General features: G+C 64.7%; 56 protein-coding genes (1 of these 56 running past the window's edge). 31 read left to right on the forward strand and 25 right to left on the reverse strand.

Annotated elements, in window-relative coordinates; translation table 11 throughout:
* Positions 1-598 precede the first annotated feature (598 nt).
* The gene (murB, locus tag C0456_RS11940) at positions 599-1,558 is read right to left on the reverse strand and encodes a UDP-N-acetylmuramate dehydrogenase (protein WP_291052242.1); all 960 of its coding nucleotides are present in this window, start codon (positions 1,556-1,558) and stop codon (positions 599-601) included.
* A gap of 51 nt (positions 1,559-1,609) precedes the next feature.
* Positions 1,610-2,191, reverse strand: coding sequence for a hypothetical protein (locus C0456_RS11945; protein WP_291052245.1), 582 nt, complete (start codon positions 2,189-2,191; stop codon positions 1,610-1,612).
* 253 nt (positions 2,192-2,444) lie between these two features.
* Between C0456_RS11945 and C0456_RS11950 the strand changes: the two genes are divergently transcribed.
* Positions 2,445-4,892 carry a PAS domain-containing sensor histidine kinase gene (locus C0456_RS11950; protein WP_291052248.1) on the forward strand — a complete coding sequence of 816 codons (2,448 nt, stop codon included), beginning with the start codon at positions 2,445-2,447 and terminating at the stop codon, positions 4,890-4,892.
* A 70-nt stretch (positions 4,893-4,962) separates the two neighbouring features.
* Here the strand turns inward: C0456_RS11950 and C0456_RS11955 are convergent, their stop codons facing one another.
* On the reverse strand, positions 4,963-5,790 hold the full coding sequence (locus tag C0456_RS11955) for a hypothetical protein (protein ID WP_291052251.1): 828 nt from the start codon (positions 5,788-5,790) through the stop codon (positions 4,963-4,965).
* Positions 5,791-5,908: 118 nt separating this feature from the next.
* Complete coding sequence (locus C0456_RS11960; RefSeq protein ID WP_291052254.1) at positions 5,909-7,222, reverse strand: dicarboxylate/amino acid:cation symporter; 1,314 nt, start codon at positions 7,220-7,222, stop codon at positions 5,909-5,911.
* A gap of 124 nt (positions 7,223-7,346) precedes the next feature.
* Between C0456_RS11960 and hrpB the strand changes: the two genes are divergently transcribed.
* Together hrpB and dacB are read left to right on the forward strand one after the other, a co-directional pair.
* Positions 7,347-9,785: an ATP-dependent helicase HrpB gene (hrpB, locus tag C0456_RS11965; RefSeq protein ID WP_291052256.1), complete on the forward strand. Its 2,439-nt coding sequence runs from the start codon at positions 7,347-7,349 to the stop codon at positions 9,783-9,785.
* Between the two features lie 22 nt (positions 9,786-9,807).
* Positions 9,808-11,250 (forward strand): D-alanyl-D-alanine carboxypeptidase/D-alanyl-D-alanine-endopeptidase, encoded by a 1,443-nt coding sequence (gene dacB / locus C0456_RS11970; RefSeq protein WP_291052258.1) that lies wholly within the window; start codon positions 9,808-9,810, stop codon positions 11,248-11,250.
* A gap of 15 nt (positions 11,251-11,265) precedes the next feature.
* Here the strand turns inward: dacB and C0456_RS11975 are convergent, their stop codons facing one another.
* From C0456_RS11975 to C0456_RS11990, 4 genes are all read right to left on the reverse strand, one after another.
* Positions 11,266-11,694, reverse strand: coding sequence for a hypothetical protein (locus C0456_RS11975; protein WP_291052261.1), 429 nt, complete (start codon positions 11,692-11,694; stop codon positions 11,266-11,268).
* A 212-nt stretch (positions 11,695-11,906) separates the two neighbouring features.
* Positions 11,907-12,554 (reverse strand): pseudouridine synthase, encoded by a 648-nt coding sequence (locus C0456_RS11980; RefSeq protein ID WP_291052263.1) that lies wholly within the window; start codon positions 12,552-12,554, stop codon positions 11,907-11,909.
* On the reverse strand, positions 12,551-13,975 hold the full coding sequence (locus C0456_RS11985) for a HAMP domain-containing sensor histidine kinase (protein WP_291052267.1): 1,425 nt from the start codon (positions 13,973-13,975) through the stop codon (positions 12,551-12,553). The genes C0456_RS11980 and C0456_RS11985 overlap by 4 nt, the downstream gene beginning before the upstream one ends.
* A gap of 42 nt (positions 13,976-14,017) precedes the next feature.
* Positions 14,018-15,250 (reverse strand): serine hydrolase domain-containing protein, encoded by a 1,233-nt coding sequence (locus C0456_RS11990; protein WP_291052271.1) that lies wholly within the window; start codon positions 15,248-15,250, stop codon positions 14,018-14,020.
* Positions 15,251-15,444: 194 nt separating this feature from the next.
* On the opposite strand from C0456_RS11990, the gene rpmH reads away from it, so the two are divergent.
* The 11 genes from rpmH to C0456_RS12045 all read left to right on the forward strand — a co-directional run bounded on the left by rpmH (position 15,445) and on the right by C0456_RS12045 (position 24,064).
* On the forward strand, positions 15,445-15,579 hold the full coding sequence (gene rpmH / locus C0456_RS11995) for a 50S ribosomal protein L34 (RefSeq protein ID WP_035593776.1): 135 nt from the start codon (positions 15,445-15,447) through the stop codon (positions 15,577-15,579).
* Positions 15,580-15,616: 37 nt separating this feature from the next.
* Positions 15,617-15,982, forward strand: a complete 366-nt coding sequence (gene rnpA / locus C0456_RS12000) for a ribonuclease P protein component (protein WP_367179258.1) — start codon at positions 15,617-15,619, stop codon at positions 15,980-15,982.
* A 61-nt stretch (positions 15,983-16,043) separates the two neighbouring features.
* Positions 16,044-17,864: a membrane protein insertase YidC gene (gene yidC, locus C0456_RS12005; RefSeq protein WP_291052278.1), complete on the forward strand. Its 1,821-nt coding sequence runs from the start codon at positions 16,044-16,046 to the stop codon at positions 17,862-17,864.
* A complete protein-coding gene (gene yihA / locus C0456_RS12010; RefSeq protein ID WP_367179261.1) occupies positions 17,865-18,524 on the forward strand; it encodes a ribosome biogenesis GTP-binding protein YihA/YsxC in 660 nt (219 codons plus the stop codon).
* 37 nt (positions 18,525-18,561) lie between these two features.
* On the forward strand, positions 18,562-19,023 hold the full coding sequence (locus C0456_RS12015) for a GNAT family N-acetyltransferase (protein ID WP_291052284.1): 462 nt from the start codon (positions 18,562-18,564) through the stop codon (positions 19,021-19,023).
* A gap of 102 nt (positions 19,024-19,125) precedes the next feature.
* Positions 19,126-19,329 (forward strand): hypothetical protein, encoded by a 204-nt coding sequence (locus C0456_RS12020; protein WP_291052287.1) that lies wholly within the window; start codon positions 19,126-19,128, stop codon positions 19,327-19,329.
* A gap of 78 nt (positions 19,330-19,407) precedes the next feature.
* The gene (gene argB / locus C0456_RS12025; RefSeq protein WP_291052290.1) at positions 19,408-20,301 is read left to right on the forward strand and encodes an acetylglutamate kinase; all 894 of its coding nucleotides are present in this window, start codon (positions 19,408-19,410) and stop codon (positions 20,299-20,301) included.
* The gene (locus C0456_RS12030) at positions 20,276-21,307 is read left to right on the forward strand and encodes a DUF1036 domain-containing protein (protein ID WP_291052293.1); all 1,032 of its coding nucleotides are present in this window, start codon (positions 20,276-20,278) and stop codon (positions 21,305-21,307) included. The genes argB and C0456_RS12030 overlap by 26 nt, the downstream gene beginning before the upstream one ends.
* A complete protein-coding gene (locus tag C0456_RS12035) occupies positions 21,304-22,047 on the forward strand; it encodes a pyrimidine 5'-nucleotidase (RefSeq protein ID WP_291052295.1) in 744 nt (247 codons plus the stop codon). Before C0456_RS12030 ends, C0456_RS12035 begins: the two co-directional genes overlap by 4 nt.
* 16 nt (positions 22,048-22,063) lie before the next feature.
* A complete protein-coding gene (dapD, locus tag C0456_RS12040; RefSeq protein ID WP_291052298.1) occupies positions 22,064-22,891 on the forward strand; it encodes a 2,3,4,5-tetrahydropyridine-2,6-dicarboxylate N-succinyltransferase in 828 nt (275 codons plus the stop codon).
* A 168-nt stretch (positions 22,892-23,059) separates the two neighbouring features.
* Entirely contained in the window at positions 23,060-24,064 is a 1,005-nt protein-coding gene (locus C0456_RS12045; protein WP_291052300.1) for an HWE histidine kinase domain-containing protein, read from the forward strand.
* Between the two features lie 11 nt (positions 24,065-24,075).
* Here the strand turns inward: C0456_RS12045 and C0456_RS12050 are convergent, their stop codons facing one another.
* Complete coding sequence (locus C0456_RS12050) at positions 24,076-24,837, reverse strand: alpha/beta hydrolase (protein WP_291052303.1); 762 nt, start codon at positions 24,835-24,837, stop codon at positions 24,076-24,078.
* 74 nt (positions 24,838-24,911) lie between these two features.
* On the opposite strand from C0456_RS12050, the gene C0456_RS12055 reads away from it, so the two are divergent.
* Both C0456_RS12055 and C0456_RS12060 read left to right on the forward strand, forming a co-directional pair.
* Positions 24,912-26,063 carry a glycosyltransferase family 4 protein gene (locus C0456_RS12055; RefSeq protein WP_291052306.1) on the forward strand — a complete coding sequence of 384 codons (1,152 nt, stop codon included), beginning with the start codon at positions 24,912-24,914 and terminating at the stop codon, positions 26,061-26,063.
* 4 nt (positions 26,064-26,067) lie between these two features.
* Complete coding sequence (locus tag C0456_RS12060; protein WP_291052308.1) at positions 26,068-27,105, forward strand: glycosyltransferase family 9 protein; 1,038 nt, start codon at positions 26,068-26,070, stop codon at positions 27,103-27,105.
* Between the two features lie 26 nt (positions 27,106-27,131).
* Here C0456_RS12060 and C0456_RS12065 read toward each other — a convergent pair whose 3' ends face one another.
* Positions 27,132-29,648, reverse strand: coding sequence for a zinc-dependent metalloprotease (locus C0456_RS12065; protein WP_291052310.1), 2,517 nt, complete (start codon positions 29,646-29,648; stop codon positions 27,132-27,134).
* Positions 29,649-29,835: 187 nt separating this feature from the next.
* Between C0456_RS12065 and infC the strand changes: the two genes are divergently transcribed.
* From infC to C0456_RS12120, 11 genes are all read left to right on the forward strand, one after another.
* Positions 29,836-30,378, forward strand: coding sequence for a translation initiation factor IF-3 (gene infC, locus C0456_RS12070; protein ID WP_367179262.1), 543 nt, complete (start codon positions 29,836-29,838; stop codon positions 30,376-30,378).
* Positions 30,379-30,406: 28 nt separating this feature from the next.
* Positions 30,407-31,015, forward strand: coding sequence for a hypothetical protein (locus C0456_RS12075; protein WP_291052314.1), 609 nt, complete (start codon positions 30,407-30,409; stop codon positions 31,013-31,015).
* Between the two features lie 148 nt (positions 31,016-31,163).
* Positions 31,164-31,364: a 50S ribosomal protein L35 gene (gene rpmI / locus C0456_RS12080; protein ID WP_011645460.1), complete on the forward strand. Its 201-nt coding sequence runs from the start codon at positions 31,164-31,166 to the stop codon at positions 31,362-31,364.
* 58 nt (positions 31,365-31,422) lie between these two features.
* A complete protein-coding gene (gene rplT, locus C0456_RS12085) occupies positions 31,423-31,785 on the forward strand; it encodes a 50S ribosomal protein L20 (protein WP_035593801.1) in 363 nt (120 codons plus the stop codon).
* Positions 31,786-31,806: 21 nt separating this feature from the next.
* The gene (locus tag C0456_RS12090) at positions 31,807-31,968 is read left to right on the forward strand and encodes a hypothetical protein (protein WP_157532615.1); all 162 of its coding nucleotides are present in this window, start codon (positions 31,807-31,809) and stop codon (positions 31,966-31,968) included.
* 131 nt (positions 31,969-32,099) lie between these two features.
* Positions 32,100-33,176, forward strand: coding sequence for a phenylalanine--tRNA ligase subunit alpha (gene pheS, locus C0456_RS12095; RefSeq protein WP_291052318.1), 1,077 nt, complete (start codon positions 32,100-32,102; stop codon positions 33,174-33,176).
* Positions 33,176-35,569: a phenylalanine--tRNA ligase subunit beta gene (gene pheT / locus C0456_RS12100; protein WP_291052321.1), complete on the forward strand. Its 2,394-nt coding sequence runs from the start codon at positions 33,176-33,178 to the stop codon at positions 35,567-35,569. The genes pheS and pheT overlap by 1 nt, the downstream gene beginning before the upstream one ends.
* 25 nt (positions 35,570-35,594) lie before the next feature.
* A complete protein-coding gene (locus C0456_RS12105; protein ID WP_291052324.1) occupies positions 35,595-36,413 on the forward strand; it encodes an ion transporter in 819 nt (272 codons plus the stop codon).
* The gene (gene dapB, locus C0456_RS12110; RefSeq protein ID WP_291052327.1) at positions 36,406-37,236 is read left to right on the forward strand and encodes a 4-hydroxy-tetrahydrodipicolinate reductase; all 831 of its coding nucleotides are present in this window, start codon (positions 36,406-36,408) and stop codon (positions 37,234-37,236) included. Before C0456_RS12105 ends, dapB begins: the two co-directional genes overlap by 8 nt.
* Before the next feature lie 99 nt (positions 37,237-37,335).
* Positions 37,336-37,740, forward strand: coding sequence for a PTS sugar transporter subunit IIA (locus C0456_RS12115; RefSeq protein ID WP_035593812.1), 405 nt, complete (start codon positions 37,336-37,338; stop codon positions 37,738-37,740).
* Positions 37,740-38,033, forward strand: a complete 294-nt coding sequence (locus C0456_RS12120) for an HPr family phosphocarrier protein (protein ID WP_291052330.1) — start codon at positions 37,740-37,742, stop codon at positions 38,031-38,033. The genes C0456_RS12115 and C0456_RS12120 overlap by 1 nt, the downstream gene beginning before the upstream one ends.
* A gap of 22 nt (positions 38,034-38,055) precedes the next feature.
* On the opposite strand, the gene C0456_RS12125 is transcribed toward C0456_RS12120, so the two are convergent.
* The 3 genes from C0456_RS12125 to C0456_RS12135 form a co-directional block, all read right to left on the reverse strand.
* Positions 38,056-39,618 carry a 2-isopropylmalate synthase gene (locus C0456_RS12125; RefSeq protein ID WP_291052333.1) on the reverse strand — a complete coding sequence of 521 codons (1,563 nt, stop codon included), beginning with the start codon at positions 39,616-39,618 and terminating at the stop codon, positions 38,056-38,058.
* Between the two features lie 151 nt (positions 39,619-39,769).
* A complete protein-coding gene (locus C0456_RS12130; protein WP_291052335.1) occupies positions 39,770-40,519 on the reverse strand; it encodes a VTT domain-containing protein in 750 nt (249 codons plus the stop codon).
* 53 nt (positions 40,520-40,572) lie between these two features.
* Entirely contained in the window at positions 40,573-41,541 is a 969-nt protein-coding gene (locus C0456_RS12135) for an oxidoreductase (protein WP_291052337.1), read from the reverse strand.
* Positions 41,542-41,687: 146 nt separating this feature from the next.
* On the opposite strand from C0456_RS12135, the gene C0456_RS12140 reads away from it, so the two are divergent.
* Positions 41,688-42,299, forward strand: coding sequence for a hypothetical protein (locus C0456_RS12140; RefSeq protein WP_291052338.1), 612 nt, complete (start codon positions 41,688-41,690; stop codon positions 42,297-42,299).
* On the opposite strand, the gene C0456_RS12145 is transcribed toward C0456_RS12140, so the two are convergent.
* The gene (locus C0456_RS12145; protein WP_291052341.1) at positions 42,296-42,760 is read right to left on the reverse strand and encodes a polymer-forming cytoskeletal protein; all 465 of its coding nucleotides are present in this window, start codon (positions 42,758-42,760) and stop codon (positions 42,296-42,298) included. The genes C0456_RS12140 and C0456_RS12145 overlap by 4 nt on opposite strands.
* Positions 42,761-42,787: 27 nt before the next feature.
* Between C0456_RS12145 and C0456_RS12150 the strand changes: the two genes are divergently transcribed.
* Positions 42,788-43,522 carry a GH25 family lysozyme gene (locus tag C0456_RS12150; protein ID WP_291052344.1) on the forward strand — a complete coding sequence of 245 codons (735 nt, stop codon included), beginning with the start codon at positions 42,788-42,790 and terminating at the stop codon, positions 43,520-43,522.
* A gap of 12 nt (positions 43,523-43,534) precedes the next feature.
* Here C0456_RS12150 and C0456_RS12155 read toward each other — a convergent pair whose 3' ends face one another.
* From C0456_RS12155 to miaA, 7 genes are all read right to left on the reverse strand, one after another.
* Positions 43,535-44,101 (reverse strand): GNAT family N-acetyltransferase, encoded by a 567-nt coding sequence (locus tag C0456_RS12155; protein ID WP_291052347.1) that lies wholly within the window; start codon positions 44,099-44,101, stop codon positions 43,535-43,537.
* A gap of 14 nt (positions 44,102-44,115) precedes the next feature.
* The gene (gene ilvC, locus C0456_RS12160; protein WP_291052350.1) at positions 44,116-45,135 is read right to left on the reverse strand and encodes a ketol-acid reductoisomerase; all 1,020 of its coding nucleotides are present in this window, start codon (positions 45,133-45,135) and stop codon (positions 44,116-44,118) included.
* A 51-nt stretch (positions 45,136-45,186) separates the two neighbouring features.
* Complete coding sequence (locus C0456_RS12165) at positions 45,187-45,798, reverse strand: hypothetical protein (protein ID WP_291052351.1); 612 nt, start codon at positions 45,796-45,798, stop codon at positions 45,187-45,189.
* Positions 45,798-46,364 (reverse strand): acetolactate synthase small subunit, encoded by a 567-nt coding sequence (gene ilvN, locus C0456_RS12170; RefSeq protein ID WP_035593831.1) that lies wholly within the window; start codon positions 46,362-46,364, stop codon positions 45,798-45,800. Before ilvN ends, C0456_RS12165 begins: the two co-directional genes overlap by 1 nt.
* Positions 46,361-47,059 carry a hypothetical protein gene (locus C0456_RS12175; protein WP_291052354.1) on the reverse strand — a complete coding sequence of 233 codons (699 nt, stop codon included), beginning with the start codon at positions 47,057-47,059 and terminating at the stop codon, positions 46,361-46,363. The genes ilvN and C0456_RS12175 overlap by 4 nt, the downstream gene beginning before the upstream one ends.
* Before the next feature lie 34 nt (positions 47,060-47,093).
* Complete coding sequence (locus tag C0456_RS12180; RefSeq protein ID WP_291052356.1) at positions 47,094-48,890, reverse strand: acetolactate synthase 3 large subunit; 1,797 nt, start codon at positions 48,888-48,890, stop codon at positions 47,094-47,096.
* Positions 48,891-49,077: 187 nt separating this feature from the next.
* Positions 49,078-50,028: a tRNA (adenosine(37)-N6)-dimethylallyltransferase MiaA gene (gene miaA / locus C0456_RS12185; RefSeq protein WP_291052358.1), complete on the reverse strand. Its 951-nt coding sequence runs from the start codon at positions 50,026-50,028 to the stop codon at positions 49,078-49,080.
* An 80-nt stretch (positions 50,029-50,108) separates the two neighbouring features.
* On the opposite strand from miaA, the gene serB reads away from it, so the two are divergent.
* Positions 50,109-51,008 (forward strand): phosphoserine phosphatase SerB, encoded by a 900-nt coding sequence (gene serB / locus C0456_RS12190; protein WP_367179263.1) that lies wholly within the window; start codon positions 50,109-50,111, stop codon positions 51,006-51,008.
* A gap of 6 nt (positions 51,009-51,014) precedes the next feature.
* Positions 51,015-51,485 (forward strand): NUDIX domain-containing protein, encoded by a 471-nt coding sequence (locus tag C0456_RS12195; protein WP_291052363.1) that lies wholly within the window; start codon positions 51,015-51,017, stop codon positions 51,483-51,485.
* Here the strand turns inward: C0456_RS12195 and C0456_RS12200 are convergent.
* The 4 genes from C0456_RS12200 to C0456_RS12215 all read right to left on the reverse strand — a co-directional run.
* Positions 51,464-52,237 (reverse strand): murein L,D-transpeptidase family protein, encoded by a 774-nt coding sequence (locus tag C0456_RS12200; RefSeq protein ID WP_291052366.1) that lies wholly within the window; start codon positions 52,235-52,237, stop codon positions 51,464-51,466. The two genes, C0456_RS12195 and C0456_RS12200, sit on opposite strands and share 22 nt — an antisense overlap.
* A gap of 105 nt (positions 52,238-52,342) precedes the next feature.
* A complete protein-coding gene (locus tag C0456_RS12205) occupies positions 52,343-53,077 on the reverse strand; it encodes an EAL domain-containing protein (RefSeq protein WP_367179264.1) in 735 nt (244 codons plus the stop codon).
* A 309-nt stretch (positions 53,078-53,386) separates the two neighbouring features.
* A complete protein-coding gene (gene pgsA, locus C0456_RS12210) occupies positions 53,387-54,040 on the reverse strand; it encodes a CDP-diacylglycerol--glycerol-3-phosphate 3-phosphatidyltransferase (RefSeq protein ID WP_291052372.1) in 654 nt (217 codons plus the stop codon).
* Between the two features lie 46 nt (positions 54,041-54,086).
* Positions 54,087-55,559 carry the 3' portion of a pilus assembly protein TadG-related protein gene (locus C0456_RS12215; protein WP_291052374.1) on the reverse strand. Its footprint extends 63 nt past the window's final position, so only the last 1,473 of its 1,536 coding nucleotides appear in the window; the start codon falls outside the window, past its right edge; it ends in the stop codon at positions 54,087-54,089.

Here is a 55,559-nt window from a genome sequence, read left to right on the forward strand (position 1 = left end):
AATCTGCGTGTCGCGCGGTGGGTTACGCCTCCGGCTAACCCACCCTACGGGGTTCTGTTCATTGAGGGTGTGCCTTGCCGCGCCCCCCTCCGTCCGCTTCGCGTCCACCTCCCCCGCAGGCGGGGGAGGAGAAGGGTGGCGGGCTGCCTTTACCTTGAACCCCTCTCCCCTGGGAGAGGGGCAGGGGTGAGGGGGTGCTGGGTTATCCGTCTGGCGACGCGTTTTGGGAGGTATGTTGCGCTCCCTCACCCCCAACCCCCTCTCCCCTGGGAGAGGGGGCTTTTTGGCAAGCGGGGGGTGCGCTTCTTTGGAAGGGTGTGCCCGGCGGAGATGGGCCCCACCCCAACCCTCCCCATAGCCATGGGGAGGGGGCAGGTTGTGCAGGTGGAGAGCGAACCTATCCCCACAGAGCAACAGACCCCCTCCCCATGGCTATGGGGAGGGATGGGGTGGGGTTCGGTGCGAATGTACGCTCCGTTGAACCCACCTTGCGGGGCTCGTGTTTTTGCGGAGGGGGTGTGCCGTGGGGCTCCCCCCTCCGCCCTGCGGGCACCTCCCCCGTGAACGGGGGAGGAGAGGGGTGCGGCCGAGAGGTTGCCTAAACCCTCTGTGCACGGCCCATTCGCCGCACTTCCCAGCGGAGGTCGACGCCAGAGGTTTCCAGCACCCTTGCTCGAACCAGTTCGCCGAGGGCTTCAAGGTCGGCGGCGGTGGCGGTGCCGGTGTTGATCAGGAAGTTGCAGTGGAGGGGGGAGACCTGGGCCCCGCCGACCTTGAGCCCGCGGCAGCCGGCCGCGTCGATCAGTTTCCAGGCGGAGCGCTGATCGGGCGTGCCGGGCGGATCGGGGTTCGCAAAGGTGGAGCCGGAGGTTTTCTCTTTAATGGGCTGGGTTTCGGCGCGGCGGGCCTGAAGGGCGGTGATGGCGGCGCTGATGGTGGCCGGATCATCCGTGCCCGTGCCTTCCAGGATGAGGCGGGTGACGATGAGGTCCTCCGGCAGGTCTGTGTGGCGGTAGGAAAAATGGGCTTCGGGCAGGGCGCCGGGCTTGCCGGGGCCGCGATAGGCGGCGCGGCTGCCATCGCGGCGGAAGCCATGCAGGGCGACGAGCCGGTCGCGCAGCTCGGCCCCATAGCAGCCGGCATTGGTGCGCGTCGCCCCGCCGAGGGAGCCGGGGATGCCGGAGAGGAATTCGAGGCCGGTGATGCCGTTTTCGGCGGCGGCTTTGGCGACGGCAAGGTCCAGCGCGCCGGCGCGGGCGCTGAGCGTGATGCCGTCGAGGGCTTCGATCTCTCCCCAATATTTGCCCATCAGGCGGATGACGATGCCGGGAATGCCGCCATCGCGCACGATCAGGTTTGAGCCGACGCCGAGGACGGTGACCGGGATGGCGGGATCGAGCGCCTTGAGGAAGGCGGCGAGGTCTTCCTCATCGGCGGGCAGGAAGAGGGCGTCTGCCGGGCCGCCGACGCGGAACCAGGTATAGGGGGCCAGCTCTGCGCCGGGGATCAGCTTGCCGCGCACTTCAGGTAAATCGGGTGGGAGGGGAGGCAGGGTCATGGCGGAAACGGGTTTCCTGAACCGCGCGCGGAGTCAAGGTGGGGCGGGGCCCTAGCGCTGGGGGCCGCCGGGCGGGCCTTCGCCGCGCGGGCTGCCGCCTTGCGCAAAGCGGCGGTCTTCCTTCTCCGGCTTGTCGGGCGCGGTGAGGCCGGCCACGGCGATGTTGCCGGCGCCGTCCTGATAGGTGGCGGCGAGCTGCAGGATCACCGTGTAGAATTCTTCATAGGTGACGATCCGGTCGAGATTGGGATCGAAACGGACCGGATTGGCGAGGGTATCGTCGCGCACCGGCAGGCTGGCGGCCCAGGCCTGCTGTTCCAGCGCGGAGATCTGGCCATCGCCATTGGCATCGGCCTGGGTAAAGGCGGCGGAGATGCCCTCGCGCAGCTCTTCCTGGGTGATCACGCCGTCGCCATTGGCGTCGAAGCTGACGATCAGCACGCCGCCGGGCACGAGGCGCTTGGGCTTGTCGGAATCGGTGCCGGGCAGGGCCATCTTTTCGGGCCGGGCGGCGGCCTGCTGGCCGGGCAGGCGCACGATGTCGTCTATCTCGGCCAGATCGCCATCGCCGGAGGCCATCGCGGTCATCGGCAGGGCAAGGGACAGGGCAAGGCTGGCAAGGAGGACGCGCATACGGGATAGCTCCTGAAAGGCCGATCGGACTAACCTAGGTGGGTGTGGCCGTTTTGCAACACCTAACTTGCAGGCTGGCCCGATCGCCGGACTGTTCTGAAGCCAGCGTGCTGAACTCAGTATTAACCCCGCCTTAACGCTCGCGGCACCATTCATTAACCAGTATAAACCCTCGCGAGTCGCGGCGCCTGTTTCTGCGCGCGGCCGGCAATGGTCGGCAGGATTTGCCAATATATAGAGGCCCGGTAGCTCGATGACCGCTGAACAGATGCCCATCCTGATGGCTATAGGCACCGCGCTGCTGGCGCTGGGGGCGCTGCTCTGGGCGCTCAGGGTGTCAGATGGCGCGCGCGGGGCGGCCAAACGCTACCGCGAAGTGGCAGGTGACCGCGAAACGGAAAATGCCGGCCTTAAATCTGTGTTAGGTGCCCATCCGGGGGTCATCCTGGTCTGGCAGGGCGACGCGCTGGAGCTGGACGGGGACGAAATCACCCCGCCCGAGCTTTACGGCTCGCCGGTGGCGCTGGCGGGCCTCCTGAGTTTTACCGATGACGCGATCTCGCCGGACCCGGCGGTGCGTATTGTTGAGGGGCTCGCAGACCTCGAGGCGCGCGATTCGGCCGGCCAGGACACGACGCTGCGCATCCGCCTGCGGGAGCTGCGCGAGAGCGGGCAGCCTTTCTCGCTGACGATCATCGGGCCGTCGGGCCGCTTCCTGGAGGCGGACGGGCGCACGGCGGGCGTGCGCGCGGTGGTGTGGATCAACGACACGACGATCAAGGGGCTGGAGGAAAGCTCGGCCCGCGGCAAGCTGGAAGAGGCGCGGCAGGTGATTGCGCGCGACCCGACCGCCTTCCTCGACATGCTGGGCAAGGCGCCGTTCCCGGCCTGGCGGGTTTCGGGAATGGGCCGCCTGCAATGGGCCAACCCCGCCTATATCGAAGCGGTGGATGGCGGAAATCTCGACCGTGTGCTGGAGCGCCAGCTGATGCTGGACCAGGCGGTGAACGAGCAGGCGCGCAAGACGATCACCGACGGGGCCGAGCATGACGAGACCCGGCATATCGCGATCAACAATCAGCGCCGGGCGATGCGCGTGCTGACCTTCCCGCTGTCGGGCGGCGCAGGGTGTATGGCGTTTGACGTGACTGAGCAGGAAAACTCCCGCGAGGAGCTTAACCGCCATGTGCGCGCCCATGACGAGACGCTGAACCATGTGGCAGATGCCGTTGCGATTTTCGGCCCGGACCGGAAGCTCAATTTCTACAACAAGGCCTTCCGCGACATGTGGGACCTGGAGGAGACGTTCCTGCTGGACCGCCCCAGCCATGGCCAGCTGCTGGACCGGCTGCGCGAGAAGAAGAAGCTCCCGGCGCGGATGAACTATGCCGAATGGCGCGCCGAGGAGATCTCCTACTATCTCGACATTGACGGGGTGAAGGAAGACAAGTGGTCGCTGCCCGACAACCGCACGCTGTCTGTGACGCGCCAGCGCCATCCGATGGGCGGGCTGCTGGTGCTGTTCAAGGACATCACCGACCATCTCTCGCTGCAGACGCGCTTCAACGCGCTGATCAAGACCCAGTCCTCGACGCTCGACAATCTGCACGAGGCGGTTGCCGTGTTCGGATCAGACGGGCGGCTGAAGCTGCACAACCGCGCTTTCGAGCGGGTGTGGGACATTCCGTCCGACCGCCTCAAGGACAAGCCTGACTATGATGATGTGATCCGGGGCTGTGTGCCGCTGTTCCATGACATGGATATCTGGGAAGGCATCAAGGTTCACATCACCGACCCCTCGGCCCGCCAGTCCACCACCGGCGAGATGCGCCGCTCGGATGGCTCGTTGCTGACTTACCTGACCCATCCGCTGCCGGATGGAAACACGATGATCGCCTTTGCCGATGTGACCGCCACGCGGCGGGTGGAATCGGCGCTGCGCGACCGGGCCGAAGCGTTCGAGGCGGCAGATCGCCTCAAGACCGAGTTCGTGCGCAATGTGAGCTATCAGCTGCGCTCGCCGCTGACGACGATCTTCGGCTATGCCGAGCTTCTGGAGACCCAGCGCAATGGTCCGCTGACGGAGCGCCAGACCGACCATGTGCGCGCGATCCTCTCGGCGTCCGATCATCTCAACAAGCTGATCGAGAACATTCTCGACCTCGCGCTGATCGAGGCCGGGCGGCTGGATCTGGAACTCAGCGAGATGGATCTGGAAGAGGTGATCCATCAGAGCGTGGAACTGGTTGTGTCGAAGGCGGAGGATACCGAAGTTTCGGTGCGCGCCGAGATTACCGGGCGCCTCGGCCAGATGCGGGGCGACGAGCGCCGGATCAAGCAGGTATTGTTCAACCTCATCTCCAACTCGCTGCGCTTTACCGAGCCGGGCGGAGAGATCGTGGTGGCAGCCCAGCGCATGGGCGAGATGATTACGCTCAGCGTGCGGGACAATGGCTCCGGCCTTGAGGCCGACAAGCGCGCGACGAGCTTTGACAGCTTCGTCTCCGGCGACCAGCGCGGCGCGGGTCTCGGCCTCGCCCTGGTGAAGCATTTCATCCACCTGCATGGCGGCACGGTCGGCATGAAATCGGTGGAGGGCGGCGGGCTTGAAGTGACCTGCTGGCTGCCCTCGCAGGCGCCGGTAACGGCGTCGCTGCCGCCGAGCCAGACGAGCTTCGAGCCGCAACCGACCGCGCACTGAGTTAGGTCACCCGGTTCAAATAGAAAGCCCGGCCCTCGAAAGACGGCCGGACTTTTCATGGGTGTAGGGATCATTTGGAACAGGAAGCGTTCTCGCCTCGGATATCCGCGATGGATCCCATATTGTAGCCAGGCAGCAGGGTGCCTAGCGCCTCGACATCTGCCTCTTCAACGACCGCATCGAGACCGGGCATGCAGGCCTTCAGGGTGGCCGGGTCAACGCGGATCATACCGCTCGGATTTTCCTGTCCCAGTGCGCGGCGCCCTGCAGCGACATCTTCCAGAAGATAGTAGCCACTCCCCACATTGAATTCGCGCACGAAGTTATTGTGGAGCATGTATGTCTGCTCATCGCTCTTCATATTGTTCTGTAATGAGCTTTCGAAGTTCGGCGAGTCTTCAGAATAACCCGAGCGTTTGAAGGCTTCCACGAGACGCTCACGATCTGGGGGCATCGGCGCGCCATGCACGAGAATGGCGGCATACCGGTCGGCCACAAAACGGCGCGCGACGGGCACCAGATAGTTGGCACAGGAGGAGGCGCACAAGCCGACCACTTCGACTTCTAGATTTCGCCGCTTGACTACATTCGCCGCAAAAATCGCCCAGTCCACATTTCCGCCGGCGGATGTGATGACCAGCCTGGCTGCGCTTTCCGGCGCCGCGATCAGGCAGTTTACAAGCTGAAGCGTTGTGCCGCCGTTATAGTGGATGAGCGGGCCGTCATAAGAGCAGGTATAAGCTCCGACATCGGAATAGCCGGAATAAATGGCGGCGATGGGCATTTCCACTGCTTTTCGGGCGCGTTCCAGTGCCTCGGTCTCAGGCGCCGCGTACGCTGGCGATGTGAGTGCGGCCAATCCAAGGATGGCAATGAAGTGCGTTGTCCGGCGCTGCATTTGGATCTCCCCAAAGGTTTAAAAATTTTCTCCTTAAACCTCCAGATTGCGCTTGGCGCAATAAAAAACCCGGCCCGCATCAGGGGCCGGGTTTCTTGTGAAACGGAGGCGGCTGGCGTCAGACTGGATCTCTCGCGCGGAACACTTCCTCGTCGAGGTCGCCTTCCCATTTGGCGACGGCGGTGGAGACGGCGAGGTCGCCGGTGATGTTGGTGACGGTGCGCATCATGTCGAGGATACGGTCGAACGGGAACAATACGGCGATGATAAGGACGATCTGATCGGGGCTGGCGCCGACGATGCTGAGCGTGGTGGTGGCCAGCAGCAGGCTGACCGAGGGCACGCCGGCCGTGCCGATCGATACCAGCGTCGACATGATGATGATGGTCACATACATGCCCGGATCAATCGGGATGCCGAGCGCCTGCACGGCAAAGAGGGCGATGAGGCCCTGATAGAGCGCGGTGCCGTCCATGTTGATCGTGGCGCCGAGCGGCAGGACCGAGGAGGCCACCGGCTTGCCGATGCCGAGATTCTTGGTGGCGCAGGAAATGCTCATCGGCAGGGTGGCGTTGGAAGACGAGGTGGAGAAGGCCACCATCTGCGCGTCAAACACGCCGCGGAAGAAGGGGATCAGCGGCAGGCGCAGAACGCCCTTCACGATGAAGCCGTAGGTGAAGACCATGTGCAGGATACAGGCGGTATAGTGGGCCAGTGTCATCTTGCCGAGCACGGTGAGCACGCTGAGGCCCCGGTCGCCCATCACCCAGGCCATCAGGGCGAGCACGCCGAAGGGGGCCGTTTCCATCACGATCAGCGTCAGCTTCATCATCGCTTCGGCGCCGGAGTTGAACAGCTTCTCCAGCGGCTTGCCCATTTCGCCGGTCATCATGATGCCGACGCCGAGCAGGATGGCGAAGAAGATGATCTGCAGCACGTCGCCGCGCGCGAAGGCGTCCACCGGGTTTGACGGAATGATGGAGAGCAGGGTCCGCACGAGTTGTTCGCCGACACTGCCGGCGGGCGCGTTGACCGCAAGGCGCGAGCGGGTTTCCTCGATGTCTGCGGCCGAGGCGATGGAGGTGTCAAAGCCCGCGCCCGGCTGGACCAGCGTGCCCATCAGCAGGCCAAAGCAGATGGCGACCATGGTGGTGCCCATATAAAGGGCCAGGGCGCGGCCGCCGAGACTGCCGAGGCGTTTGGGGTCGCCCATCGCCAGGACGCCGGAGACCAGCGTGACGAAGATCAGCGGCACGACCAGCATGCGGATGAGGTTGATGAAGGCGTCACCCACAGGTTTGAACCAGGTGGTGACGAACTCTCCGGCGCGCTCTGGCCCGAGGCCGTAGCGCAGGGCAAGGCCGATCAGCGTGCCCAAAACGAGGCCGACCAGCACCCGCTTCCAGAGATCAATGGCGAACCAGCCCTTCATACGCAACTCCCAGTTAGAACCCGCCGCGACGGTAGGGGGCGGTGGCGGCGATGGCAACTGCCGGAACTGCAGCAGGGACGCGGGCGCTTGCCATCAGGGCAGGGGGCGCCCTATCAGCGGGCAGATGAAGCATGCCGACGCCCTGCCGATTGATGAAGTGATGCCGGATATTCTCCGCGCATTGGCCACCGGACCGCGCCTTGTGCTGGCCGCCCCGCCCGGCGCGGGCAAGACGACGCGCGTGCCGCTGGCGCTGGCGGGCCTGCTGGGCGATCCGGGGGTGATCGAGGGGCGCATCCTCCTGCTGGAGCCGCGCCGGGTGGCCGCGCGCATGGCGGCCGAGCGGATGGCGGCGTCGCTGGGCGAGCGGGTGGGCCAGACCATCGGCCTGACGACGCGGGTGGACCGGAAGGTGTCGAAGGAGACGCGGATCGAGGTGATCACCGATGGCCTGTTCACGCGGCGCATCCTGGCCGATCAGGAACTTTCCGGCATTGGCGCCGTGCTGTTCGATGAATTCCATGAGCGGCGGCTGAACGCCGATCTCGGCCTGGCACTGGCGCTGGAGGTGCAGTCGGTGCTGCGCGAGGATCTCCGTTTGCTGATCATGTCCGCCACGCTCGACACCGCCGCCGTGGCCCGCGCCATCGATGCGCCGGTGATCGAGAGCGAGGGGCGGATGTATCCGGTGGAGACGCGCTATCTCGGCAAATCCGACGAGCGCATCGAAGACCGGATGCCGAAGGTGATCCGCCAGGCCTTGCGGGAGGAGGAAGGCTCGGTGCTCGCTTTCCTGCCGGGCGCGCGGGAGATCAACCGGACGGCAGAGGCGCTCGCCGGTCTGGGGCCGGACGTGATCCTTGCGCCGCTTTATGGCGCGCTGTCGCCGGGGGAACAGGACGCGGCGGTTTCGCCCGCCCCGCCCGGCAAGCGCAAGATCGTGCTGGCAACCGACATTGCCGAAAGCGCGCTGACGATTGAGGGCGTACGGATCGTGATCGATTCCGGTCTCTCGCGGGTGGCCGAAGAAGACCTCGGCGGATTGGGTAGCCGGCTCACCACCGTACGCGCCTCCCGCGCTTCGGCAGACCAGCGCCGGGGCCGGGCCGGGCGGACAGCGCCGGGGGTCTGCTACCGTCTCTGGGATGAAGCGGCCACACGCGGCCTGATGGCGGCGCCGACGCCGGAAATTCTGGTGACGGATCTTTCCGGGCTCGCGCTCACCTTGGCTGAATGGGGCACGCAGGACGCAGGCGCGCTGACCTGGATGGACCCGCCGCCGCCGGGCAAGCTGAAAGGCGCGCGCGCGCTGCTGACGGCGCTGGGCGCGCTGGACGGGGACGGCGCGCTGACCGCCAAGGGCAGGGAAATGGCCCGCATGCCGTTGCCGCCGCGCCTTGCCGCGCTTGTAGCCTCAGCGCCGGGGCCTGCGGAGAAGGCGCTCGCCGCCGAGATTGCTGCCATGATGGGCGAGCGCGGCATGGGCGGGGACAGCAGCGACCTCAGCCAGCGCCTGCAGCGCTTCCGCGCCGATGGCAGCCCGCGGGCGCGGTCTCTGAAGCAGCAGGCAAAAAGCTGGGGCGGGGGCGCGGCGCCGGGCGGGGATCTGGCAAAGCTGCTGGCGCGGGCCTGGCCCGATCAGGTGGCGCGGCGGCGGCCGGGCAGCGCAGGCAGCTATCTGATGGCCTCGGGCCGGGCAGCGGCTGTTCAGCCCTCTGATCTTCTGGCGAAATCGGACTGGCTGATCGTGGCAGACCTTGGCGGGGCTGCCAAAGAGCCGCGCATCCTGCTGGGCTTGGCGCTGAGCGAAGCCGAAGCGCTGGCCAGCCAGAAGGCGGTGACCGAGGAGCGGGCCGCCTTCGATCCGAAGACGGGCAGGTTTACCGCGCGCCGCGTAAAGGCGCTGGGCGCGATTGTGCTTTCTGAAGCGCCGCTGCCCAAGCCTTCTGCAGAGGCGGCGGCCACCGCGATGCTGGCGGCGATTGAAGCCGACGGGTTCGCCGCCATCGGGGCGGGCGAGGTGGTCGAAGAGACGCTGAGCCGTCTGCGCATCCTCGCCGAGGCCGGGCTTATCGAGGCGCCGGGCCTCACGGTTGAAGGCCTCGTTGCAACCGCGCCAGACTGGCTGAAGCCGGCCCTCAAACGGCGCGGCGCGCAGCTGCCCGAAGCCCATGATGTGCGCGAGGCGCTGGTCCAGTCGCTGGACTGGCCGCTGCAGGAAGCCCTGCGAAATCATGCCCCGCTGAGCCTGGAACTGCCGTCCGGCCAGAGCGCGCGGGTGGATTGGCTGGACCCGCGCGCGCCGCTGGTGTCTGCGCGGGCGCAGGCTTTCTACGGCCTCACCGAGCATCCGAAGATTGCGGCGGGCCGCGTGCCGGTGACGGTGGAGCTGCTCTCGCCCGGCATGAAGCCGGCGGCGGCGACGCAGGATCTCGCCCGCTTCTGGGGCGCAGGCTACAAGGACATGGCCAAGGACATGCGCGGGCGCTATCCCAAGCATGACTGGCCCGATGACCCCGCCAATGCCCGCGCGCATGAGGGGCGCACCAAGAAGCGCCTCTAGAGACAAAAAAGGACGGTTACGGATGATCTTGCCCCGCTTCCTGAAGGCCGCCCTGGGCGCCGCGCTGTTCGGGCTTTCGGCCTGTACCACGACACCGGCTGAGCCGCCCCGGCCGGCGCCCTTTGCCGAGACGGAAGTGGCCGGCGTGCGCTGGGGCGCGATTGTCATGACGCTGGATGGGCGGGAGGTGTTTTCCCTCAATGCCGATGAGCGCTTCATTCCCGCTTCCAACACCAAGGTGTTCACTTCGGCGGCCGCCTTTCACTATCTCTCCGGGCTGGATGTGCCTGATCCAGAGGCGGGCACATCGCTCTGGCTGGCGCCGCGCGGGCAAGGCGAGGCGCCTGATCTTGTGCTGATGGGCGCAGGCGATCCCGGCCTGATGGACAGCGCGGCTTGCGTGAATAACTGCCTGCATCAGCTGGCTGACGCCGCTGTCGCTGCGGGCATCACGCGCGTGCATGATGTGATCGGCGACGACACGCTGCTGCCGGCCGCGCCCTGGGGGCAGGGGTGGAGCTGGAACAATTTCGTCTGGTACTACACCGCGCCGGTTTCTGCCCTGACCGTCAACGAGAACACGCTGGGCCTCATCGTCTCGCCGGGCGCCGCGCCCGGAGACCCGGCAACCTACCGCTGGGCGCCGGGTGACGACCTGCTCCTCGTGGACAACGACCTCATCACAGCCCCGGCAGGCAGCGAGCCCTCCCTGCGCCTGCAGCGCGTGCCGGGCCTGGAGATACTCAGGCTCGCCGGCTACATCCCGGCAGACGCCGCCCCGCGCACCTATGCCGTGGCTGTCCGCGATCCGGCGGAATCGGCGGCGCTGCGCCTGATCGTGCTTCTGAGCGAACGCGGCGTGACCGTGGAAGGGCTGATGCGCGCGCGCCATGAACCCGCCGCAGATGCGCCGCCGCCCACCCTCATTGCCCGCCTCACGCCTGCGCCCGTGGCTGACAGCATCCGGCGCATCCTCGTCAACAGCCAGAACCTGCACGCCGAGCTGCTGCTGCGCCGCATCGCGCTGGCGCGGGGCGAGCTTTCCCCCGAAGGCGGCCCCGAAATCCTCACCGCGCTGGTAGCCGAAGCCGGGCTCACGCCGGTCGAAGCCGAACTCTTCGATGGCTCGGGCCTTTCCACCTATAACCGTGTCACCCCGCGCGGCATGGCGGCCTTCCTGCGCTGGGCGGCTGCCCAGTCCTGGGGGAATGACTGGCGCGCGATGATGCCCGTGGGCGGAGAAAGCGGCACGCTGGCCCGCCGCTTCAAGGGCACCTCGCTTGAGGGGAAAATCTTCGCCAAGACCGGCTCGCTCCACGGCGTCAACGCGCTCTCGGGCTACATGACCGCGCGCAGCGGCCAGACGCTGATCTTTGCCGTCTATGCCAATGACCGGCCGGCCGAGGCGCCCTCCATCATCGGAGAGATGGACGCAAATCTCGTGCGGATCGCCGAAGAGAATTAGGCCGCAGGCGGAGGATCAGTTCGGGCGGCGGGTGGTTTCCTCGCCCCAGTCCATGCCCATGGATTTCTTCATCCAGTCGGAGAAGGTGGCGGGCTTTTTCAGGGCGTTGGCCTCCAGCGAGCCATAGGAGACGAGCGCGCCATCCTTGCCTTCCAGGCGCACACCGCGGATGCGCTCGCCCACATGGCTGAAATCGTAGGATTGGGCCGGATCGAGGATCAGCATCACCTGCTCGCCGCCGCGCCCTTCCAGATCGCGCCCGAAGACGAGGCCATAGACTTTTTCCCGGCCCCAGAGGCCATGGCTGGCCGCCTGGCGCTTGCCATCGAGCAGGACTTCATCCCAGAGCAGGTTGCGCCGCCATTGCAGCACATGCATCCGATCCCCCGAAACGATCTTGATGTCGACTTCGTGCAACGCAACGCGAACGAGTTCAGCATGCATGGGCGGCTCCTCAGGTTCTTATCGTTATTCAATATATGAGTGGGGCAAGCGGGTCAACCGCCCTCGATACATTTTACAAAACTCATCCCCCCGTCCTGTCATCCCGGCGAAAGCCGGCCCCCAGGGGAGGGCTTACTCTGCGTTGGTTTTTCTGTTTCCCGGCTTTCGCCGGGATGACAAGGAGGATGACACTGGTTCTCTTGCCTGCAGCCTCAGAACGGGCAGGGCGCTTCAAACGCCATCCGTTCACCCGTTGCCGGATGGGTGAACGCGAGCCGCGCCGCGTGCAGCGCCAGACGCTCCCGCGCCGCCAGCGCGTCGCCCGCTGCATAAAACTCATCTCCCAGGATCGGATGGCCGATCGCCGCCAGATGCACCCGCAGCTGATGCGAGCGCCCCGTCAGCGGGGTCAGCTTCAGCCGGGCATTGCCCCCCGAAACGGCAAGCGTTTCATAGAGCGTCCTGCTCGGCTTGCCGATGTCGTGATCAACCTTCTGCAAGGGCCGGTTTGGCCAGTCGGTAATAAGCGGCAGGTCAATCTCGCCGCTCGCGGGCGCAGGCGCGCCCCACACATCGGCGAGATAGGATTTCTCCACCTCGCCGCGTTCGAAGAGGCCGGAGAGGGCGCGCTGCATCTCCTTGCCGCGCGCCACTAACAGAAGTCCGCTGGTGGCCATGTCCAGCCGGTGGACGGTGAGGGCATCTGGAAACTCTGCCTGCACGCGGGCAATGGCGCAGTCGGCTTTCTCAGCGCCCCGTCCGGGCACGGAGAGAAGGCCGGATGGCTTGTCGATCAGGATCAGGTATTCGTCGCGGTAGATATAGGAAACCGGCGCGGGCGCCGGGGCGTAGGCACTCATGCCTCAAGGCCTGGCAGGACGAGGCGGAAGACGGTGCCTTCCGGGCCGGTTGAGGCGAGCGTGAGGTTGCCGCCCAGGGCCTGCGCCAGCTCATGAGCGATGACGAGGCCCAGCCCCGTGCCGCCCACCCGGCCGGAGCCGGAGAAGGGGCGGAAGAGATTTTCCTGCGTCTTTTCCGGCACGCCGGGGCCATTATCGGCAAACATCAGCGCGCCGGTTTCGATCCGTATCCAGATTTCCGGATCAGGGGTGCTGACCTGCCGCATCGCCTCGGCGGCATTGCGGATGAGGTTGGCCGCGATGCGGTGAAGATGGTCGGCGTCCGAGCGGATGACCAGGGTTTCGGGCACATCGATCCGCGTTTTCAAGCCGTTTTCCACCAGCGCCTCTTCGGCAGCCCCCTGCAACACGCTCAGCAGGCGCGCGGTCTGCATCACCGGCGCGCGCGGCGCGGCCTTGCCATAGTCGAGGGTGGCGGTGGCCAGTTCAATGGCGCGTTCCAGCGCCCGCTTGAGGCGCGGGGCCGCGCGCTGCACGCGGGGGTCTTCCGAGGCGGCAAGGCCATCGGAAACAAGCTGGGCGGAGGCGAGCGAATTGCGCAGGTCATGGTTGATCTTGGCCACCGCGCTGCCAAGCTCGGCCAGGTGGGCGCGCTGGCGGAAGGAGTCGGCGACGACTTCTTCCATGCCGGCCAGGGCGTTCTGGGCACGGCCGATCTCGTCGCGGCGCCGGGTGGGGGAGAGGCGCCGGGTCCAGCTGCCGGGATCGCGGCTGAACTGTTCCACGCTGACGGTCACCCGCCTTATCGGGCCGACGACGACAGCGTTGAGCACAAGGTAGATCACCGCCGCCGCCACCAGCGCGATGATCAGCGAGAAGCCGGTCACCCGCCAGGCAAGTTCGACCATCGTTTTCTTCAGCGGCGCCTGGGGCACCACGACCTCGATGACGCGCCCGGTTTCGGAGCCTTCGGCCAGGATGACCAGCATTTCGCCCTCGGGCGCGAAATATTCCCCCAGCGCCGCGGCGCCTCGGCCCATCATGCCGCCCGCGCGCAGGTCCACGATACGGGTGGGAGCTTCTTCGATCTCCATGGCCGGGGCGAGCAGCTGGAAGCGCATGCCGTCTTCCACCTCGGTGACGGCCAGAACCTCGGCCTTCTGCAGCAGGCTGCTGGAGAGTTCTTCAGACACTTCGCGCATCGGCGCCGCTTCAAGGGCAAGGGCGGCGATACGGGCGGCCTGGGCGCGTTCGGTCAGCCATTGCGTGCGCACATTGCCCGCCGTGGGGATGAAGACCAGCGCCTCGGTCAGCAGGATTGCCCCCAGAGTCAGCGCGAACAGGCGCGCAGCAAGGCTCTCCGTCAGGCGCCGGGCGCGGCGCTGCGGGGCTTGGTCCGGGGACAGGTCAGGCTCGCTCACGGCCGGAGACTTAGGCCAAAAGCGCCGTCAGGGAAACGGGGGCTATTTCGCGGCCCCGAAGGCGGGCGGGTCGATCCGCATCCAGTCATGCGGGGGCAGGCCATAGATCATGTCCATCACTTCCAGCTCGATGCCGACCGGGCGGCGGGAGTTGGAGTTCCAGAGCACCACCACGCCGGAATCAAGTTCGGGGTCAAACAGCATCAGCGAACGATACCCCTCCACCGCGCCGCGATGGCCCACTACGCGGGCGCCGGTGATGTCGTATTTGTAGGTGCGCCAGCCAAGGCCGTAGCGGGCGTCGCGCATCCGGTTTTCATACTGGTTGCCAAGGCGGGACTGCTCGCGCGGGGTATAGACGCGGGGGGTGTGCAGCGTGACCAGCGTTTCGGGCGTCAGCACATCGGGCGCCAGGCCCATCTGGGCGCGGGCAAACTGGGCCAGGTCGAGGATCGAGCCATTGACGCCGCCGGCAGCAGGCACCCGGTAGTAGGGCTCTTTCACTGTCTGGCGCACGGGCTGGGGCGCGCCGCGCTTCATTTCATAGGGCTTGGCCCAGGAGGCAGAGCCGACCAGCCCGGCGCGGCCGGTGCTGGCGGTGGTCATCTGCAGGGGCTTGAAGAGGGTCGCATCCACCGCCGCGCCATAGGACATGCCGGTGGTGGCCTCGACGATCTCGGTCACCGCGTCGAAGGCGACATTCTGATAGGAGTGGCAATCGCGGATCGGGCAGACGACCTTGAGGCCCGCAAGGCTGCGGCGGATGTCGGCCGGGTTGCGGCCATCTTCCAGCATCGTGTCATAAGCATTGGAAACAACGCCGACCCGGTGGGCCAGCAGGTCTTCCAGAGTGGCCGCCTCTTCGCCCTTGCCGGGCAGGCGCAGGCTGGTCTTGAACGAGGCGAGGGTATCGTCCAGCGCAAACCGGCCCTCATTGGCGAGCTTTGCTGTGAGGCTGCTGGCGACGCCTTTTGACAGCGAGGCCCAGCGGAAGACGGTGTTGCGGGTGACCGGGGCTTCGCCATAGGCGGTGACGCCATAGCCGCGCGCGAAGGTGATCTCGCCGTTTTCGATCACCGCCACGGCCAGCCCGACCATGTCATCCTCGCGGGAAAGCCGGGTCAGCCTTTCGTCCAGCCGGTCGAAATCCAGCGGCTGGCTGGCAGGGGGCGTGCCAATGGCAGCCGGGACCGGGGCCTCTCCGGCGCTCTGCGCCTGGGCGAAGCCCGCCACACACCCCATCAATCCCAGCAGAAACGCGCCAAAACGGATCATCGATACCCCTCTGCCTTCAGATGCTGCGTTACAGATAACGCCGTGTGTGGCAGGAAAGTGTAAACCGGGCTCAGGCAGTAGAGCTGCAATCTGTCAGCCGGGGGAGCGGGAATTCCCGCAGGCCCCGCTTGACCTTCACCCGCCCGGCCTGTATTGGCCGCGCTTTCCAGAATTCAAGCCGTCAGGGCAGACCGATGAAACGTACATTCCAGCCGAGCAACCTTCGCCGTAAGCGCACGCATGGTTTCCGCGAGCGTATGGCCACGAAGAACGGCCGTAAGGTTCTGGCGCGCCGCCGCGCCAAGGGCCGCAAGACGCTGACGGCCTGACGGAGCTTCCCTGCGCCGGGTTTCCGGCGTTGTGGCAATGTCGCCCGATCTCTCCCCCATGCCAGAACTGCGCCGGCTTCGCCGCCGCCGCGAGTTCACCTATGTCCGCGACGGGGTGACCGAGCGGCGCAAGACGCTGGTGGTTCAGGCGCGCGCCCGGCCCGGTGATGAACCCGGCGAGCATGTCGGGGAGGGCTATACGGCGACGAAAAAGGTTGGCGGCGCTGTCGAGCGCAACCGCGCCAAGCGCCGCCTGCGCGAAGCTGCCCGCCGCCTTCTGGCCCAGCATGGCCGCCCCGGATGGGACTATGTGTTCATTGCGCGGGAAGCGACACTTGATACCGGCTGGGCACGTTTGCTTGACGATATGGAAAGCGCGCTGATAAGCCTCGCCCGCACCTGATCCCCGAAACGCCACCGCGCCTGCCGGACCGGCACGCTCTCAGCCCCCGCGGACACCCGATATGGAACCTCAAGAACAACGCAACTTCCTGATCGCCATGGCGGCGATGATCGCGTTCGTTTTCCTGTACCAGTATTTCGTCATGGAGCCGGCCCAGAAGCGGTATGAGGCCGAGCAGGCTGCCCTTGCCGCTGCCACGCAGGTGCCAAGCGCCGATACCGGAGTTGCCGAGGTTCTGGGGCCCAAGCCGCTGGAAGCTGCCCTGTCTGAAGGGGAGCGGGTTAAGTTCAACGCTGACGCCGTTGACGGAACGATCCGTCTGGCCGGCGCGCGCATCGACGATCTCAGCCTCAAGCAGTTCTACACCACGGTCGACCGGGTGGAGGAAATCCGCCTCCTGCGTCCTGAAGCCGCCGAAGCGGGCTATTTCGCCACCTATTACTGGGCAGACGGCAACACGCTGGTGGCCGGGCGCAATTCTGCCTGGACCCAGGTGGGCGGCAGCACGCTGACGACCGCCTCGCCGGTCACCCTGCGCCTTGAAACCGAAGGCATGACCATCGACCGGGAAATCTCGATCGACGCCAATTACATGTTCACCTTCCGCGATACGCTGACCAATACGTCCGGCGCGGCGCGCACGGTTCGCGCCATCGGCTCGCTGGAGCGCCATGGCGACTGGAAACGCTTCCTCGAGATCACCGACCCGGCTTCTGCCACCAGCGGCGGCCCGGCCCATCTTGGCCTGATGGGCGTGGTTGAGGGCGACCTGCGCCTGCAGAAATACAAGCCTCTTTACCAGTCCAAGAAGATCAGCGGCGAATCCAAGGATGGCACCTTCTTCTCTGACCAGGGCGGCTGGTGGGGCCTGACCGACATGTACTGGATGGGCGCGCTGGTGCCCGAACAGGTTCGTCCGTTCACGGCCAGCGTCAACCGCGCCAGCCTTGCCCGTGGCGGCCCGCTGGAAGTGCGCACCGAGGCCGAACCGGTGCAGATTGCGCCCGGCGCCAGCCTCACGGTCGAGAACCGTGTCTTTGCCGGCGCCAAGCAGTTTGAAGTGCTGCAGGGCTATGAGAAATCCGGCCTGCCGCGCTTTGTCGACGCCATCGACTGGGGCTGGGCCTACTTCCTGACCAAGCCCTTCTTCTATGTGCTGCACTGGCTGAACGGCCATCTCGGCTCATTCGGCTGGTCGATCCTGGCCTTTACCGTTCTGGTGAAGCTGCCGCTGGTGCCGCTCTACAATGCGAGCTTCAAATCCATGGCCAAGCTGAAGAAGCTGCAGGAGCCGATGAAGCAGCTGAATGAGCGCTTCGCGGCCGATCCCCAGCGCAAGCAGCAGGAGCTGATGAAGCTCTACAAGGAGGAAGGGGCCAACCCCATCGGCGGCTGTCTGCCCATCCTCTTCACCATCCCGATCTTCTACGCGCTCTACAAGACGCTCTATGTGTCGCTGGAAATGCGCCATGAGTCGTTCTGGTTCCTGAAGGATCTGTCCGCGCCCGATCCGACCGCCATCGGCAACCTCTTCGGCCTGATCCCGTTCTGGTCCGGCGCTGACGTGAAGAGCATCCCGATCATCGGCATCATCATCGGCATCGGTATCCTGCCGATCCTCTACGGCGCGACGATGGCGGCGCTTCAGTCGCTCTCCCCGCCGCCGCCGGACAAGATGCAGGCGCGCATCATCATGGCCATGCCGATCGTGTTCATGTTTGTCTTCGGCGGCTTTGCGGCGGGCCTCGTGATGTACTGGGTGTGGTCGAACGTGCTGACCTTCATCCAGCAATACATCATCATGCGGATGAACGGGGTGGAGACCGAACTCGGCAAGTTCGTTGCCACACGGCTCGGCCTCAAGAAGGCGCAGGCGGAATAGATCTTGGACACTGCCCCGGAATTCTCAGAGGAAGCCCTGGAGGCTGGCCGCCTGCTGTTTGCGGGGCCGGCCGACTTCGTGCTGGGCGTGGCAAGCCTGTCGGGCCTGCCACCGGCAGACCGGGCGGAAGTCTGCTTTGCCGGGCGCTCGAATGTCGGCAAGTCCAGCCTGATCAACGCCCTCACCGGCCGGGCCAAGCTGGCCCGTTCCTCGGCAGAACCGGGACGCACCCGCGAACTCAACTATTTCGACATTGGCGGGGAGGGGAAGCTCTACCTCGTTGACCTTCCGGGCTTTGGCTATGCCAAGGTGTCGAAGACGCAGACGGCGGCCTGGACCAAGCTGATCAAGTCCTATCTGCGCGGCCGGCCCAGCCTGCGGCGGGTGTTCCTGCTGGTCGATGCCCGGCGCGGCGGCCTGATGGATACGGATGAAGAGGTGATGAACCTGATGGACGGGGCGGCCGTCACCTATCAGGTCGTCCTCACCAAGGTCGACAAGGTGCCGAAGGCAGAGGTCGAGAAGACCGTCGCCAAGATCACCGAGAAGCTGAAGAAACGCGGCGCGGCCCACCCCGTCGTGCGCATGACTTCGGCAGAGAAGGGCTTTGGCATTCCCGAACTCCGGGCAGAGATTGCAGGCCTCGCCGCGCTCGGTTAGCGGTTCTGCCGGACCATTCACCGGCAAGGCCTTTTCCATGACCATCGACATCCGCCCGGACGATCTTACCAGCGCCGAGATGGCCGATCTGATCGCCACCCATGCCCAGACCATGCTGGCCTCCTCGCCGCCCGGGAGCTGCCACTTCCTGCCGATTGATGGCCTGCGCCATCCGTCGGTCAGTGTGTGGTCGATGTGGGAAGACGGCGCGCTCATTGGCTGCGGCGCCCTCAAGGATCTCGGCAATGGCGGGGGCGAGATCAAGTCGATGCACACACGCGCCCATCTGCGGGGCAGGGGCCTCGGCCGGAGAATGCTGGAACATATTCTCGGCGTTGCCAGGGCGCGGGGCTATACCGGGCTCTGGCTCGAAACCGGTTCGATGGATGCCTTTATCCCGGCCCGGCGCCTGTATGAAAGCTATGGTTTCACCTGCACCGGACCTTTCGGTGACTATGCTGAAGACCCGAACAGTGTCTTCATGCATTTGCAAATGTAACAGGCGTTTTTCACCTTTCCGGACTGTAATATTCAACCACACTTGACGCGGGATTCAGGATCGTTCTTAAGGGGCTCATTCCGCGCGCAAAGGGGAGTTTGCATGCTGGTTGGTCCGCTCGTTCTGATCGCTGTTCTGGTCGGGGTATTGTTCTATCGGCGCACTCAGAAGGCTGGGCGTGAGCTGGAATTGCAGCGTATCCAGAGTGAGCTGGCTGCGCTGGCGCGCCTGCGTCAGAACAATGAGGCGGGCGAGCTTCTGCCTGTCCCGGTTGAGGCGAGCAACAGAGCTGGCCGTTCCTCGTAAGGGCCCGCACTGCGGCCGCTGCAGCCGCCACAGAATATTCGTTTCGTCCTGCAGAAAACCGGGCTATTAGCCCCGCCCATGACGACCCATTCCGACGCCCAGTTCACCGCCCGCACCCTCTCCGAGGCTCTGCCCTATATCCAGCGCTATGCCGGCCAGACCATCGTGGTGAAATACGGTGGCCATGCGATGGGCGATGCCAGCCTCGCGCTGAGCTTTGCGCGCGATGTGGTGCTGCTGAAGGCCCTGGGTATCCACCCGGTCATCGTGCATGGCGGCGGCCCGCAGATCGGCAAGCTGCTCGACAAGCTCGGCATCGTTTCGGAATTCAAGGATGGCCTGCGCGTCACCGATGAGGCGACGATGGAAGTTGTCGAGATGGTGCTCTCCGGCCCGATCAACAAATCCATCGTCCGCGCCATCAACCAGTCAGGCGGCAAGGCTGTGGGCCTCTCCGGCGCTGACGGAAACCTTCTGCGGGCGGAGAAGGCCACGCGCACCACGCGCGATCCTGACAGCCATATCGAACAGATCGTCGATCTGGGCTTCGTGGGAGAGCCCAGCGAAGTCGATACCAGCGTGCTCAACGCGCTGCTGCAGGCCGATGCGGCGCTGATCCCCGTGGTGGCTCCGGTCGGCGTGGGCGCAGATGGCGCGCGCTACAATGTCAACGCAGATACCGCTGCCGGCGCGCTCGCCTCGGCCCTGAAAGCCAGCCGCCTCATTCTGATGACGGACGTTGCCGGCGTGCTCGACAAGCAGAAACAGCTGATCCGCGAAATCCCGGCGGCAGAGGTCGGCGCGCTGATCAAGGACGGCACAGCTGTAGGCGGTATGATTCCGAAGCTTGAAACAGCGGCGCAATCCGTAAATCATGGTGTCGGGGCGGCGGTTATTCTGGATGGGCGTGCGCCGCATGCCCTGCTCATGGAGCTGTTCACCGAACATGGCGCTGGAACGCTGGTTTCTTAGAATTGTAGTTCTGGCGATCGCCTCGCTGGTCGTCCTGCTGTTGCCTGCCGGTGCGCAGGAAGGGGAAGGCTGGAAGCTGTGCAATCGCACCAGCTATGTCATCGAGGCCGCCGTCGGCCATGAGGAAGGCAGCGGCATCACGGTCGAAGGCTGGACGAAGCTGCACCCCGGCGCCTGCCGCATCGCGCTGGCCGGCCCGCTGAAAGCCGGCATGCACTATCTCTATGGCCGCACCTCCTCCGCCCATCTTGGCGGCGGGCGGGAATGGGGCGGGCGCAAGGATCTGTGCGTGGACCCCACCGGCGCCTTCTCGCTGGAAAGCCCGCCGGACTGCGCGGCAATGGGGCTTGAAACGCAGGGCTTCCGCCCGGTCGACATCACAAGGGATGGCAGCTGGACCAACCTCTTCACCGAGATCGAGAACTATTCGGAAGACGCTGCCCGCAATGCCGGGCTGCAGCGCCTGCTGGACGAGGCCGGGGTTGTCTCCAGCAATGTGGACGGCTTCATCGGCCAGCGCACACGCGCCGCGATTGCCGACTTCCTGAAGCTGCGCGGCCTGCCGGCAAACCTCTCCGACGCTGACCTGATCGATTATCTCGAACAGGCCGCCGAGGAGCGGGGCCGCAATGTCGGCTTCACCCTCTGTAACCGGACCAAGAACCGCATCTGGAGCGCCATTGCCCGGCGCAGCCCGGAAGGCTGGGAAAGCCGTGGCTGGTGGCGGATCGAGGCAGGCGGCTGCGCCCGCGTGATCGACCGTCCGCTGCGGGGCTCGGAACATTTCGTCTATGCCGAGATGGAAGACGGCGCCCAGCTGCGCACGCTGGCCAACGCCAATGAGGCTTTCTGCGTCGGCCGGGCGAAGTTTGCCATCTCCGGCCGCGAGGATTGCGAGGACTCTGCCTACCGCACCGCCCTCTTCACCCGCACGCCCGCCCCGGTCGAGCGCAAGCTCGTGTATGAATTCTTCGCCCGCGACTTCACCGAGGCCACCCGGAAATGAGCGGCCGGGACGGGAAGGGCGATACCGGTTTCGGCCATGTTCAGGACTGGGTGTTCGATCTCGACAACACCCTCTATCCGGCCGAATGCGATCTCTTCGCCGAGATTGACACGCGGATGACCGATTTCGTCTCCCGCTACCTTCAGCTTGAGCGCGCCGACGCTCGCAAGCTGCAGAAATCCTACTACGCTCAGTATGGCACCACGCTGTCGGGGCTGATGCAGGTTCACAAGCTCGATCCGGCAGAATTCCTGCACTATGTCCACGAGATCGACCTGTCGCCCCTGCCGGATCTGCCGAACCTGCGCACGGCGCTGGCCGCGCTGCCGGGCCGCAAGTTCGTCTACACCAATGGCTCGCGCCGCCATGCCGAACGGGTGACCGAGAAGATGGGTATCGCCCACCTCTTCCATGACAGTTTCGGCATCGAGGAAGCCGCCTACCGGCCCAAGCCCCATCTGGATGCCTATCAGACCTTCTGCCAGGCCCATCAGGTCCGGCCGGAAGGGGCAATCTTCTTCGAGGATCTTGCCCGCAATCTGAAGCCCGCTAAATCCCTTGGCTTCACCACCGTGCTTGTCCATTCGGAAAAGGACTGGAGCCACGAGCCCATCGAGGCCCGTCCCGCCGGGGCAGGGGACGCTTTCGGGGATGACGGCCCCGGGCACATCGATTATGTCACCGGCGACCTCGCCGGTTTCCTCGATACGGCGGTGTCGAGCCTGACTGCCAAGAAATAAGCTGAAGAGAGATGCCATGACCGACGCCCTTGCCCGTGTAATCGATGCTGCCTGGGAGAAGCGCGACGCGCTCTCCACCTCGACCACTGGCGAAGTGCGCGACGCGGTCGACGCCGCCATCAGCCTGCTCGACAGCGGCGAGGCCCGCGTCGCCACGAAGGAAGCCGATGGCAGCTGGACCGTGCATCAATGGCTGAAGAAGGCCGTGCTCCTCTCCTTCCGCCTCAACGCCAATGGCGTCATCGACGGCGTGCCCGGCGGCGGGGCTTGGTGGGACAAGGTTCCTTCCAAGTTTGAAGGCTGGGGCGCCAAGGAATTCCAGGAAGCCGGCTTCCGCGCCGTGCCGCCATCGGCCGTGCGCCGCGGTGCCTATGTGGCCAAGAATGCCGTGCTGATGCCGTCCTACGTGAATATCGGCGCCTATGTCGGCGAAGGCACGATGATCGACACCTGGGCCTCGGTCGGCTCCTGCGCGCAGGTTGGCGCTAACTGCCACATCTCCGCCGGCACCGGCATCGGCGGCGTGCTGGAGCCGCTGCAGGCCAACCCCACCATCATTGAAGACAACTGCTTCATCGGCGCCCGCTCGGAAGTGGTCGAAGGCGTCGTCGTCGGTGAGGGCTCCGTCCTCGCCATGGGCGTGTTCATCACCCAGTCCACCAAGATCGTCTACCGGGCCACCGGCGAGATCATCTATGGCAAGGTGCCGCCTTACTCCGTCGTCGTGCCTGGCACGCTGCCCGATCCCAAGGGCGGCCCGTCGCTCGCCTGCGCCGTGATCGTGAAGACGGTGGACGCGCAGACCCGCTCGAAAACCGGCGTGAATGAACTGCTGCGGGACTGAAGGCGTATTAGCCATCCCCTAACACTCGCGTGACGCGTGTTGCGCATGCGAGCCAGTTGCGCAATGGTTGTGCTTGTATTACCGTGACTTTTCTTCAGGCCAAGTCAGTCGGTTCCGGTGCGCTCGAAATTACAGTCTCTTCCAGCTTTCGTCGCGGCCGAGGGGCGATTGTCCCGCCCGGCTGTCCTGGCCACATATGTGGCCAGCCTGGCCATCTTTGCGTTGGCCTTCGGCCTGCGCAGCTGGTTTGATCCCTATCTGCCGCCGGGATTTCCCTTCCTGACCTTCTTCCCGGCGGTGATTGTCACTGGCTTCGTCTTCGGGGTGCGCCAGGGAATTCTGGTTGCGCTGCTCTCGGCATTTGCGTCCTGGTATTTCTTCATCCCGCCGGTGGGAGCAGACTTTTCGGCCGGCACCTTGCTGGCCATGGGCCTCTACGTGTTTGTGGTATCCACAGAGCTGGCCCTGATCGCCCTGATGATGCATGCCTTCCGCGCCGAAGCCCGCGCTCTTGAAGAGACGCGCCGTCTGGTCGACCAGCAGGAAACCATGGCGCAGGAACTGGACCACCGGCTGAAGAACATCTTTGCCACCATGAATGCGATCATTTCCCTGTCGCTGCGGGGCGTCACCAGCGCGCAGGAACTCGCTGCCCGCCTGCGCGAACGCGTCAGTGCGCTGGGCCGGTCAAATCTGCTGCTGCGCGGTTTCCGGGCCGGGGAAGAAGTGGGGCTCCATTCCGTCATCGAGCAGGCCCTCGAGCCCTTCTCGATCATCGGTACGCCGCGGCTGAGCGCAGCGGGGGCGCATATTCCCATCGGCGGGCAGACCCTGGTGGTGATGGGGCTGACCCTGCATGAGCTGGGCACCAACGCGGCCAAATATGGCGCGCTCAGCGTGCCGGGCGGAAAGGTGCTGCTTTCCTGGCAGATGGAACGGGATACCGGCACCGGCGCAGAAAACCTGCTGTTTGAATGGCGCGAGACAGGGGGCCCGCGCCTTGAGGCCGAAACGCGCGGGGCAGGCGGCTTCGGGTCAACCCTGATGAGCCGCGTGATCGCCAATGTCGGCGGGCACACCGATATCGGCTATCCGCCCGAAGGCGCCCTGGTGCGGATCATCCTGCCCGCCGAAATGCTGAACCCGGAAAACCCGGAAATCCCGGCAGCCTGAGACGCGCCGCTTCAGGCGCCGGTCAGCTTTGCCGCCACATCCGCGCACGCCGCCAGCAGCCGGGCCACATCCTGTTCCCGTGACAGGCGGTGGTCGCCGTCCTTGATCAGGGTAAGGACGACATCGGACGAGGTGAGCCGCTCATTGATCTGCAGCGCATGCGGCCAGGGCACGTCCGGGTCTTGCATCCCCTGCAGGATGCGCACCGGGCCATTGAATTCAATCGGCGCGTCGAGGATCTGCCACTGGCGGCCATCCTCGATCAGCGCCTTCGTGATCGGGTCGGGCGTGCCATAGTCTGACGGGCGCAGCGTCAGGCCCTGGGTCATCACCTCTTCCTGCTGGGTCTGGCTGAGCCCCGCCCACATCAGCTTTTCGGTGAAGTCCGGCGCCGGCGCGATGAGTACCAGACCCTTCACACGGCTTGGCCGGGCAAGCGCGGCGAGCAGCGCCATCCACCCGCCCATGCTGGAGCCGACCAGAATGAGCGGGCCGTCTGAAAGGGCGTCTATGGCGGCCAGTGCATCTTCCCGCCAGCTGGAAATTGTTCCGTCCTCGAAACGGCCTTCTGATTCGCCATGGCCGGAATAGTCAAACAAAACAGCGCCATTCCCGTTTTCCCAGGCCCAGCTGCTGACAGCCTGCGCCTTGCCGCCGGCCATGTCGGACCGGAAACCCGACAGCCAGAGGAAGGTTGGCCGCCCGTGGAGGGGCGGGATTTTGTTGAAAGCGAGCCGGCGGCCCTGAGGGGAGGTGAAATATTCCGTTGTCATGACTGCTGCCTTCCGCCATCTCTCTCGCCTGTCAAGCGAGTAGTCAGGGCCGCGTGTTGGGCGAACTTCCAGAAATGAAGAACAGGGTGATCCTCCAGGTCGCGCCCGAGCTTTCGGCGGGCGGGGTGGAACGTACCGTGCTGGAGGTGACCGAGGCCATCGTCGAGGCGGGCGGGCGCGCCCTGCTTGCCAGCCGTGGCGGAAGGCTGGAAGCCGAATTCGAGCGTCTGGGCGGCGAACTCTTCCGTATGGATGCAAAAAGCCGCAACCCCCTCACCATCCGGATCAATGAAGGCAAGCTGCGCCAGATCATCCGTGGAGAGAAGGTGGACCTTGTGCATGCCCGCTCCCGCGCTCCGGCCTGGAGCGCTTTTGCGGCGGCGAAGGCAGAAGGCGTCCCCTTCGTCACCACCTATCACGGCGCCTATTCGGGAACCTCGGGCCTGAAGCGCGCCTATAATTCGGTGATGGCCAAGGGCGATATCGTCATTGCCAATTCAAACTGGATTGCCGAGCATATCCGCGCGGTCCACGAGACACCGGCCGACAGGATCGTCACCATCCCGCGCGGGGTGGACCTCGCCGAGTTTGATCCCAAGGCCGTGGCACCCGCCCGCATTGAGGCCATCCGGCAAAGCTGGGGTCTTTCAGGCGACAAGCGCCTGACGCTGTTCCTCCCCGGCCGCCTCACCGAATGGAAAGGGCAGGGCCTCGCCATCGACGCCTTCGCCGCGCTGGCACCCGACGAGCGCGCCGGCATGGTGCTGGTCCTTGCCGGAGACCCGCAGGGGCGCGACCGCTATGTCGATGAGTTGCAGAACAAGATCACGGGCATGGGGATTGAACGCGCGGTGATCATCGCCCCGCATATCACCGACATGGCCGCCGCCTATCTTGCCTCTGACATCGTGCTCGCCCCCTCCATCCGCCCGGAAGCCTTTGGCCGGGTGGCGGCAGAGGCCGCGGCGATGGAGCGTCCGGTGATCGTGTCTGACCATGGCGGCGGCCGCGAAACCGTCATCGAATACGAGACTGGCGCGCGGGTTATGCCGGGGGACGCCAGGGCGCTTTCCGGGGCGCTGCGGGCGATGATCGGCCTTGGCCCGACCGTGCGCGCCGCGATGGGCGCGGCCGGCCGGGCGCATGTGCTGCGCCATTTCTCCAAGAGGGGGCTTCAGACGGCGACACTCACCGTCTATAAGCGCCTGTTGGAGAAGGGGAATTGATCACTTGTCGAGTGCGCGCGGCAGCGGCGCCAGCCCGGTAAATCCCGGTGCCAAGGCGAAAGAGGTGCTGGTCATCAAGCTCAGCGCGCTGGGAGATTTTGTCCTGGCGCTGGGCGCCATGCGCGCTGTGCGGGAGTTTCACCCGTCTGCCCGCATCACCCTGCTGACCACCCCGCCTTACGAGGAATTCGCCAGGACCTGCCCGTATTTCGACGTGGTGGAAACCGATGGCCGGCCCGAGGGGCTGAAAGCGACGAACGCGCTGCTCTCCCGCCTGCGCAAGGCGAAATACGACATCATCTATGATTTCCAGACCAGCGGGCGCACCCGGAACTACTATTCGGTGCTCTCGCGTGGCGGGAAGGCGCCGCTCTGGTCCGGCCATCATGAGAAGGCGGCCTTCTTCCATGACAATCCGGCCCGCGCCGGCATGCACTCGATTGACCGGCTGGCCGAGCAGCTGGAGGTCGCGGGCGTTGCGCCCCAGGGCCGCTGGCTCGGCAAGAGCGGTCCGTTTCCCGATCTTGGCTGGGTGCGGCCGAAGCTGGGCGACACGCCCCGCCTCAGCCCGGCCTATTTCGGCATCCAGAAGCCTTACATGCTGCTGATCCCCGGCGCGTCTGAACACCGGGAAGCCAAGCGCTGGCCGGTCGAGAACTATGCGGAGCTCGCCAAACGCATTGCCGATCTCGGCATTACGCCGGTCGTCATCGGCGGCAAGGCCGAAAGCGCCATCGCCCAGGAACTGGTGAAGCGCGAGCCGCGCGTCAAAAGCCTCGTCACCCGCACAGATCTCTTCCAGATCGTGACGCTGGCGGAAACGGCGGTCTTCGTCGTCGGCAATGATACCGGTCCAATGCATATGGCAACGCTCGCCGGCGCCCCCGGCATCGCCCTCTTCGCGCTGACCGAAAGCAACCCCGACCATTCCGCCCCGCGCGGCCCCAAAACCGTCATCGTCAACTCCGCCCCCACGCTGAAAGAGCTGTCGGTGGACGATGTCTGGCAATCAGTCCGCGCGTTGGGGATCGCGCCCGTCTGAGGGCGTATCCTCGGGGCAAGCCCCGCCTACTCAGCTCCGCAATGCCAGCATTCCTCGATCTGGCCCATGGCGCCGGTCATCGAGCCGATGGGGGCGCCGGCGGGGGTAGGGGGCGCCGGGCGCAGGAGGGCGGCGGGCAGGTCGTCCCCGGCCAGATGCTTGCCGATCATGTCTGCCAGCGCGCGCGAAGTGTCCGGATTTGTCCGGATTTGTCCTCTTTTTGACCCGGAGAGTCGCGTCTGGAGCCCGGCGAGGTAGCTGTCTGTCACGGCCTTGACGCCCGATGACGCCGCTTCGCTGCGGGAAAGGCCAATCAGCTCCGCCACAAACCGTGTCTGCACAATTCCGCCCAGCGCGGCCAGGCGCGGGCTTTTTTCCTCAACGAAAACAGCCGTTTCCAGCCGCTCCATGACCTGCCTGAGCGTCAGCGCGCCCGGATCGCGCGCCTCATACGCCATCAGCCGGTTGGCGCGGGCCGGATCGAGCACCGACGACAGGGTCACTCCTGCAGCAATCTCTGCAGAAGCGGCCAGATCGAACACTGGCCCCGTGCGGTTCGGGAACAGCTCCTCAATCGTGCCCCCGCCGGCATAGCCCACGTCACCGGGCGTCAGGTAATTCAACACGGAGTCCGGCAGATCGAGCGCTTCAGGTTTCAGTGTGTTTACAAGGGCTTCCAGCGCCCGGCGCTGCTCGGCAGCCGCCACCGGCACGGCCGGTGTCTCGCCTTCGCCCTTCACATGATAGCGGAAATCGAGGCCCCCGATGCTCTTGGCGGCGGCCTCCACCTGATAGCGGTGGTAAAGATAGACCGGCACGATCACGGCATTCAGCTCAGACAGCGGCCGCCCATCGGCGAGGGCTGCGGGGCCAAAACTGGCCAGCGCTATCCGGCGGACAGCCATCACCTCGTCGAGCATTCCGATGGGGTCTGCGCCATTGTCCCAGACCGCGCCGAAGGGGTGGCCTGTGTCCTTGCTGCGGGCATGATTGTCGGAAACGAAGCGCAGGCCGCTGCCATAGGCCTCGTCCACGAGCTGGTTGAGAGCGGCCTGGTTGTCCCCGCCTTCGGGGAATTGGGCGTAGAGCCATTTCACCGTAAAGATGTCCCAGGCGCCCAGGCCGGTCGCATAAGCATTTCTAAAGTCGAGCCCGCCATCCGCCGCCGGGCGCACCCAGGGCGCCGGATAATCCATCACCGAGGCCCGGTCATTCGTGCTGGCCGCAAAATTATGCGCAAATCCAAGGGTGTGGCCAACCTCATGGGCTGAAAGCTGGCGGATACGGGCAAGTGACACCTCCACCGGATCATCGGCCACGCCGGTGCCCGTCTTCGCCGCGCCAGCCAGGCCCTCAAGGATCATCCGGTCCTGCCGCACCCGCTGGGAACCCAGGATAACGTTCGCCTTCAGGATCTCGCCCGTGCGCGGGTCCATCACGCTGCCGCCATAGGACCAGCCGCGCGTCTGCCGGTGGACCCAGTTGATGACATTGTAGCGCACGTCCAGCGGATGGGCGCCTTCGGGCAGAACCTCCACTCGGTAGGCATTCTCGAAGCCTGCCGCTTCAAACCCCTGCGCCCACCAGCTGGCCCCTTCGACAAGGGCGTTGCGGATTTCTTCCGGCGCGCCATTGTCGACATAGAAGACGATCGGTTCCTTCACCGGGCCAGAAGCGGCTGCCGGGTCTACCCGTTCCAGCCGCATGCGCGGGGAAAAGCGGGAGACGAGCGGCGCGCCCAGCGGGGCGGAGAAGTCGTGAAAGCCCATGCCGATGCTGGCGGTGCGCTGGTCGAAGGCGCGCGGGGTGTAGCCGTCATCCGGCAGGCGCACGAAGGAGTGGTGCAGCACCAGCGTCACCGCGCGGGCATCGGCCGCCGTCGCATAGGTCTGCGCGTTGGGTTTGGAGGTTTCGAAGGTCAGGAAGGCGTCGATCTCGGCATTGTCCGGGAAGGACAGCACCGCGCCCGGATCCGGCATCGAGCGGTCTGCCGCCAGGCGGTAGTCGCCCGCATCCTTGCCATGCTTCAGGGAACTGGCGATGTCGCTCGCGTCGCGCGTCAGAAAGTCGGAAAGGTCGATCAGCAGGCGGCCATCGGCGCCGATGGCCTCGATGCCCGTGGACCAGAGGAAGGAATTGGCAAAGCTCTGCTGAACGGAGCGTTCCTCATCGATGCGGCCAGACGTGGCGCGGTATCGCCAGTTCTCGGCCTCGGCCACCACCTTCTCGCCGATGCGGCGGAAGCGGACGATGTCGCCGGAGGTGGCGTTGCCCCGGTCAAGGCCAATCGGGTTGGAGCCGAGCCCGGCGGTGAGACCCGTGGAATAGATGAAGCGAACGGAGATGCCGGTCTCATCCGGCGCGGGCAGGGCGGCAAACACCTTGCCGGCGGCCTTGTCGACATAGAGATCGAGAAAGCCGGGCTTTGCCTCAAGGCCTTCAATCTTGCTGGCAAGGCTCGCTGGCGCTTCCGGCCTGGGCTGCGCGAAGGCGGGGCCAGCCAGCAGCAGGCAGCCGGCGGCAAGGATTGCGGCAAGTTTCATGGCGATGCCCCCAAGGCGTTGTTTCTCTAGGCTGCGATTAAGGGCATCTTCGCCCCAAGGGCAATTCCGGCAGCTAACTTTGGCAGTTGCATTGCGCTCTTGCGGCTGCCAAAGCCTCGCGCCTTGAAGATTGCCCCGAACACGGGCATATTCCGGCGACTTTCTGAGCAACCAAAGGAGATCTCCCATAGCTCGCAGACCTGAAGCCGATGCGCCGCCCAAAAAGCAGGCTGGCCCCCGCATCAACGAAGAAATCCGCGCCGCAAAAGTGCTGCTGATTGACGAGAATGGCGAGAAACAGGGTGTGATGCCCCTGGCCGCCGCGCTTGACGCGGCTCGAGAAGCATCGATGGACCTGGTCGAAGTGTCGGCCGGTCAGGAAGTTCCGGTCGTCAAGATCCTCGACTATGGCAAGCTGCGCTTCGAAGAGCGCAAGAAAAAGGCCGCAGCCAGGAAGAAGCAGAAATCTTCCGAGCTGAAAGAGATCAAGATCCGTCCGAACATCGACAAGCACGATTATGAAGTCAAAGCGCGCGCCATAGCCCGCTTCTTCGAAGAAGGCGACAAGGTGAAGGTCACCCTGCGCTTCCGTGGCCGCGAGATGGCACACCAGCATCTGGGCATGGAGCTTCTCGAGAAGATGAAGAAGGATTTCGAAGAAACCGCAAAGGTCGAACTCGAACCCAAGCTCGAGGGCAAGCAGATGACCATGGTGCTTGCCCCGCGCTGAGACCTGACGGGGCCTGGGGGCAGGGGAGATGGTGAAGCTGATCCTTGCGGGGGTGCTGCTGATGGTCTGCCTGCCCCTGAGCGCCCTCGCCGGTCCGGCCCGCACGGTCGCGCTGCCTGATGAGGGCGGCCGCATAACGCTTCCGCCCCGCTACGATGTTGTCGCTGAGGGTGACTATCGCTGGCGCGATACCGGAGGTGTCTTCGCCTATCGCAAATACCGGTCGATGGCGTCGGGGACGAGTGAGTGCGACGGCATGATTGCAGTGGCGCGGTCAGATGCGCATGCAAGCCTGGATGCCTTCGTGAGTGCGTCGCGCGCGGCATTGACGACGCGCTGGGCCTTTGCAGACGAGACAGAGGGGCGGTGGTATGGGCAGCCAGATACACGCTTGCCTGTAGAGCGCCGGGACGGGCCCTTGGGGCCGGAACTCACCGGCCCCTTGTCGGTGCATATTGTCGGGTTCTTCGATGTGTATGACAAACCAGGGCGATTCTATGCGGTCGAGCATGAGGCCGGCGTCCGGATCGCGATCTGGATCTTTGACAGTCATGGCGGGGAAGCCCGCGCCCGCAAGATGGCGGCGGCTATGGCAAAGTCCTTCTCAAATGAGGGCGATGGCGGAAAAGCCTGGTGAGGGCGGCGCGCACGACGCCCCCTTGATTCCTTCCGCCTGATCCGCCATAAGCCGCCACTTCCGGACTTTGGGGCGACGGCATTGCCCCCTGTCCGTGTGTCCTGGGCCGCCAGTTCTGGTGTGAGCTCTACAGATTAAGGAGACAAAGATGCCGAAGATGAAGACCAAGAAGGCCGCTGCGAAGCGCTTCAAAATCACTGCAACGGGCAAGCTGAAGCACGGCGTCGCTGGCAAGCGTCACCGCCTGATGAGCCACAACGCGAAATACATCCGCCAGAACCGCGGCACGTCCGTCGGCGCCAAGGCAGATGAAGCCCGCGTGAAAAAGTACCTGCCTTACGGCCTCTGAGGCTGGGCAGACCCCTTTAACCCCGTTGATTTTGAACACTTTCTGACAGGAGGCCACGATGCCCCGTTCACGCGCCAAAGTTCCCGCCCACGCCCGCCACAAGAAAATCCTGAAGCAGGCCAAGGGTTTCCGCAACCGCCGCAAGAATACCTTCACCAACGCCCACGCCGCCGTCTGGAAAGCCGGCGAGTATGCGTATGTTGGCCGCAAGGTTAAGAAGCGCCAGTTCCGCTCGCTCTGGATCCAGCGTATCAACGCTGCCGTCCGCATCCATGACGAGAACCTCAACTACTCGACCTTCATCAACGGCCTCACCAAGGCTGGCATCGAAGTCGACCGTAAAGTGATGGCTGACCTCGCCGTGCGCGAGCCTGAGGCTTTTGGTGCGCTCGTCGCCCAGGCCAAAGCCGCCCTCGCCTAATCCAGCCCGGAGAGAAACAAGATGTCGAAATCCCCGAACAGCGTTCTCACCGCCGGCAAGAAGCCGCGCGTCAAGCGCCGCAACGCCAAATGGACCGCAAACCTTGGAAAGCGGGCAAAGATCCGCGTGTTTGGTAACACCAAGCGCGCACGCCTTGCTCGCAAGAAGGCTGCGCGCGCCTGATCGGCGCCCCCGGCCTCGCCTCGTTTTCTGAGACGCCCGTGGGTTCCGGCCTGCGGGCGTTTTGCTGATTGCCTCGCCCTTATCCTAGCGACTAGAAAGCCGCGACGGTCTGACCTGAAAGGGAATTCCAAGTGTCCGACATAACCGCGATCGAACAAGAAGCCCTCGCCGCCATCGCGGCGGCCGGCGATCTGGCCGCGCTGGACGCCGTGCGCGTGGCCGAGCTGGGCAAGAAGGGGCGCGTCTCGGGCCTCATGGGCGCCCTCGGCAAGATGAGCCCGGAGGAGCGCAAGGCGCAGGGGCCTTTGCTCAACACCCTCAAGACCCGCGTGGACGAGGCCATCCGTGTGCGCAAGGCTGCGCTGGAAGCCGCCGAGCTGGAAGCGCGCCTGGTGACCGAGCGGGTGGACCTGACTTTGCCGCCCGCGCCCGGCCCCGGCGAAGGCGCGCTGCATCCCGTTATGCAGGTGTTCGAGGAAATCGCGGCGATCTTCGGTGATATGGGCTTCACCGTGGCCGAAGGGCCAGACATTGAAGACGACTGGCACAATTTCACCGCGCTGAACTTCCCGCTGGGCCACCCGGCGCGCGAGACGCACGACACCTTCTTCATGAAGGCGATGGAAGGCGACACGCCCAAGGTGCTCCGTACGCATACCAGCCCCGTGCAGGTGCGCACGATGATGGAAGAAAAGCCGCCGATCCGCATTCTGGTGCCCGGCCGCGTCTACCGGAACGACTGGGACGCAACCCATACGCCGATGTTCCATCAGGTCGAGGGGCTCGTCATCGAGAAGGGCATCCATATGGGCCACCTCAAAGGCTGTCTGATCGATTTCGTGAAGGCCTTCTTCGAGGTCGACACCGTGGTTTCGCGCTTCCGGCCTCATTTCTTTCCGTTCACGGAGCCTTCGGCCGAGATGGACGTGAAATATTCCCGCAAGGGCGACGCCATCGAGATTGGCGAAGGTGACCGCTGGATGGAAATCCTCGGCTGCGGCATGGTGCATCCCAATGTGCTGCGCAATTGTGGCATTGATCCGGACGTGCATCAGGGCTTCGCCTTCGGCATGGGGGTCGACCGTCTGGCGATGTTGAAATACGGTATGCCGGATCTGCGCCCGTATTTCGAGGCCGACCCGCAATGGACCCGCCATTACGGCTTCTCGCCCTGGCTTACACCATCCGTCAGCGGAGGGCTCAGCTGATGCGTTTCTCCCTTTCCTGGCTGAACGATCACCTTGTCACCAAGGCGTCGCTTCAGAACATTCTCGATCTGATGCTCAAGGCGGGCCTTGAGGTTGAAGAGGTGATTGACCCGCGCGAAAAGCTCGCGCCCTTCACGGTCTGCAAGGTGATCGAGGCCAAGCCGCATCCGGACGCCGACAAGCTGCGCGTCTGCACGGTGGAAACCATCGACGGCACCAAGCAGATCGTCTGCGGCGCGCCGAACGCGCGCACGGGCATGACGGCAATCTATGCGCCGCTCGGCACCTTCATTCCCGGCCTCGATTTCGCGCTCGACAAGAAGCCGCGTGCCATTCGCGGCATCGAGAGCCATGGCATGATGTGTTCCTCGCGGGAGCTGGAAACCGGCGATGATCATGACGGCATCATTGATCTGCAGGGCGATTTCAAGGTCGGCACGCCAGCCGCTGAGGCGCTCGGCCAGACCGATCCCGTGATCGATTTTGAAGTGACGCCCAACCGGCCGGACTGGCTCGGCGTGCAGGGTATTGCGCGCGATCTGGCGGCCGCCGGGGCAGGGCGGTTCCTGCGCAACGACCCGAAGAAGATCAATGGCAGCTATGACTGCCCGGTCGACATCAAGCTGGAGGCCGCTGAGGCCTGCCCGATGTTTGCCGGCGCGCTGATCCGCGGCGTCACGAATGGTCCGTCTCCGGACTGGATGCAGGCGCGCCTGAAAGCGGCGGGTCTGCAGCCGAAATCGCTGCTGGTCGATGTAACCAACTACATCTCGCTGGACCGGGCCCGCCCGCTGCACGTCTACGACGCCGCCAAACTTTCGGGCGCCGTCGTAGCGCGTCTTGGCAAGGCAGGCGAAAAGCTCGAGGCTCTGGACGGAAAGACCTATCCGGTCACGGAGGACATGTGCGTCATCGCCGACAGCTCCGGCGTGATCGGACTGGGCGGCGTCATGGGCGGCGTTTCCACGGCGGTTTCTGCGGAAACAACCGATGTGTTCATCGAATCGGCCTGGTTCGATCCGTTGCGGACGGCCCGCACAGGCCGCGCCACCGGCATCCATTCGGATGCCCGCTACCGCTTCGAGCGCGGTGTTGATCCGCAAAGCTGCGTGGATGGCCTCAATCTGGCGATTGCGCTGATCCTGGAATATGGCGGCGGTCAGGTCTCGAAGGCGAAGATTGCCGGGTCGATCCCGATCCGTACGAAGAAGGTCACCTTCTATCCTGTGGATGTCGAGCGCCTGACCGGCCTCATCGTCAAGCCGGCGGAAATGAAGCGCATCCTCAAGGATCTTGAGTTCGACATCGAGGACGCGGGCGATGCCTGGTATCTGATGCCGCCCTCGCACCGTTTCGATATGGAGCAGTCGGCCGACATCGTTGAGGAAATAGCGCGCCTGATCGGTTTCGATCAGCTGCCGACCACCTCCCTGCCACTGCCCGAAGGCGGGCGCCGCGTCATCACCACGCCGCGTCAGGCGCGGGTGGCGATCTCCCGGCGCGTGATGGCCGCGCGCGGCTTCCTTGAGGCGGTCACCTGGAGCTTCATGGCACGGGAACATGCCGAGCTGTTCGGCAAGACCGAAGACGCCCTTGGTGTGGCCAATCCGGTCGCCAGCGAGCTCAACTACATGCGCCCCTCCGCGCTGGGTAACCTCGCCCAGGCCGCCCAGCGTGCCCGCAATCGCGGCGAGCGCACCGTGCGCCTCTTCGAAGCTGGGCCGATCTATCTCGGCGATGGACCCAAAGATCAGCGTACGGTCGTTGCCGGGCTTGTGCTCCCAGCCGCCGAGCGTCACTGGCAGGGGCGCGCGGCGCCCTATGATGCCTATGCCGCCAAGGCAGATCTCTTTGCGCTGCTCGCCGCGCTGGGCCAGCCGGGAGACCGGTTCCAGGTTGCCGCGCCGACCCAGCCGCACTGGCATCCCGGCCAGGCCGCCAGCCTCAAGCTCGGCCCGAAAATGACGGTTGCCAATTTCGGGGCGCTGCATCCCGGCGTGCTGAAGGCGCTGGATGTCGAAGGCCCGGTCTATGCGTTCGAGCTCAATCTCAACGCCCTGCCGGTGATGAAGGTGAAGGCGACCAAGACGCGGCCCGTGCTGGAACGCGCCGAGCTGACGCCCATCCGCCGCGACCTTGCCTTCCTGGTCGACGCCGGTGTGGCGGCTGGTGAGATCGTGCGCCATGCCCAGTCTGCCGAGAAGCAGCTGATCACCTGCGTGGACGTGTTTGACGTCTATCAGGGGCAGGGCGTTGCCGAGGGCAAGAAGTCGGTTGCAATCGAGGTGACCCTTCAGCCAAAGGAAGCCCTGAAGGACGAGCAGATCCAGCAGGTGATGGAGCGCATCGTCGCTTCCGTCGCCAAGGGAACCGGCGGTGTGCTAAGAGGCTGACAGAAACAGCAAGGGGACGGCTGGGATGGAACTGAAACGGCGGCTTTACGAGGCATTGGCGCCCGAGGCGCGCCGGACGGGTCTATCGGTCACCAATACCTGCATTGTGGGGCTGGTGATCCTCAGCTTCCTCTTCCTGGCGCTGGAGACCGAGCCGACCCTGCATGAGCCGGGCTGGGAGCTCGTTTTCGATGTGTTCAATGTCGCCGTGATCTGCATCTTCGCGCTGGAGTATATCGCGCGGGTGTGGAGCGCCGGGATTGATCCGGCGTATCGCGGTTTTCGCGGGCGCCTGCGTTTCATGACGCAGTTCTATTCGATTGCAGACCTGCTCGCCTTTCTGCCGGAGCTGATCCTGATGGCGATGGGCTCAGGCGTGTCGCTGCTGGTGCTGCGCGTGCTGCGCCTGGCGCGTCTGATCAAGATTGCGCGCTTCATCCCCGCCTTCGAGGCGTTGGGCGCGGCGGTGCGGCGGGCAAGCTCGCTGCTCCTGACTTCGCTCGCCCTCGCGGTGACGCTGGTTTATGTGGCCGCTGTGCTGCTCTATTTCGTCGAGGGTGTCGGCGGAGAGCAGCAGGAGGCTTTTGCGTCCATTCCGCGCGCCATCTGGTGGTCTGTGGCCACACTGACGACTGTGGGGTATGGCGATGTCTATCCGGTGACCCCGCTTGGCCGCTTCTGCGCCGGCATTATCGCGATTGTGGGGATCGGTGTCGTGGCGCTGCCGGCGGGCGTTTTCGCCAGCGCCTTCTCCGACGAGCTGCGCGAGCGGGAGCTCTCCAGCCTGCGGAGCGAACTGGAACAGACAAGGGCGGACGCCGCCGCGGAGAAACCGAATGACTAAACCAGAGGCCGCCATGAGTGTCGCCATCGCAGGGATTGCCGGGCGGATGGGGCGCCAGCTGGCGGCCGTTTCGATTGACCGGGGCATTCATATCCAGGGCGGCACCGAAGTTGCCGCCGCAAATGTGTATGGTGAAGACATCGGAATTCTTGCCGGGCGGCGTGCCATCGGGCTGAGGCCCGTGGCAGCTGTGGCAGACGCCGCTCAGGGCGCCGCTGTGTGGATTGATTTCACCCGCCCGGAAGCCACCCTCTCCGCCCTGCATGCGCTCGCCGTGACCTCGGTACGCGCCGTGGTCATCGGCACGACGGGTTTCTCTGAGGCTGAGGAAGACGCCATCAAGGCGGCTTCTTCGCGCTTTGCAATTGTGAAGGCCGGGAATTTCTCCATCGGGGTGAACCTGCTCGAAGCGCTCACCCGTCTGGCCGCCAGCCGTCTGGGCACGGACTGGGATATCGAAGTGCTGGAAACGCATCACCGCATGAAAGCGGATGCGCCCTCGGGCACAGCCCTGATGCTGGGCGCCGCCGCTGCCGAGGGCAGGGGGGCGCCGCTCAGCGCGCTGCGGGCGCCGCCTTATGATGGCCCGGAAGCCCGCCGCGAAACCGGCAAGATCGGGTTTTCCGTGCGCCGCGCGGGCGGCGTGATTGGGGAACACGAGGTGACCTTCGGCTCCGAAAAAGAGCTGATCTGCCTTTCCCATACGGCACTTGACCGGTCGGTCTTTGCCGAGGGCGCGCTGCATGCGGCGATCTGGGCAGCGTCCCAGCCGCCGGGCCTCTACGATATGAACGATGTGTTGGGTCTTGGCCACACCGGCTGAGGAAAGCATCGCATCTTCAGCCGAATGCGCCTTGACGCGCCGCAGCATCGTGACAACGTGACGGTAGTTTAACGTTCAGGGTTGTATCCCAGTAGCGGAATGATCGGCATTGTTGTTGTCAGCCATGGAAGATTGGCCCACGAGCTCGTCGCGGCAGCGGAGCACGTCGTAGGCCGCCTTTGGCGTGCGCGGGCTGTCTCCATCGACTCAGACGACGATCTTGATCAGAAGCGCGAGCAGATCCTCGCGGCGGTCAAGGCCTGCGATGATGGCCATGGCGTGGTGGTGCTGACCGACATGTTCGGCGGCACGCCGTCCAATCTTGTCCTTTCCATTCGCGGCAATGTGCCGATGGAAATCGTCTCGGGCGCAAACCTGCCGATGCTGATCAAGCTGGCCGAAGTGCGCGAAGTTCTGAGCCTCGACGAATCGGCCCATGCCGCTGCCGAAGGTGGGCGGAAATACGTAACCATCGCCTCCGAGCTGCTCGCCAGGCTGCCCTGATGTCGAGTTCCGTTCCCACCGCGTCTGCGCGCGCAACCATTGTCAATCGCAAGGGCCTGCATGCGCGGGCCTCTGCCAAGGTTGCCAAGCTTGCCGCCGAATATGATGCCAAGGTGATCGTGCGCCATGAAGGCGAACAGGCCGATGCCCGCTCGATCATGGATCTGCTGATGCTGGTGGCCCATACCGGCTGCGAGATTGAGCTGACCGCGAACGGTCCTCAGGCGGTCGAGGCTGTCGAAGCCATCGCCGCGCTGGTCGCCGATGGCTTCGGGGAGCGGGACGGGGGCTGATCAGCCCGCCGCCAATCTCTGATCAAGCCGCCTTGCTGCGCTTGGCCTTGCGAACTTCAAACTTGTTGAGCGCGTGCAGATAGGCCTTGGCGCTGGCAACCAGCGTGTCGGGGTCCGATGAGCGGCCGGTGGCCATGATGCCATCGCCATTCAGCCGTACAGAGACGGTCGCCTGCGCGTCCGTGCCGCCGGTAACGGCGTGCACCTGATAGAGTTCCAGGATCGCCTGATGTGGCACCAGCTGGCGGATGGCGTTGAACACGGCGTCCACCGGCCCATTGCCGCGCGCGATGGAATACTTGTCTTCGCCGTCGATGGTCAGGTCGATTTCGGCCGTCTGCGGACCTTCCGTGCCGGCCACAACGCGCAGGCGCTTGAAGCCGATACGCTCGCCTTCAGCCGCCAGCTGTTCATCCACCAGCGCGATGATATCGTCATCGAACACATGCTTCTTGCGGTCGGCGAGATCCTTGAAGCGCTTGAAGGCATCGTTCAGCGCGTCGCCTTCCAGGAAATAGCCCATGGATTCAAGCTTGTCGCGGAAGGCATTGCGGCCTGACAGCTTGCCCATCACCAGCGAGGTCTTGGCCACGCCGACATCTTCGGGCTTCATGATCTCGTAGGTCTCGGAATTCTTCAGCATGCCATCTTGGTGGATGCCGCTTTCATGCGCGAAGGCATTCTTGCCGACGATGGCCTTGTTGTACTGCACCGGAAAGCCGGTGATCCGGCTCACCATGGCAGACGCGCGGGCCAGATAGCTCGAATTGATATTGCATTCGTAGGGCAGCGTATCCCCGCGCACCTTCATCGCCATCACGATCTCTTCAAGCGCGGCATTGCCCGCCCGTTCGCCGAGGCCGTTGATGGTGCATTCGATCTGGCGCACGCCGTTGGAAAGACCGGCCAGCGAGTTGGCAACCGCCAGGCCAAGGTCGTTATGGCAGTGGGCAGACCAGATCACCTTGTCGGAGTTGGGGATGTTTTCGATCAGCCTGCGGATGAGCGCGCCATATTCTTCCGGGTGGGAATAGCCCACCGTATCAGGCACGTTGATCGTGGTGGCGCCCGAGGCGATCGCCGCGTCGATACATTTGCACAGGAAGTCGAACTCGGTACGGGTCGCGTCTTCCGCGCTCCACTCCACGTCATCCACCAGATTGCGGGCCTGGGCCACGGAGCGGCCGACCGCTTCCAGCACGGCATTCGGCCCCATTTTCAGCTTGTGCTTCATATGCACGGGGCTGGTGGAGATGAAGGTGTGGATGCGCGGGCGGGCGGCCTTGCGCACGGCTTCGGCGCAGCGGTCGATATCGGCCGGGGTAGAGCGGGAGAGGCCGCAGATCACGGCGCTCCTGGACTGGGCCGCCACAGCGCTGACGGCGGCAAAGTCGCCCTCCGAGGCGGCAGGGAAGCCGGCCTCGATGATATCGACGCCCATGTCTTCCAGGAGGGTTGCCAGTTCGAGCTTTTCGTTATGCGTCATCGACGCGCCGGGCGACTGCTCGCCGTCGCGCATGGTGGTGTCGAAAATGAATACGCGGGGTTTCTTTGCGGATTTCGCAGATGGGTCTTGGGAGGTCATGGTTTTGCGTCGCTCAGCGGGATGTAGGGAAGAAAAGGGTTCTTTTTCTAATGTCCCCTGGCCGCGCGACCGCCCTCAGACTCGGGCGTCGGTCCCCGGCCAGGGGCCGGTAAGCAGGCGAAGAAGGGGCAGAACTTTGCGCATGGCCACTCTAATCACCGGCCTCAGCGGCGCTGTCAACCGGGGAAGCTGTCTCGTCCGCAATAATTTGCCGCGCGCGGGCGGCCCGGCGCCGGAAATAGACATATCCGCCCGCATAAACGGCGACGGCCGCCAAAGCGGTCAGGATCGCGATGCCCAGATTGCCCTGAAGCGCCGCCAGCAAGCTGCGCCCGGCAAAGGCGACAAGGGCAATCTTCGGAATAATGCCGACGCCCATGCCAATCCAGAAATCGCGGAACTTGGCGCTGCTGACGCCGAACGCCATGTTCACCAGCAGGAAGGGGCCGGTGGGTACATTGCGCACAATTGCACTCGTCACCAGCGCGTTGCGCCCGACAAAGCGTGACAGCTTCTGCGCGCTGCCCCCTGCATAGCGGCGGAAGGCCTGTTCCCCGGCTGCCCGGCCAACCCAGAAGGTCAGCCCGCCGGAAATCATGTTGGCGATCCAGGAATAGCCCGCCCCATACCATGGCCCGAACACCGCCACGGCCGCAGCGATCAGCGCAAATTGCGGAATGCCCACAAAGGCGGCCACGCAGAATACGGCGATCACGGCCACCAGCCCCCAGGGGCTTCCGCTGAGCGTTGCCATCCAGCCGGTCACCCTATCGGCATCGGGCAGCAGCCCGGCCTTGCCAGCGGCAAACACCCCGGCAATCACCAACAGAAGGCCGACTCCCAGAAGGATCGCGCGCCGCGAGGCGGGCGGGCTGCTGGAGGAGAGGTTGGTGTCGCTCATCGCGCTCTCGTGCGCTGAAAGCCCGGAAGCGTCAATCTGGACGGGGCAGGGCGTTATGCATTGGCCAGGAAGGTGTCGCTCATCGCCCACAGCCTCTCCGCGCGGGCCTCGTCGCTGATCCATTCGCGGGCATGCTCATAGCGCTGGCTTGCCGGTGTGGCGGCCTTGGCAATGTCGCAGTCTTCGCAATAGACTCCGCCTTTGCCGTCCAGCTTGGGAGAGGTGGCCGCCCAGACGGTGGTGGAGGCGCCCTGTTCGGGCGTCTTGAACATAGCCTTGACCCTCTCGGGCAGCGTGCCATCGGGATTCTTCCAGCCGAGCACGACCATTTCCTCGTCCGGCAGATGGCGCTGCAGATTGGTGAAGATCCCGCCCGGATGCACGGAGAAGGCCCGGATGCCATTGCCGCGCTCGCGCAGGTCTACCCCCAGCGCAAAGAGGGCGTTGGAGGATTTGGATTGTCCGTAGGCTTCCCATTTGTCGTATTTGCGGGACTGGTAGTTCGGATCATCCCAGATCACGTCCGAGAGGATATGCCCCGTCGAGGACAGCGCCACCACGCGCGCGCCGTCCGCTGCGCGCAGCGAAGGCAGCAGCCCCTGATACAGGCCGAAATGGCCCAGATGATTGGTCCCGAACTGGCTTTCCCAGCCATTCCCGACGCGTGCCAGCGGGCAGGCCATGATCCCGGCATTGTTGATCAGGAGGTGCAGCTTCGGCGTGGCTGCTACATGCTCCTGCGCAAACCGGCGCACGCTGGCCTGGTCGGCAAGGTCCATCGCGGCAACGCTGACGCCGTTGATGCCGGCGAGCGCTTCCCGCGCCACATCCGGCCGCCGGGCGGGCACGGTCACCTTTGCCCCGGCCTCGGCCAGCGCGCGGACGGTTTCCAGCCCGATGCCGGAATAGCCCCCGGTCACGATGGCGTGCTTGCCGGAAAGGTCGATCCCTGCGACGACTTCCCTGGCTGTACTCTTGGCGTGAAAACCAGAGCCGAGGGGTACCTGATCATTTGCTGCCATTGCGGTTTCTCCCGTATTCTTATGTGTGTTGAGGCGATGGTAGACCCGCCTGTGGCAGGCGGCTACTGCAATCTGTCTGCTGCCTTGCCCCAGCCTTGCCCCATTCTGCCGCTAAACCCTCACACTAGGAAAAGGAGACCCGATCGATGAAAAAGGTTCTCATGATGCTCGGCGCTGTCCTCGTGACGGCTGCCATCAGCCTGCCGGCCAGCGCGCAGGGCACGGCGGGACGCGTGGAGCGTACCCAGGCCGAACTCGCCATGGAGAAGGCCGAAACGGATTTTGCCAAGCTCAAGGAAACCCGAGAGGCGTCGAAAACCAAATGCGCCGCCCGGGAATATCAGGCCTGCTATGAACTCGCCGAACTCGAACGCAAGGGTCTCGGCGGCCCGCAGGATCTCTCCGCTGCGGCCAAGAACTACAAGAAAGTCTGCGATGCCAAGGATGGCCGCGGCTGCGCGGGCCTTGCCTATCTGACGGTTCAGGGCCGGGGCGTGAAGGCAAACCTCACCGAGGGCCGCCGCCTCTACAAGGCCGCGTGCGATCTGGGCGAAGTCAGCGGTTGCGCAGCCTGGGGCAACATGGCCTTCACCGGCACGGGCGGTCCGAAGGAAGTTCAGGCCGGCACCCGCGCGCTCCAGGAAGCCTGCCAGAAAGACTATGCCTGGGCCTGCGAGCGTATTCAGACGCTGGGCGCGTTCGATCCCAATGACGCCGCGCAGCAGCGCTTGCGTCAGATCGAGAAGAAGAAAAACTAGCCGGCAGCGCCGGTGGGCGTTGTCTCCGGCACTTCCGTCAGCACGCTGAGAACCTTCGCCCGCTCGATATGGGCGGGCGAGCGCTCCGGCGCGATCAGCAGATCGCCGTCAATCACCGCATTGCCCTCCACCCGCATGGACGGCGCAAAGATGGAGCCCTCAACCCGGGCGCCGGCGCTGACCTCGATCCGCCGCGCCGCAGCGACCTCTCCGATCAGTGCGCCCGCCAGCATGATCTCCCGGGCGCTGATCCGGCCCTTGATCTTTCCGGTCGCCTCAACCACCAGCGCGCCCTCGCAGTGGACGTCTCCCAAAATCTCACCGCCAAGGCGCAAGGAACCGGCCAGTGTCATATTGCCGATGACACGGCATCCGGCCGCGATAACATTGTTCGGGCCGGCCGGGGCGGAGGCCTTGGCGGGTGAGGGCGCTGGCGCCGCTCTGCCTTTGTCTTCTGCCATTCTGCCTCTCCCTGAATAGGCCTGCCGATGAAGTGCCATCATGACCAGCATGATCCAGAACGGGACACTTCACCACGGCCCGGCGCGATGAATCTGCGCCTGCGCCTTCTGTCCGTGCTGGTCACACCCTGTCTGCTTGCATCCTGCGGGCCAAGTGCCGCCCCGGTGGACGAGGCGCCCCGGCCTCTGCTGGCGCCGGGCGCCGAAGGCATCGACCTTTCCCACCATAATGGCGCCGTGGACTGGCCGCGCCTCTCCACCACCGGGCTCTCCTTCGTTTATCTCAAGGCCACCGAAGGGGAGAGCCATGTGGATACGCGGTTCCAGGCCAACTGGCAGAGCGCCCTGCGCCATCACTGGCAAACCGGCGCCTACCACTTTTATCTTCTCTGTCAGGATGGCCGCCGCCAGGCGGCCAATTTCATCCGCCAGGTCGAGGTGCGCAGCGACGCGCTGCCGCCGGCGGTCGATCTGGAGCATGCCCACAACTGCGCTCCGCGTGCCGGGCGCGCTGAAACGCTGGCAGACCTGAAGCTGTTCCTGGCCGAGCTGGAAGCAGAATACCGCGCCGTGCCGGTGATCTACACCACCCCTGCCTTCCACGCGGAATGGCTGGCGGGGGAGGGGTTTGACCGCCACCCCCTCTGGGTGCGTTCCCTCGAAGGGCCGCCCGGCTTGCCCCATGCCATCTGGCAGTATTCGATGAAGGGCCGCGTGCCCGGCGTCACCGGCAATGTCGATCTCAACCGCGCGGCAGACTGACCGCTTCAAAGCTCAGATCAACGCCTTGCCCATGCGGATGACAGGGACGGCAACACCGTTCATTTCGGCGCCGATTGTGGGCTCGATGACGCTGTATCCACAGGCTTCATAGAGCGGCACGCCCGCCAGAGTGGCGCCCATTTCCAGCCGGGTAAAGCCTTCGGCGCGCGCGGCAGTTTCGCAGAGGGCAAGCACCCTCCGGCCGAGGCCCCGCCGGATGAAATCCGGATGGGTATACATCGCGCGGATGCGGGCAGCGTCCGTATCCGGACGAAGCAGCGCGTCATTGCGCTGCGCCATGGAATGGTCGCCGCCATAGAGCGTCGCCCGGCGGCTCCAGCCGCCCGAAGCGGCCAGCCTGCCGGTTTCCGTGTCATGGATCAGGAAATAGGTGCCGTCCGCGATCAGTGTCCGGTCCAGCCCCATGATGGCGCGCGACACCGCGATCTGCTCGGGGCTCAGAAAGCCTTTCTGCAGTTCGCCAATGGCCGCGTCCATCAGGGCGGCGATCTCCGCCTCGTCGGTTGGCACCGCAAGGCGGTGGGTGAAGCCGGAGCGAGGCGAAGACCTGTCAGTCATGTGTGGCCAGGGCCCTAGTTGCGGCTCTTGTCCACCAAGCGGTCATTCTGCGCCCAGTGCATCATGCCGCGCAGTTTCTCGCCCACTTCCTCGATCGGGTGGCTGCTCATGCGCTGGCGCATGGCGTGGAAGCCCGGCGCGCCGGCCTGGTTTTCCAGAACCCAGTTGCGCGCGAAGGTGCCGTTCTGGATGTCTTCCAGAACCTTCTTCATCTCGGCTTTCGTCGTGCTGTTCACGATGCGCGGGCCGGTGACATATTCTCCGTACTCGGCGGTGTTGGAGATGGAATAGTTCATGTTGGCGATGCCGCCTTCATAGATCAGGTCCACGATCAGCTTGGTCTCGTGCAGGCATTCAAAGTATGCCATTTCCGGCGCGTAGCCAGCTTCCACGAGGGTCTCGTAACCCGCCTTGATCAGCTCGACGATCCCGCCGCACAGAACGGCCTGTTCGCCGAAGAGGTCGGTTTCGGTTTCTTCCCGGAAGGTGGTTTCGATCACGCCGGCGCGGGTGTTGCCGATGGCCTTGGAGTAGGAGAGGGCAACGGCCTGGGCGGTGCCGGTGGCGTCCTGGTGGATGGCGATCAGGCCCGGCAGGCCAAAGCCCATCTGGTACTGCGCGCGCAGCGTGTGGCCGGGGCCTTTGGGCGCCGAGAGCGACACGTCCACATCTTTCCGGGGACGGATCAGATTGTAGTGGATGTTGAAGCCGTGGCCAAACATCAGGTGCTGGCCGGCGCGCAGGTGGGGCTCGATCTCATTGGCAAACAGAACGGCCTGCTTCTCGTCGGGAACGAGGATCATCAGCACATCGGCCCATTTGGCCGCTTCGGTAACGGTCACCACTTCCAGGCCGGCCGCTTCGGCCTTCTTGCGGGAGGCGGAGCCTTCCTGCAGCGCCACCTTGATCTGCTTGACGCCGGAATCCTTCAGGTTCAGCGCATGGGCATGGCCCTGGCTGCCATAGCCGACCACGGCGACTTTCAGTTTCTGGATCAGCGAGATGTCGGCGTCTTTTTCGTAATAGATCTTCATGTGCTTGCTAAAGCTCCGGTGGATGAAAGTTGAGGGAGGGGGCTTGTCAGGTCAAACGGCGTCGCAGCTCCAGTCGCCACTGAAATTGGCGACACCGATGACAAGATTGTTGAGCTGGGTAATCGCGTCCTCGGCGCCGGCAAGGCGCGAGAAGTTGAGGGTGCGATCCCCCGCATTGATACGTGTAATGATGTCGTGGCTGTCCACGATCAGGCGGATGCTGCGCGACCCGTCCGGGTTCAGAACGACCGCTTCGCGCGGGCCATATCCGGCAGGCGGCGCGGCAGCGATCCCGGCAGCGGCCTCTTTCACCCCGGCGGCCACATCCATCGGCAGCGCCGTGCGCAGCTTGCAGGCAGGCGCCTTTGTCGCTGCTGCGCCGGGCACGGACCGGGCCTCCAGCATCTGATAAGGGCCTTCCTCGATCACATAATAGACATAGGCTGCGCCGCTGGCAGACTGGGTGTCGATAATGCGCAGCCAGGCTTCGGGCGCTGCGCCGAAGAGGCCCTCGCCCTTGCTGGCAATCCCGGCAGAGTGGGCCACATCGCAGTCAAGCCGTTCCTGATCATTCGTGGCCGGAGCACATGGCGCCGCCTGCGCCGCCGCCATCAGGGGCAGGGCGGTCAGCATCATCGCGGCCAGGGCCAGGCGCAGGGACATCAGCCCTTTTCCTTCCCGCGCTTGATCGAGAGCACGCCCGTGCGGCTCACTTCAACCAGGCCGAGCGGGCGCATCAGGTCCACAAACTGGGTCAGCTTGTCGGACGCGCCGGTCACCTCGAAGATGAAGCTCTCATTCGTCGTGTCGATCACATGGGCGCGGAAAATCTCGCCGATGCGCAGCGCTTCGACGCGCTTCTCGCCGGTGCCCGCCACTTTCACCAGCGCCAGCTCCCGCTCGATACCGCGCTTGGAATTGGTGATGTCGATAACCTCCGCCACCGGAACAAGCCGCAAGAGCTGCGCTTCGATCTGTTCCAGAATGTGGGCGGTGCCCTGGGTGACGATGGTAATGCGCGAGCGGTGCTGGCTGGCGTCCACCTCGGCCACGGTGAGGGAGTCGATATTGTAGCCCCGCCCCGAGAACAGGCCCACAACGCGCGCCAGCACGCCGGGCTCGTTATCGACGATCACCGCCAGCGTGCGGCGTTCGACTTCCTCATCCTCATGCGAGAGGAAATAGGCAGATTTCGGCGCAGGGCCGGGCGGAATGGTGCCATCGCTCATTGGGGGCGCTCCGGTGTTGTGTTGCTGGCAAAGCCGCGATCAAGAACCACATTCGGCCGCCGGGTCAGCAGCTTGCCGCGGAGGGCGCCGGTCTGCTCCCTGGCCTTGGCGCGGTTTTCCTTTGACCGGTCATCATAACGCTCGACGATTTCGTCAAGGCGGCGCGGATCAAGATGTGCCTGCAGTTCGGAAACCAGCAGGCGGCGGCATTCGTCGATGAAGTCCCCGCACTCTTCCGAGGGCGGGCCATTCTCGCGCGTGGTCGCTTCCACCTCGCGATAGGCGAACATCAGGGCGTCAAGGATCGGCGGGCGCGACCCGCGATAGGCGCCTTCCTTCTCGACCCCCTTTCCGTCCGGATCGAGGTTCGGGAAGAACATCCGTCCCCGGTCCACCAGGGTGGACAAGAGGATCAGCATGTTGGTCTTGGCGGCCAGGAAGGCGGCTTCATTGGCGTGCATGTGGCGGGTGCGCACAAAGGCGGCGCAGCGCGCCATCGTGTCGATGGCCGTGGCGCCCCAGTCGAGGCTTGCCGCATCGATGCTCTGGCGCAGGCGCTCTGTGGCGAGCCTGCGCTGCTTGCGCGTCTCACCCCGGGCGATCACCGCGCTGATGACCGCCACAATGGCAGAGAGAATGCCGATGAGGATCTCGGCATTCCCTTTGAGCCATTCAAAGATGCTTGCAGCGTCCATGACGATAATCCGCGCGTGGGCCTGTTTCCCGGTATCAGACCAGCCTGCGGCCAGCCTCTCCGATCTCGTTACCCGTTATTTCACCGAGAATCATCTGGTTGTGCGCTGATCCCGAAGGAATCATCGGCAGGCAGTTCTCCGCCCGCTCCACCCGGCAGTCGAACAGAACCGGGCCGGGATGGGTCACCATCTCCAGGATCTTCGCGTCCAGCTCTGCCGGATCGTCACAGCGGATGCCATGGGCGCCCAGCGCGTCGGCCAGTTTCACGAAGTCCGGCAGGCTTTCCGAATAGGAATGGGAATAGCGCTCGCCATGCAGCAATTCCTGCCACTGGCGCACCATGCCCATCCATTCATTGTTGAGGATGAACACCTTCACCGGCAGCTTGTGCTGAACGGCCGTGGAAAGCTCCTGCATCATCATCTGGATCGAGGCTTCCCCGGCAATGTCGATGACGAGGGCATCTGGATAGGCTGCCTGCACGCCAACGGCGGCGGGAAGGCCATAGCCCATCGTGCCAAGCCCGCCGGAGGTCATCCAGCGATTGGGTTCCTCGAAATGATAGAACTGCGCCGCCCACATCTGATGCTGGCCCACTTCGGTGGTGATGTAGGTGTTGCGGTCCTTGGTCAGCTCATAAAGGCGCTCGACCGCATATTGCGGTTTGATCACCTCGCGGGAACCGGCATAGGCAAAGCAGCGGCGGGCGCGCCAGGCATCAATCTGTTCCTTCCAGGCCGAAAGGTCGGGCATCTTTGCCTTGCGGGCTTTCAGCTCCTTCAGGATCGCTTCCAGCGCCTCGGCGCAATCGGCCAGCACCGGCACATCCACCCGCACGATCTTGTTGATCGAGGAAGCATCGATATCGATGTGAACCTTCCTGGACTTCGGCGAGAACGCATCCACCCGGCCGGTCACCCGGTCATCAAATCGCGCGCCAACGCAGATCATCAGGTCGCAGTCATGCATGGCGTTATTGGCCTCGAAGCTGCCATGCATGCCCACCATGCCCAGCCAGTCAGGATGTGAGGCGGGGAAAGCGCCGAGGCCCATCAGGGTCGAGGTCACTGGAATGCCGGTCACCGCCTGCAGCTCCCGCAGCAGCTTGGCCGCGCGCGGGCCGGAATTGATCACCCCGCCGCCGGTATAGAAAACAGGCCGCCAGGCCTTGGTCATCAGGTCCACAACCGCCTTGATCGCTTCGGGCGCAGGCTGGGTCTGGGGCACATAGGTCGGCTTCAGGATGCCGGCCTTGCCCACATAGGGCCCGGTCGCAAACTGGATGTCCTTGGGAATATCGATCACCACCGGGCCGGGCCGGCCCGTCGTGGCGATATAGAAGGCCTCATGGATCGTCCGCGCCAGCTGGTTCACGTCGGTGACAAGGTAATTGTGCTTGGCGCAGGTGCGGGTGATGCCGGTGGTGTCGCATTCCTGAAAGGCATCTGTGCCGATCAGGTGCGTGGGCACCTGTCCGGTGATCACGACCATGGGGATCGAATCCATCATCGCATCGGTGATCGGGGTCACCATATTCGTCGCGCCGGGGCCGGAGGTGACCAGCGCCACCCCGCATTTGCCGGTCGAGCGGGCATAGCCCTCGGCGGCATGGCCTGCGCCCTGTTCATGGCGCACCAGAATGTGGCGGATGGCATCCTGGCCATAAAGCGCATCATAAATCGGCAGCACCGCGCCGCCCGGATAGCCGAACATTACCGATACGCCCTGCTCCCGAAGGGCCTCCACGACGATCTGCGCGCCGGTCATCATGCGCGGGGTGGAGGTCTCTGCCGCATCAGCGGCGGGCTTGGCCTTCGTCTTGGTGGTCATGGGCTTCAGCTTCCGGGAGGGGGTTTTCTGCGTAGGGTTAAATGAAGGGTCGTCCAAAAGAAAAAGGGCCTCCGGAGGAAGCCCTTTTGTGCGCGCACCCGCAACTGCCTGGTCGAAGGGCAGCTACGGGCACTTAAGGATTACTACGTTTCTGACGCGCACTTTGCGTTTCCTCAATTCTGGTAGTTCAGGCATAATCTTCCGTGTGAGCCGTGTCAATCTCACGATATAGGGCAAAAATAACCCTCAACCGATCCCCGATTTCAGGCGAAGGGATGCGCGGCCAGAACGGAAACTGCCGCCCGATCCAGGTAAACTGCCTTTTGGCATAACGTCTTGTGTCCCGCTTGGCATTCTCGGCGGCTTCTTCGGCGCTGATCTCTCCCCGCACAAAGGCGGCCAGCCAGGGCATGCCATGGGCCTTCATGGCGGGCAGTTCCGGATCAAGATCGCGGGCCACCAGCGCGCGGGCCTCAGCCATCGCGCCCTGCATCAGCATCCCCTCAAACCGCCGGTCGATCTTCTTGTAGAGCGCCGATCGCGGCGGGGTGAGGGCATAGCCCACCCATTCGCCATCCTTCAGCACCGGCGGCTGGCGTTCTGTCTGGAAATCGCTGAGCGGCCGCCCGGTCGCCAGCCACACTTCATAGGCCCGCGCCAGGCGCTGCTTGTCGCCGGTGCCAAGGCGCTCTGCCAGGTCCGGATCATGCGGCGCAAGGCGCGCCCGCAGCCCGTCAGCGCCCTCAGTGTCGGAAATCTGCTTCACTTCGGCCCGGATGTCGTCAGGCACCGGCGGAATGTCGGAAAGCCCCTGCGTGAGGGCGAGAAGGTAGAGCCCCGTACCCCCCACGATCACCGCATGCTTGTTCTGCCGCTGCAATCTTTTCAGCACGCCGCGCGCCGCCTCCAGCCATTCGCCGGTCGAATAGCGCGCCGCCGCGTCGACATAGCCGAACAGATGATGCGGCACGCCGTCCATCTCTTCTTCGGTCGGACGGGCAGAAATTACCTGCAGGTCGCGGTAAACCTGCATGGAATCGGCATTGATTACCTCCCCGCCCAGCTTGCGGGCGACTTCTATTGCAAGGGCGGTTTTTCCGCTGGCCGTCGGGCCGTGTATCAGGATGGCAGGGTGCATCTGGTACAACTAAGGACTTGCGGGCCTTGAGGAAAGCCACCTAGAGACGGCGAGTTTTCAAGAGGGCCTCCGGCATGAAGATGGATTGGGTTCTGGTGGCAGCCGCCGGCACGGCAGAAGCCCGGCTCCCGGCGCTGACAGCATCCGCCGTAAAGGCCGCTGGCGGCGCGGCGGGCGAATGGACCTCTCTGGCTGAAGGCGACCCCCTCCATGCCGGCTTCCTTCCCTTTGCGGCGAGCGGGGAAGGGGCTGCAGAGCTGCGCCGCAGAATCGAAGCGGCCGGCCCGGTTGATGCCGCCATCATGCCGGCGGCCCGGTTTGGCCGCAAACGCCTCCTCATCTCGGACATGGACTCCACCATAATCGGCCAGGAATGCATCGACGAGATCGCTGACGCCGTGGGCCTCAAGGCCAGGATCTCCGAAATCACCGAACGCGCCATGCGCGGCGAGCTGGATTTCGAAGCCGCCCTCACCGAGCGCGTCTCGATGCTGAAGGGCCTCCCCCTCGGCGCCCTCGCGCGCACGCTGGAGGAACGCATCACCCTCAATCCCGGCGCCCGCACCCTCATCGCCACCATGAAGGCCAACGGCGCCCGCACGCTGCTCGTCTCCGGCGGCTTCACCTATTTCACCTCGCGCGTCGCCGAGCTTGCCGGTTTTGAAAGCCATCAGGGCAACACGCTGATCGATGACGGCGCCGCCCTCACCGGCGAAGTCGGCCGCCCCATCCTCGGCCGCGAAGCCAAGCGCGCGGCCCTGATCGAGGCCGCCGCCGCCCTCGGCGCCACGCCCGAAGAGACCATCGCCATGGGGGACGGGGCCAATGATCTGGATATGATCCGCGCTTCCGGCCTCGGTGTCGCCTATAAGGCAAAGCCCGTGGTCGCGGCTGAAGCCACCGGCGCCATCCGCCATACGGACTTGACGGCAGCCCTCTTCTTCCAAGGATACAAGGCGTCCGAATTTGTCCGGGAATGACCGGAAATGTCCAAGATCCGTACCCGCCTTTTCCAGTCCTGGTTCCGCCTCAGCCGCCCGATGACGCTCGGTGTGCGCGCGGCAGTGGAGAATGAGGCCGGTCATGTTTTCCTGGTGCGCCACACTTACATGAGCGGCTGGTTCATGCCCGGTGGCGGCATAGAGAGGGGCGAACCTGCGCTCGACGCGCTCCACCGGGAACTGGTCGAGGAAGCCGGCGTCAAGCTCGTGACGGAGCCCCGCCTCGTCAGCGTCTACTCAAACCACCACAACTTCCCGAACGACCATGTCCTGCTCTACCGCGTGCCCTGGGGCAGCTGGGAGCCGGTCAAGGCCACCTCACGCGGCGAAATCGCCGAGACAGCCTGGGTCAACCCGGCTGCGCCCCCAGACGGGATCACACGCGGCACGCGCCTGCGGCTGGAAGAACTCTATGGCGGCCTGCCGGTCTCGCCCTATTGGGCGCCCCGCACCTGATAGGCGCCGCCGCGAACGCTGATGGCGGGCACCTTGCCGCTCGCCGCGAAACTGTCCCAGGCCGGCTTCAGGCTCTGCCAGAAGGCGGCATGCGCGCTGGCTGACTGCGCCGCCATGTTCGCCTCCGTCATCGGGAAGGGGAAGATGTGAACCTTTACGCCAGACTGCCCGCCCTCAAACGCGGCCTGCATCAGCGTCCAGATTTCCTCGATCACCGGATCGGTCATCGCAAAGCAGCCCACCGACACACATGATCCGTGTACCATCAGGAAACTGCCTGTGCGGCCATTGGCCCGGTCAAAGGCATTGGGATAGCCGAGGTTGAAGGAGAGGTGAAAGCTGGAAGCCGGGTTCATCTGGCCGGGCTTCACCGTATAGAACCCCTCCGGCGCCTGCAGATCGCCCTCGCGCATCTTCGGGCCCAGCCCGCCGGACATCGCGCAGACCGGCCAGGTCCGGTAGGGCTGAAACCGTCCGTCCGCGTCCTGAACATAGGCAGTCAGCGCCGCCGGTTCCTTGGTGATCTGCAGGAAAACCGGGCTGCCAAGTGTCAGCCCCCTTTCCGCCAGGGCCGCTTTCACGCCGCTGGCCTGCGCCGCATAGGCCGCGTTTGAGCGCGCCGTCTGCGGCACCGTTCCGGCATGGGCAAACGCAAACAGCGCCGGCAGGCACAGGAAGGTCAGCATCGCGAAAAGGATCGCAATGATGTTGGGTTGCGGGCGGCGGCGATGGGTTGAGCGGCGCTGGGTCATGGCTCGCCCAGCTTCACCCCAAATGTGGCTGAAGCCGGGCATAATCTGGGAAAGTCCGGCTTAAATATCCGTCATCCGTCGACGGTCATTTCTGCTGGCGTCACATCAGATTGCCGAACGGCTTCTCTGTTCCGGGACTGCCCCAGGGGGCTGCAGCGGCGCGAGGGACGCCAGGGAGGGGCCTGCCAGAAAATACCCCTGCATCAGCTCCACGCCCATATCCCGGAGAACTTCCATTTCCCCGAGGGTTTCCACGCCTTCGCAAATGACCTCAATGCCCAGGTCGCGCAGCATCCTGAGGGTCGGGGCAAGTATGGTCCGTTTGACGCGGTCTGTATCGATGCTGCGGATCAGGTCCATGTCGATTTTCACGATGTCGGGCTGAAACTTCGACAGGAGGCCAAGCCCGGCATAGCCCGCCCCGAAATCATCAATCGCCGTCAGGAACCCCATTGAGCGATAGGTCCGCAGAATGTTGAGAAGGTGGCCCGTGTCGAGTTTCTCGGCCTCCGTGAACTCGAACATGATCTTCTGGAGCGGAAACCCATACTGCATGGCGGTGGTCAGCGTCATGCGGATGCAGGCGCGCGGCTCGTAAATGGCATTGGGAAGAAAGTTGATCGACAGCAGGCTGCCCGCCTCGGCGATCTTCAGGCCAGCGGCCAGTTCGATAGCCTTCACCCGGCAGGTCTGATCGAAGGCGTAGCGGTTTTCATCCGAAACGGTTTTCAGGACATCTCCTGCCGATTGCCCCTCTGTTCCGCGCACCAGGGCTTCCTGCGCGAACACGGTTCCGTCGGCTATGCGGATGATCGGCTGGAATGCCATCGTGATCGGCATTTCAAAGCCAGCGCCATCCCGGCATCCCCTGCACTTTACCTGCTCGTTCACCTTGCAACCCCGCTCCGAAGCCAGAGAGCTTGAATAAATGCAAAGGGTTAAGATCCCGGTGAACCCGGCTGCCCATCAACTAAGAGAGGGCGTTAATGTGCCGTTAAGAATTGCGGCGTAATCTGGGCACATGTCGGGTTTACCCCTCCCGCCATATTGAATGACGACCCTGCAAATCGGCGGCCCGCACTCTCCCGCGCATAAGCCCGCCCATCGACGTCAGCGCCGGTCTGCTTCCCCAGGCCGGCGTTTTCGTGTTCAGCGCTCGCCGCTTTTGACCGCCTTCACATATTGCGCGCCGGTGAGCAGGGAGAGCCCGGCCGCCACCCAGAGGCCCAGCACCAGCGCCCCGGTTACCAGCGCGCTCCAGTGCAGCCCGCCGCCGCTGGCCGGTGTCTCGGGCAGCGGCCACAGCGCGAGGGGCAGCATCAGCCCGGTGATCGCCATCATCTCGGCCGCCGTCTTCCATTTCGCCAGCTTGGAAGGCGCGACGATCCCGGCCGCTTCCGGCCGCGTGCGCAGCCAGGTCATGAATATGTCCCGCGCGAGGATCAGCGCGGCGGGGATGTAGATCAGCCAGGTCTTCAGCGCCAGGGCGAGCGCGATCAGGGCCGCCCCCACCAGCAGCTTGTCGGCGATCGGGTCGAGCCACACGCCAAACCGGCTTTCCGCCTTGAAGGCGCGTGCCGCCCAGCCATCCAGGAAATCCGTCAGCATCCCCGAAATGAAGGCCAGCAGGCCGAACTGGTGCCAGAGCTGCTGGAAGGTGGCATAGCGCTGGCGCTCCAGCCCCGTCACGCCCGCATCGGCCAGCAGCGGCTCGATGCCGGACGCCTTGAAGGCAGCAAACAGAACCAGCGCCGCAAACACGCAGCGGGAAATCGTCAGGGCGTTGGGGATCCAGGCAAACATGCCGCTCCGTCTGCCAGCGGCAGGCAGCCCCGGCAATGGGCTCTGTTCACTGTTTCAGGCGCAGGTCTGAAATCGAGCGGGCAATCGAGCGGTAAACCTCGATCAGCTCCTGACCACTCTCCGCGCTGAAGGCGTGGCCGGGGGAGGTTGCGCAATATTCCAGGATGGTGCGCCCGTCGCCCGTCCGCGCCACGCCGGAGGGCACCTGAAACCCGACCGTATAGATCTGGATCCGGCGGTTTGACGCCTTCATCGCATCGCAGAGGTCCATCGACTGGCGGAACGAGTTCTTGGACGCGGTGGGGTGTTCGATGTTGAACTCCCCGTCGGTCATCAGGATCACGGCCTTGGAGGTCTGCGGCTCCCGGTAGGGCAGGGGCGTGGAGGCTTCCGGCCAGATGCCGGCCCATTCCGGCGAGACCAGATACCAGCCCCAGGCAATGCCGAGATGCCCCGCCGTGCCGCCTTCGGCGATGAGGCCATTCACATGCGCCTTGAGGGCAGTCTTGTCTTCCGTCAGCGGCACGGGGCCAGACGGCATGCAGGTGCCATGGCGCCCTTCATAAGCGCCCACGCCATAGCCGGTCGCGTTCTGGTTTTCCACATTCTGCCAGCCATCATATTTGCTGGTGCTGCCGGCGGAGAAATTCCAGCGCGGATTGCCCGCGCCGATCCACGCGCCGGGGCCCGGCGCGGCATCACTGGCTGCCAGCGCTCCGGTACGCTCATGCACGCAGCTGTCACTGAGGCCCGTATCGGCAAAGAACCGCCGCTGCGCATTCCACGTCCAGCTCGAATTGCGCCCGCAACTCCAGCTCGTGCAGGTGCCGCGCTGGTAGTAGAAGAAGCGCCGCCCGCTGTCCTGATCGATCATCCGCTTGGTATTGTGGCTGTTATAGCGGCTCTGCGCGGTGGAATTTGATCCGTCAGCAGGCAGAGTAATGGTCTCGGTCACCTGGTTGATATATGGGCCCGCATTCAGCGAGTGATTATAGCTGGTGATGGCAAGGCGCACCGAGCCATCCCGTTCCCGGCTGTCGGGCAGCAACTCGTCGATGGCCGCCACCGCCGCCGTCTTCAGCTGCGCCAGCCGGTTATAGCTGTTCATTGATCCGGATACGTCGAATATGAACGCCACATCCAGCTTGCCGACGCCATAGGTGGAGGTGGAGTCCACCCGGAACTCCAGCTTGTCATGTCCGATCAGGCTGGAAATATAGGTTATCTGCTCGCAGCGGACGGAGCCGTGGATGTCGAAATTCGCTTCGTCGAAACTGACGGCCACCGGCTGGCAGGCAAGGCCCCCGCCCTGATCCTCGAACAGGGCCTTCGCATAGTTCTGCACATCGGTGGTCACTTCGGCCGCCGTGTTGCCGGCCTGCCGCCCCAGCGCGCCGGCCAGCACGGCCGAGTCCAGCGCAGCCTGAACCTTCGATTTCTGGCGCACCGTATTCTGAAGGTCGATGGCAATGCCCGCCATCGCAATGATGCAGGGAATGACGAAGGCTGCGATCATCGC

Source organism: Hyphomonas sp. (genome assembly GCF_013823385.1).
GTDB lineage: Bacteria > Pseudomonadota > Alphaproteobacteria > Caulobacterales > Hyphomonadaceae > Hyphomonas.

Bases quoted from the DNA above. Each gene is read 5' to 3' on its own strand.
- murB (WP_291052242.1), bottom strand. From the start codon at position 1,558: ATGACCCTGCCTCCCCTCCCACCCGATTTACCTGAAGTGCGCGGCAAG.
- C0456_RS11945 (WP_291052245.1), bottom strand. From the start codon at position 2,191: ATGCGCGTCCTCCTTGCCAGCCTTGCCCTGTCCCTTGCCCTGCCGATG.
- C0456_RS11950 (WP_291052248.1), top strand. From the start codon at position 2,445: ATGACCGCTGAACAGATGCCCATCCTGATGGCTATAGGCACCGCGCTG.
- C0456_RS11955 (WP_291052251.1), bottom strand. From the start codon at position 5,790: ATGCAGCGCCGGACAACGCACTTCATTGCCATCCTTGGATTGGCCGCA.
- C0456_RS11960 (WP_291052254.1), bottom strand. From the start codon at position 7,222: ATGAAGGGCTGGTTCGCCATTGATCTCTGGAAGCGGGTGCTGGTCGGC.
- hrpB (WP_291052256.1), top strand. From the start codon at position 7,347: ATGAAGCATGCCGACGCCCTGCCGATTGATGAAGTGATGCCGGATATT.
- dacB (WP_291052258.1), top strand. From the start codon at position 9,808: ATGATCTTGCCCCGCTTCCTGAAGGCCGCCCTGGGCGCCGCGCTGTTC.
- C0456_RS11975 (WP_291052261.1), bottom strand. From the start codon at position 11,694: ATGCATGCTGAACTCGTTCGCGTTGCGTTGCACGAAGTCGACATCAAG.
- C0456_RS11980 (WP_291052263.1), bottom strand. From the start codon at position 12,554: ATGAGTGCCTACGCCCCGGCGCCCGCGCCGGTTTCCTATATCTACCGC.
- C0456_RS11990 (WP_291052271.1), bottom strand. From the start codon at position 15,250: ATGATCCGTTTTGGCGCGTTTCTGCTGGGATTGATGGGGTGTGTGGCG.
- rpmH (WP_035593776.1), top strand. From the start codon at position 15,445: ATGAAACGTACATTCCAGCCGAGCAACCTTCGCCGTAAGCGCACGCAT.
- rnpA (WP_367179258.1), top strand. From the start codon at position 15,617: ATGTCGCCCGATCTCTCCCCCATGCCAGAACTGCGCCGGCTTCGCCGC.
- yidC (WP_291052278.1), top strand. From the start codon at position 16,044: ATGGAACCTCAAGAACAACGCAACTTCCTGATCGCCATGGCGGCGATG.
- C0456_RS12015 (WP_291052284.1), top strand. From the start codon at position 18,562: ATGACCATCGACATCCGCCCGGACGATCTTACCAGCGCCGAGATGGCC.
- C0456_RS12020 (WP_291052287.1), top strand. From the start codon at position 19,126: ATGCTGGTTGGTCCGCTCGTTCTGATCGCTGTTCTGGTCGGGGTATTG.
- argB (WP_291052290.1), top strand. From the start codon at position 19,408: ATGACGACCCATTCCGACGCCCAGTTCACCGCCCGCACCCTCTCCGAG.
- C0456_RS12030 (WP_291052293.1), top strand. From the start codon at position 20,276: ATGGCGCTGGAACGCTGGTTTCTTAGAATTGTAGTTCTGGCGATCGCC.
- C0456_RS12035 (WP_291052295.1), top strand. From the start codon at position 21,304: ATGAGCGGCCGGGACGGGAAGGGCGATACCGGTTTCGGCCATGTTCAG.
- dapD (WP_291052298.1), top strand. From the start codon at position 22,064: ATGACCGACGCCCTTGCCCGTGTAATCGATGCTGCCTGGGAGAAGCGC.
- C0456_RS12050 (WP_291052303.1), bottom strand. From the start codon at position 24,837: ATGACAACGGAATATTTCACCTCCCCTCAGGGCCGCCGGCTCGCTTTC.
- C0456_RS12055 (WP_291052306.1), top strand. From the start codon at position 24,912: ATGAAGAACAGGGTGATCCTCCAGGTCGCGCCCGAGCTTTCGGCGGGC.
- C0456_RS12065 (WP_291052310.1), bottom strand. From the start codon at position 29,648: ATGAAACTTGCCGCAATCCTTGCCGCCGGCTGCCTGCTGCTGGCTGGC.
- C0456_RS12075 (WP_291052314.1), top strand. From the start codon at position 30,407: ATGGTGAAGCTGATCCTTGCGGGGGTGCTGCTGATGGTCTGCCTGCCC.
- rpmI (WP_011645460.1), top strand. From the start codon at position 31,164: ATGCCGAAGATGAAGACCAAGAAGGCCGCTGCGAAGCGCTTCAAAATC.
- rplT (WP_035593801.1), top strand. From the start codon at position 31,423: ATGCCCCGTTCACGCGCCAAAGTTCCCGCCCACGCCCGCCACAAGAAA.
- C0456_RS12090 (WP_157532615.1), top strand. From the start codon at position 31,807: ATGTCGAAATCCCCGAACAGCGTTCTCACCGCCGGCAAGAAGCCGCGC.
- pheT (WP_291052321.1), top strand. From the start codon at position 33,176: ATGCGTTTCTCCCTTTCCTGGCTGAACGATCACCTTGTCACCAAGGCG.
- C0456_RS12105 (WP_291052324.1), top strand. From the start codon at position 35,595: ATGGAACTGAAACGGCGGCTTTACGAGGCATTGGCGCCCGAGGCGCGC.
- dapB (WP_291052327.1), top strand. From the start codon at position 36,406: ATGACTAAACCAGAGGCCGCCATGAGTGTCGCCATCGCAGGGATTGCC.
- C0456_RS12115 (WP_035593812.1), top strand. From the start codon at position 37,336: ATGATCGGCATTGTTGTTGTCAGCCATGGAAGATTGGCCCACGAGCTC.
- C0456_RS12120 (WP_291052330.1), top strand. From the start codon at position 37,740: ATGTCGAGTTCCGTTCCCACCGCGTCTGCGCGCGCAACCATTGTCAAT.
- C0456_RS12125 (WP_291052333.1), bottom strand. From the start codon at position 39,618: ATGACCTCCCAAGACCCATCTGCGAAATCCGCAAAGAAACCCCGCGTA.
- C0456_RS12130 (WP_291052335.1), bottom strand. From the start codon at position 40,519: ATGAGCGACACCAACCTCTCCTCCAGCAGCCCGCCCGCCTCGCGGCGC.
- C0456_RS12135 (WP_291052337.1), bottom strand. From the start codon at position 41,541: ATGGCAGCAAATGATCAGGTACCCCTCGGCTCTGGTTTTCACGCCAAG.
- C0456_RS12140 (WP_291052338.1), top strand. From the start codon at position 41,688: ATGAAAAAGGTTCTCATGATGCTCGGCGCTGTCCTCGTGACGGCTGCC.
- C0456_RS12145 (WP_291052341.1), bottom strand. From the start codon at position 42,760: ATGGCAGAAGACAAAGGCAGAGCGGCGCCAGCGCCCTCACCCGCCAAG.
- C0456_RS12150 (WP_291052344.1), top strand. From the start codon at position 42,788: ATGAAGTGCCATCATGACCAGCATGATCCAGAACGGGACACTTCACCA.
- C0456_RS12155 (WP_291052347.1), bottom strand. From the start codon at position 44,101: ATGACTGACAGGTCTTCGCCTCGCTCCGGCTTCACCCACCGCCTTGCG.
- ilvC (WP_291052350.1), bottom strand. From the start codon at position 45,135: ATGAAGATCTATTACGAAAAAGACGCCGACATCTCGCTGATCCAGAAA.
- C0456_RS12165 (WP_291052351.1), bottom strand. From the start codon at position 45,798: ATGTCCCTGCGCCTGGCCCTGGCCGCGATGATGCTGACCGCCCTGCCC.
- ilvN (WP_035593831.1), bottom strand. From the start codon at position 46,364: ATGAGCGATGGCACCATTCCGCCCGGCCCTGCGCCGAAATCTGCCTAT.
- C0456_RS12175 (WP_291052354.1), bottom strand. From the start codon at position 47,059: ATGGACGCTGCAAGCATCTTTGAATGGCTCAAAGGGAATGCCGAGATC.
- C0456_RS12180 (WP_291052356.1), bottom strand. From the start codon at position 48,890: ATGACCACCAAGACGAAGGCCAAGCCCGCCGCTGATGCGGCAGAGACC.
- miaA (WP_291052358.1), bottom strand. From the start codon at position 50,028: ATGCACCCTGCCATCCTGATACACGGCCCGACGGCCAGCGGAAAAACC.
- serB (WP_367179263.1), top strand. From the start codon at position 50,109: ATGGATTGGGTTCTGGTGGCAGCCGCCGGCACGGCAGAAGCCCGGCTC.
- C0456_RS12195 (WP_291052363.1), top strand. From the start codon at position 51,015: ATGTCCAAGATCCGTACCCGCCTTTTCCAGTCCTGGTTCCGCCTCAGC.
- C0456_RS12200 (WP_291052366.1), bottom strand. From the start codon at position 52,237: ATGACCCAGCGCCGCTCAACCCATCGCCGCCGCCCGCAACCCAACATC.
- C0456_RS12205 (WP_367179264.1), bottom strand. From the start codon at position 53,077: ATGCCGATCACGATGGCATTCCAGCCGATCATCCGCATAGCCGACGGA.
- pgsA (WP_291052372.1), bottom strand. From the start codon at position 54,040: ATGTTTGCCTGGATCCCCAACGCCCTGACGATTTCCCGCTGCGTGTTT.